This window comes from Tamaricihabitans halophyticus, assembly GCF_004340875.1.
Taxonomy (GTDB): Bacteria; Actinomycetota; Actinomycetes; order Mycobacteriales; family Pseudonocardiaceae; genus Tamaricihabitans; species Tamaricihabitans halophyticus.
Genome location: NZ_SLXQ01000001.1, coordinates 515,578 through 572,526 on the forward strand (window position 1 = coordinate 515,578; position 56,949 = coordinate 572,526).

The 56,949-nt window shown below is 67.3% G+C and carries 58 protein-coding genes (1 of these 58 only partly in view); 23 read left to right on the forward strand and 35 right to left on the reverse strand.

The genetic code is table 11. From position 1 onward, the window contains the following. The first annotated feature begins 64 nt into the window (after window positions 1–64). A complete protein-coding gene (gene serC / locus EV191_RS02400) occupies window positions 65–1,201 on the forward strand; it encodes a phosphoserine transaminase (protein ID WP_132875132.1) in 1,137 nt (378 codons plus the stop codon). Between the two features lie 141 nt (window positions 1,202–1,342). After that, on the forward strand, window positions 1,343–2,284 hold the full coding sequence (sepH, locus tag EV191_RS02405) for a septation protein SepH (RefSeq protein WP_132875133.1): 942 nt from the start codon (window positions 1,343–1,345) through the stop codon (window positions 2,282–2,284). A 182-nt stretch (window positions 2,285–2,466) separates the two neighbouring features. Here the strand turns inward: sepH and EV191_RS02410 are convergent, their stop codons facing one another. Genes EV191_RS02410 through EV191_RS02420 form a run of 3 tightly spaced genes read right to left on the reverse strand, consistent with a single transcriptional unit; the run spans window position 2,467 to window position 4,317 of the window. Next, window positions 2,467–2,703: a hypothetical protein gene (locus EV191_RS02410; protein ID WP_243658706.1), complete on the reverse strand. Its 237-nt coding sequence runs from the start codon at window positions 2,701–2,703 to the stop codon at window positions 2,467–2,469. Window positions 2,704–2,758: 55 nt separating this feature from the next. Next, window positions 2,759–3,490, reverse strand: a complete 732-nt coding sequence (locus EV191_RS02415) for a DUF2537 domain-containing protein (protein ID WP_243658707.1) — start codon at window positions 3,488–3,490, stop codon at window positions 2,759–2,761. Window positions 3,491–3,516: 26 nt separating this feature from the next. After that, entirely contained in the window at window positions 3,517–4,317 is an 801-nt protein-coding gene (locus EV191_RS02420) for a TrmH family RNA methyltransferase (protein WP_132875134.1), read from the reverse strand. Between the two features lie 140 nt (window positions 4,318–4,457). Here EV191_RS02420 and EV191_RS02425 point away from each other — a divergent pair, with 140 nt between their 5' ends. Both EV191_RS02425 and EV191_RS02430 read left to right on the forward strand, forming a co-directional pair. Next, complete coding sequence (locus EV191_RS02425; RefSeq protein ID WP_132875135.1) at window positions 4,458–5,963, forward strand: glutamate-cysteine ligase family protein; 1,506 nt, start codon at window positions 4,458–4,460, stop codon at window positions 5,961–5,963. Between the two features lie 111 nt (window positions 5,964–6,074). Further along, entirely contained in the window at window positions 6,075–6,710 is a 636-nt protein-coding gene (locus EV191_RS02430) for a superoxide dismutase (RefSeq protein ID WP_132875136.1), read from the forward strand. A gap of 343 nt (window positions 6,711–7,053) precedes the next feature. Here EV191_RS02430 and EV191_RS02435 read toward each other — a convergent pair whose 3' ends face one another. Continuing rightward, on the reverse strand, window positions 7,054–8,373 hold the full coding sequence (locus tag EV191_RS02435; protein ID WP_424565422.1) for an MFS transporter: 1,320 nt from the start codon (window positions 8,371–8,373) through the stop codon (window positions 7,054–7,056). Window positions 8,374–8,378: 5 nt separating this feature from the next. After that, window positions 8,379–8,816, reverse strand: a complete 438-nt coding sequence (locus tag EV191_RS02440) for a MarR family winged helix-turn-helix transcriptional regulator (RefSeq protein WP_132875137.1) — start codon at window positions 8,814–8,816, stop codon at window positions 8,379–8,381. A 91-nt stretch (window positions 8,817–8,907) separates the two neighbouring features. Here EV191_RS02440 and EV191_RS02445 point away from each other — a divergent pair, with 91 nt between their 5' ends. Beyond that, complete coding sequence (locus tag EV191_RS02445) at window positions 8,908–9,207, forward strand: DUF2530 domain-containing protein (RefSeq protein ID WP_341539590.1); 300 nt, start codon at window positions 8,908–8,910, stop codon at window positions 9,205–9,207. 77 nt (window positions 9,208–9,284) lie between these two features. Here EV191_RS02445 and EV191_RS02450 read toward each other — a convergent pair whose 3' ends face one another. Next, on the reverse strand, window positions 9,285–12,227 hold the full coding sequence (locus EV191_RS02450; RefSeq protein ID WP_132875138.1) for a sacsin N-terminal ATP-binding-like domain-containing protein: 2,943 nt from the start codon (window positions 12,225–12,227) through the stop codon (window positions 9,285–9,287). Next, window positions 12,224–13,012, reverse strand: a complete 789-nt coding sequence (locus tag EV191_RS02455; protein ID WP_132876097.1) for a DUF3027 domain-containing protein — start codon at window positions 13,010–13,012, stop codon at window positions 12,224–12,226. Before EV191_RS02455 ends, EV191_RS02450 begins: the two co-directional genes overlap by 4 nt. Window positions 13,013–13,111: 99 nt before the next feature. Here EV191_RS02455 and EV191_RS02460 point away from each other — a divergent pair, with 99 nt between their 5' ends. From EV191_RS02460 to EV191_RS02470, 3 genes are all read left to right on the forward strand, one after another. Next, window positions 13,112–13,909: a glutaminyl-peptide cyclotransferase gene (locus tag EV191_RS02460; RefSeq protein ID WP_243658709.1), complete on the forward strand. Its 798-nt coding sequence runs from the start codon at window positions 13,112–13,114 to the stop codon at window positions 13,907–13,909. Window positions 13,910–13,991: 82 nt separating this feature from the next. Beyond that, on the forward strand, window positions 13,992–15,893 hold the full coding sequence (locus EV191_RS02465) for an MFS transporter (RefSeq protein ID WP_132876098.1): 1,902 nt from the start codon (window positions 13,992–13,994) through the stop codon (window positions 15,891–15,893). Window positions 15,894–15,903: 10 nt separating this feature from the next. Continuing rightward, window positions 15,904–16,380 carry a DUF2771 family protein gene (locus tag EV191_RS02470; RefSeq protein ID WP_165912789.1) on the forward strand — a complete coding sequence of 159 codons (477 nt, stop codon included), beginning with the start codon at window positions 15,904–15,906 and terminating at the stop codon, window positions 16,378–16,380. 48 nt (window positions 16,381–16,428) lie between these two features. On the opposite strand, the gene EV191_RS02475 is transcribed toward EV191_RS02470, so the two are convergent. Beyond that, window positions 16,429–16,815, reverse strand: a complete 387-nt coding sequence (locus EV191_RS02475) for a cold-shock protein (protein WP_132875141.1) — start codon at window positions 16,813–16,815, stop codon at window positions 16,429–16,431. A gap of 189 nt (window positions 16,816–17,004) precedes the next feature. On the opposite strand from EV191_RS02475, the gene EV191_RS02480 reads away from it, so the two are divergent. Together EV191_RS02480 and EV191_RS02485 are read left to right on the forward strand one after the other, a co-directional pair. Further along, window positions 17,005–17,214, forward strand: coding sequence for a hypothetical protein (locus tag EV191_RS02480; RefSeq protein WP_243658710.1), 210 nt, complete (start codon window positions 17,005–17,007; stop codon window positions 17,212–17,214). Window positions 17,215–17,249: 35 nt separating this feature from the next. Continuing rightward, window positions 17,250–17,912: a class I SAM-dependent methyltransferase gene (locus EV191_RS02485; protein WP_132875143.1), complete on the forward strand. Its 663-nt coding sequence runs from the start codon at window positions 17,250–17,252 to the stop codon at window positions 17,910–17,912. Window positions 17,913–17,944: 32 nt separating this feature from the next. Here the strand turns inward: EV191_RS02485 and EV191_RS02490 are convergent, their stop codons facing one another. After that, window positions 17,945–18,559, reverse strand: coding sequence for an HAD family hydrolase (locus EV191_RS02490; RefSeq protein ID WP_132875144.1), 615 nt, complete (start codon window positions 18,557–18,559; stop codon window positions 17,945–17,947). Between the two features lie 95 nt (window positions 18,560–18,654). Between EV191_RS02490 and EV191_RS02495 the strand changes: the two genes are divergently transcribed. The 3 genes from EV191_RS02495 to EV191_RS02505 all read left to right on the forward strand — a co-directional run bounded on the left by EV191_RS02495 (window position 18,655) and on the right by EV191_RS02505 (window position 21,332). After that, on the forward strand, window positions 18,655–19,251 hold the full coding sequence (locus EV191_RS02495; RefSeq protein WP_132875145.1) for a TetR/AcrR family transcriptional regulator: 597 nt from the start codon (window positions 18,655–18,657) through the stop codon (window positions 19,249–19,251). Between the two features lie 30 nt (window positions 19,252–19,281). Beyond that, window positions 19,282–20,250 (forward strand): R2-like ligand-binding oxidase, encoded by a 969-nt coding sequence (locus EV191_RS02500; protein WP_132875146.1) that lies wholly within the window; start codon window positions 19,282–19,284, stop codon window positions 20,248–20,250. 92 nt (window positions 20,251–20,342) lie between these two features. Continuing rightward, window positions 20,343–21,332, forward strand: coding sequence for a magnesium transporter CorA family protein (locus EV191_RS02505; RefSeq protein WP_341539591.1), 990 nt, complete (start codon window positions 20,343–20,345; stop codon window positions 21,330–21,332). Between the two features lie 7 nt (window positions 21,333–21,339). On the opposite strand, the gene EV191_RS02510 is transcribed toward EV191_RS02505, so the two are convergent. The 6 genes from EV191_RS02510 to EV191_RS02535 form a co-directional block, all read right to left on the reverse strand. Continuing rightward, complete coding sequence (locus EV191_RS02510; RefSeq protein ID WP_132875147.1) at window positions 21,340–22,140, reverse strand: HAD-IIA family hydrolase; 801 nt, start codon at window positions 22,138–22,140, stop codon at window positions 21,340–21,342. Window positions 22,141–22,372: 232 nt separating this feature from the next. Next, complete coding sequence (locus EV191_RS02515; protein ID WP_243658711.1) at window positions 22,373–23,197, reverse strand: metallophosphoesterase family protein; 825 nt, start codon at window positions 23,195–23,197, stop codon at window positions 22,373–22,375. A 57-nt stretch (window positions 23,198–23,254) separates the two neighbouring features. Continuing rightward, window positions 23,255–24,376 (reverse strand): sulfate/molybdate ABC transporter ATP-binding protein, encoded by a 1,122-nt coding sequence (locus EV191_RS02520; RefSeq protein ID WP_132875148.1) that lies wholly within the window; start codon window positions 24,374–24,376, stop codon window positions 23,255–23,257. Next, complete coding sequence (locus EV191_RS02525) at window positions 24,373–25,146, reverse strand: ABC transporter permease (RefSeq protein WP_132876101.1); 774 nt, start codon at window positions 25,144–25,146, stop codon at window positions 24,373–24,375. The genes EV191_RS02520 and EV191_RS02525 overlap by 4 nt, the downstream gene beginning before the upstream one ends. A 32-nt stretch (window positions 25,147–25,178) precedes the next feature. Next, window positions 25,179–25,937: a molybdate ABC transporter substrate-binding protein gene (modA, locus tag EV191_RS02530; protein ID WP_243658712.1), complete on the reverse strand. Its 759-nt coding sequence runs from the start codon at window positions 25,935–25,937 to the stop codon at window positions 25,179–25,181. Further along, complete coding sequence (locus tag EV191_RS02535; protein WP_132875149.1) at window positions 25,934–26,350, reverse strand: TOBE domain-containing protein; 417 nt, start codon at window positions 26,348–26,350, stop codon at window positions 25,934–25,936. The genes modA and EV191_RS02535 overlap by 4 nt, the downstream gene beginning before the upstream one ends. A 110-nt stretch (window positions 26,351–26,460) precedes the next feature. On the opposite strand from EV191_RS02535, the gene moaA reads away from it, so the two are divergent. The 3 genes from moaA to EV191_RS02550 all read left to right on the forward strand — a co-directional run bounded on the left by moaA (window position 26,461) and on the right by EV191_RS02550 (window position 28,952). After that, on the forward strand, window positions 26,461–27,501 hold the full coding sequence (gene moaA, locus EV191_RS02540) for a GTP 3',8-cyclase MoaA (protein WP_132875150.1): 1,041 nt from the start codon (window positions 26,461–26,463) through the stop codon (window positions 27,499–27,501). 7 nt (window positions 27,502–27,508) lie between these two features. Beyond that, entirely contained in the window at window positions 27,509–27,760 is a 252-nt protein-coding gene (locus EV191_RS02545; protein ID WP_132875151.1) for a MoaD/ThiS family protein, read from the forward strand. A gap of 562 nt (window positions 27,761–28,322) precedes the next feature. Beyond that, complete coding sequence (locus EV191_RS02550; protein ID WP_132875152.1) at window positions 28,323–28,952, forward strand: LysM peptidoglycan-binding domain-containing protein; 630 nt, start codon at window positions 28,323–28,325, stop codon at window positions 28,950–28,952. Window positions 28,953–29,107: 155 nt separating this feature from the next. Here the strand turns inward: EV191_RS02550 and EV191_RS02555 are convergent, their stop codons facing one another. The 3 genes from EV191_RS02555 to EV191_RS02565 are packed head-to-tail and all read right to left on the reverse strand — an operon-like array spanning window position 29,108 to window position 31,719. Continuing rightward, on the reverse strand, window positions 29,108–30,049 hold the full coding sequence (locus tag EV191_RS02555) for a molybdenum cofactor biosynthesis protein MoaE (RefSeq protein ID WP_243658713.1): 942 nt from the start codon (window positions 30,047–30,049) through the stop codon (window positions 29,108–29,110). A gap of 43 nt (window positions 30,050–30,092) precedes the next feature. Then, window positions 30,093–31,481 carry an NAD-dependent malic enzyme gene (locus tag EV191_RS02560; protein WP_132875154.1) on the reverse strand — a complete coding sequence of 463 codons (1,389 nt, stop codon included), beginning with the start codon at window positions 31,479–31,481 and terminating at the stop codon, window positions 30,093–30,095. A 58-nt stretch (window positions 31,482–31,539) separates the two neighbouring features. After that, window positions 31,540–31,719: a hypothetical protein gene (locus tag EV191_RS02565; protein WP_132875155.1), complete on the reverse strand. Its 180-nt coding sequence runs from the start codon at window positions 31,717–31,719 to the stop codon at window positions 31,540–31,542. Between the two features lie 141 nt (window positions 31,720–31,860). Between EV191_RS02565 and EV191_RS02570 the strand changes: the two genes are divergently transcribed. Next, a complete protein-coding gene (locus EV191_RS02570; protein ID WP_132875156.1) occupies window positions 31,861–34,113 on the forward strand; it encodes a helicase-associated domain-containing protein in 2,253 nt (750 codons plus the stop codon). Between the two features lie 78 nt (window positions 34,114–34,191). Here EV191_RS02570 and EV191_RS02575 read toward each other — a convergent pair whose 3' ends face one another. The 7 genes from EV191_RS02575 to EV191_RS02605 all read right to left on the reverse strand — a co-directional run bounded on the left by EV191_RS02575 (window position 34,192) and on the right by EV191_RS02605 (window position 41,720). Further along, window positions 34,192–35,061, reverse strand: a complete 870-nt coding sequence (locus EV191_RS02575) for an SMP-30/gluconolactonase/LRE family protein (RefSeq protein ID WP_132875157.1) — start codon at window positions 35,059–35,061, stop codon at window positions 34,192–34,194. Window positions 35,062–35,080: 19 nt separating this feature from the next. Next, entirely contained in the window at window positions 35,081–36,247 is a 1,167-nt protein-coding gene (gene dgoD, locus EV191_RS02580) for a galactonate dehydratase (RefSeq protein WP_132875158.1), read from the reverse strand. Next, complete coding sequence (locus tag EV191_RS02585) at window positions 36,244–37,029, reverse strand: SDR family NAD(P)-dependent oxidoreductase (RefSeq protein ID WP_165912790.1); 786 nt, start codon at window positions 37,027–37,029, stop codon at window positions 36,244–36,246. The genes dgoD and EV191_RS02585 overlap by 4 nt, the downstream gene beginning before the upstream one ends. A 32-nt stretch (window positions 37,030–37,061) precedes the next feature. Next, window positions 37,062–37,694, reverse strand: a complete 633-nt coding sequence (locus EV191_RS02590) for a LysE family translocator (RefSeq protein WP_132875160.1) — start codon at window positions 37,692–37,694, stop codon at window positions 37,062–37,064. 135 nt (window positions 37,695–37,829) lie between these two features. Further along, complete coding sequence (locus tag EV191_RS02595) at window positions 37,830–38,396, reverse strand: DUF742 domain-containing protein (RefSeq protein ID WP_132875161.1); 567 nt, start codon at window positions 38,394–38,396, stop codon at window positions 37,830–37,832. Window positions 38,397–38,411: 15 nt separating this feature from the next. After that, window positions 38,412–38,834, reverse strand: a complete 423-nt coding sequence (locus EV191_RS02600; protein ID WP_132875162.1) for a roadblock/LC7 domain-containing protein — start codon at window positions 38,832–38,834, stop codon at window positions 38,412–38,414. A 39-nt stretch (window positions 38,835–38,873) separates the two neighbouring features. After that, window positions 38,874–41,720, reverse strand: coding sequence for a sensor histidine kinase (locus EV191_RS02605; protein WP_243658714.1), 2,847 nt, complete (start codon window positions 41,718–41,720; stop codon window positions 38,874–38,876). A gap of 309 nt (window positions 41,721–42,029) precedes the next feature. Between EV191_RS02605 and EV191_RS02610 the strand changes: the two genes are divergently transcribed. Both EV191_RS02610 and EV191_RS02615 read left to right on the forward strand, forming a co-directional pair. After that, the gene (locus EV191_RS02610) at window positions 42,030–43,004 is read left to right on the forward strand and encodes an ABC transporter substrate-binding protein (RefSeq protein ID WP_165912791.1); all 975 of its coding nucleotides are present in this window, start codon (window positions 42,030–42,032) and stop codon (window positions 43,002–43,004) included. A gap of 87 nt (window positions 43,005–43,091) precedes the next feature. After that, on the forward strand, window positions 43,092–44,744 hold the full coding sequence (locus tag EV191_RS02615; RefSeq protein WP_132875164.1) for a DNA repair helicase XPB: 1,653 nt from the start codon (window positions 43,092–43,094) through the stop codon (window positions 44,742–44,744). 36 nt (window positions 44,745–44,780) lie between these two features. Here the strand turns inward: EV191_RS02615 and EV191_RS02620 are convergent, their stop codons facing one another. After that, window positions 44,781–45,593 carry a serine hydrolase domain-containing protein gene (locus EV191_RS02620; RefSeq protein ID WP_132875165.1) on the reverse strand — a complete coding sequence of 271 codons (813 nt, stop codon included), beginning with the start codon at window positions 45,591–45,593 and terminating at the stop codon, window positions 44,781–44,783. A gap of 48 nt (window positions 45,594–45,641) precedes the next feature. Then, a complete protein-coding gene (locus EV191_RS02625) occupies window positions 45,642–46,085 on the reverse strand; it encodes a PaaI family thioesterase (protein ID WP_243658715.1) in 444 nt (147 codons plus the stop codon). 107 nt (window positions 46,086–46,192) lie between these two features. On the opposite strand from EV191_RS02625, the gene EV191_RS02630 reads away from it, so the two are divergent. After that, window positions 46,193–46,408 carry a PspC domain-containing protein gene (locus EV191_RS02630; RefSeq protein WP_132875166.1) on the forward strand — a complete coding sequence of 72 codons (216 nt, stop codon included), beginning with the start codon at window positions 46,193–46,195 and terminating at the stop codon, window positions 46,406–46,408. Window positions 46,409–46,413: 5 nt separating this feature from the next. Here EV191_RS02630 and EV191_RS02635 read toward each other — a convergent pair whose 3' ends face one another. After that, the gene (locus EV191_RS02635) at window positions 46,414–47,658 is read right to left on the reverse strand and encodes a CynX/NimT family MFS transporter (RefSeq protein WP_243658716.1); all 1,245 of its coding nucleotides are present in this window, start codon (window positions 47,656–47,658) and stop codon (window positions 46,414–46,416) included. A gap of 48 nt (window positions 47,659–47,706) precedes the next feature. Between EV191_RS02635 and EV191_RS02640 the strand changes: the two genes are divergently transcribed. Continuing rightward, a complete protein-coding gene (locus EV191_RS02640; protein ID WP_132875167.1) occupies window positions 47,707–48,426 on the forward strand; it encodes a FadR/GntR family transcriptional regulator in 720 nt (239 codons plus the stop codon). Here the strand turns inward: EV191_RS02640 and EV191_RS02645 are convergent. From EV191_RS02645 to EV191_RS02670, 6 genes are all read right to left on the reverse strand, one after another. Next, window positions 48,393–49,220, reverse strand: coding sequence for a transporter substrate-binding domain-containing protein (locus tag EV191_RS02645; protein ID WP_132875168.1), 828 nt, complete (start codon window positions 49,218–49,220; stop codon window positions 48,393–48,395). The two genes, EV191_RS02640 and EV191_RS02645, sit on opposite strands and share 34 nt — an antisense overlap. Window positions 49,221–49,313: 93 nt before the next feature. Beyond that, window positions 49,314–49,958 (reverse strand): alpha/beta fold hydrolase, encoded by a 645-nt coding sequence (locus EV191_RS02650; protein ID WP_132875169.1) that lies wholly within the window; start codon window positions 49,956–49,958, stop codon window positions 49,314–49,316. A 173-nt stretch (window positions 49,959–50,131) separates the two neighbouring features. After that, complete coding sequence (gene groL, locus EV191_RS02655; protein WP_132875170.1) at window positions 50,132–51,766, reverse strand: chaperonin GroEL; 1,635 nt, start codon at window positions 51,764–51,766, stop codon at window positions 50,132–50,134. A 258-nt stretch (window positions 51,767–52,024) separates the two neighbouring features. Then, entirely contained in the window at window positions 52,025–53,251 is a 1,227-nt protein-coding gene (locus tag EV191_RS02660) for a serine/threonine-protein kinase (RefSeq protein WP_132875171.1), read from the reverse strand. Window positions 53,252–53,398: 147 nt separating this feature from the next. Further along, the gene (locus EV191_RS02665; RefSeq protein WP_132875172.1) at window positions 53,399–53,602 is read right to left on the reverse strand and encodes a cold-shock protein; all 204 of its coding nucleotides are present in this window, start codon (window positions 53,600–53,602) and stop codon (window positions 53,399–53,401) included. Window positions 53,603–53,756: 154 nt separating this feature from the next. Next, window positions 53,757–54,347: an AIM24 family protein gene (locus tag EV191_RS02670; protein ID WP_132875173.1), complete on the reverse strand. Its 591-nt coding sequence runs from the start codon at window positions 54,345–54,347 to the stop codon at window positions 53,757–53,759. A gap of 151 nt (window positions 54,348–54,498) precedes the next feature. On the opposite strand from EV191_RS02670, the gene moeA reads away from it, so the two are divergent. Together moeA and EV191_RS02680 are read left to right on the forward strand one after the other, a co-directional pair. Further along, window positions 54,499–55,704: a molybdopterin molybdotransferase MoeA gene (gene moeA / locus EV191_RS02675; RefSeq protein ID WP_132876106.1), complete on the forward strand. Its 1,206-nt coding sequence runs from the start codon at window positions 54,499–54,501 to the stop codon at window positions 55,702–55,704. Between the two features lie 34 nt (window positions 55,705–55,738). Then, complete coding sequence (locus EV191_RS02680) at window positions 55,739–56,026, forward strand: GlsB/YeaQ/YmgE family stress response membrane protein (protein WP_132875174.1); 288 nt, start codon at window positions 55,739–55,741, stop codon at window positions 56,024–56,026. Window positions 56,027–56,173: 147 nt separating this feature from the next. Here EV191_RS02680 and EV191_RS02685 read toward each other — a convergent pair whose 3' ends face one another. Beyond that, window positions 56,174–56,949, reverse strand: the 3' portion of a protein-coding gene (locus tag EV191_RS02685) for a hypothetical protein (RefSeq protein ID WP_132875175.1). 520 nt of this gene lie beyond the right edge of the window; 776 of the gene's 1,296 nt are visible here — the last part of the coding sequence; its start codon lies off the right edge, out of view — the gene reads right to left on this strand; it ends in the stop codon at window positions 56,174–56,176.

The following is a 56,949-nucleotide window of genomic DNA, read 5'->3' on the forward strand; positions in this document are numbered from 1 at the left end:
GCCTAGCGACCGGCAACGGCGCCGGGCACCAGGCAGGTGATACTACGAGTCGAGAGGCGCCGAAATGACGCAGACCGCCGATCCGACCACGCTCCAACTGCCCGCCGAGCTGCAGCCCTCCGACGGGCGGTTCGGCTGCGGGCCGTCGAAGGTGCGGCCGGAGCAGCTGAGCAACCTGGCCACCAAGGGCGCGGCCATTATGGGTACCTCCCACCGGCAGAAGCCAGTGAAGTCGCTGGTCGGCCGCATTCGCAGCGGGCTGACCGAGCTGTTTTCCCTCCCGGACGGCTACGAGGTGGTTCTCGGCAACGGCGGCACGACGGCCTTCTGGGACGCGGCCGCCTTCGGGTTGATCCGCGAGCGCGCCCAGCTGTTCACCTACGGCGAGTTCTCCGCGAAGTTCGCCAAGGTCACCAAGGGCGCTCCGTTCCTTGCCGACCCGATCGTCACCGAGGCCGAGCCGGGCAGTGCGCCGGAGATCAGCTTCCAAGGGGGCTCGGACCTCATCGGTTGGGCGCATAACGAGACCTCCACGGGTGTCGCGGTGCCGGTACGGCGCCCCGCCGGGTCCGATGGCGCGCTCGTCGCGATCGACGCGACCAGTGGCGCGGGCGGGCTACCGGTGAACGCGGCCGATTTCGACGTCTACTACTTCGCGCCGCAGAAGTCCTTCGCCGCCGACGGCGGCCTCTGGGTGGCGCTGTGCAGCCCGGCCGCGGTCGAGCGGATCGGCGAGGTCGCCGGCACGGACCGCTGGATCCCCGAGTTTCTTTCGCTGGCCACCGCGCTGGACAACTCGCGCAAGGACCAGACGTACAACACGCCCGCGCTGGCCACGCTGTACCTGCTCGCCGACCAGATCGACTGGATGAACGGCAACGGCGGGTTGGCCTGGAGCTCAGCGCGGACGAAGGATTCCGCGGACCGGCTCTACTCCTGGGCCGAGGCCAGCCCGTACGCCCAGCCGTTCGTGACCGAGCCGGCGCACCGCTCGCAAGTCGTTGGCACGGTTGACTTCACCGACGACATCGATGCGGCCGCGGTAGCGAAGGCGTTGCGTGCCAACGGAATCGTCGATGTGGAGCCGTACCGCAAGCTCGGCCGCAACCAGCTGCGGGTCGGCATGTTCCCCGCGATCGAGCCGGCCGACATCAGCACGCTCACCAAGGCGATCGATTGGGTGATCGACGCACTGCGCTGATCGGCGAACTGTGCTTCGCTTCAGGTGAAGTACACCTCGATGCCACGGAGTTCGGCGCGCCTCGCACGTCAAGGCGACGCGCCGAACTACCGTGGCACCCAGTCGAGGTGTTATGTCGGAACAAGGTCGCGGGAGGCCGTGATGCGCGCGTTGCGAGTCGTGGGACTCAGCGGCGACGGGAAATCCGTCATCTGCGAGGACCCGCGCGGCGAGCGGTTCACGTTGCCCGCGGACGAGCGGCTGCGCGCGGCCGCACGCGGTGACATCACCCGACTCGGCCAGATCGAGATCGAGCTGGAGAGCCAGATGCGTCCTCGCGAGATCCAGTCCCGCATCCGTGCGGGAGATTCCGTTGAACAGGTTGCCAATGCCGCCGGGCTGCCCGCGCAGCGCGTGGAGCGATTCGCCTACCCGGTGCTGCTCGAACGCTCGCGCACCGCGGAACTAGCGCAGCAGGCGCACCCGGTTCGCGAGGACGGCCCGGACGTGCAGACCCTCGGCGAGGTCGTCGCGCATGCCTTCGGGCTACGCGGACAGGACTACGGCAGCGCCCGCTGGGACTCCTGGCGCGGCGAGGACGGCAAATGGATCGTCGCGCTGCACTGGAAGGCCGGCCGCTCGGACAACCGGGCACGGTGGGTGTTCTCCCCAGGCGCGCATGGCGGCACGGTCACCGCGCTCGATGACGCCGCGCTCGAATTGCTCGACCCGAATTTCAACGCGGGGCTGCGCACCGTGCACGGCTCGGGCGAGCCAGCGGCGCGGCGCAGGGAAGAGCCGGAGATCCTCGCCAAGGAGGATCCAGTCAAAGACGCCCCAGTCAAGGACGCCGACGACAATACGGCCGAGCTGCCTGGGTTGCTCGACCGGACGGAGCCGGTTGGCCAGGTCATCGAGGCTTCGATCCCGGACGCGTCGGCCGAAGCCGAAACGGCTGAGCCCGCGCCAACCGAAGACGAGGCGGCCGGGGCGGAACAGGCCAAGCCTGCCGCGCAGCCAGCCGCGCGCAAGGGCAAGAACAAGAAGGCGATGGTGCCTTCCTGGGAAGACGTGCTGCTCGGCGTCAAATCCCAACGCGGCTGAGCCCCAGCCTCGCTAACCTTAAAGAACGCGACCACAGAACGTCACTGGCCGCTGCGCACCGTCACCGCAAGATCCTTAAAGATTGCGATCTCGGGGCGCCGGCGACCACGACAGACTCGCTAACCCTAAAGAACGCGGTCACCGAGCGCGAACGCGATTACGGGGCGTGCTCGCGTGGGCTGCTAGTCGCCTGGCACGTTGTCCAGGAACCGCGCGTCGCAGCCGGCCGTATCGCACCATTGTTCGGCCTCTGCCCTGCTCAACCACACCGAGCCAGGTGGCCGCTCCCTGCCGAGCGCGGTCCAGCCATCTGGCGCGAGGACATGCAGCCGCGCATCGCGCAGGGCAAGCAGTCGCCCTTCCGGAAACGCCATTGTCGCCACGGTACGCAGGAAGCGCACCGGCTCCGGTCTGCTCATCCGCATATGATGCCGCGCTGGTTCACCCGAGCTCGCGCGGCCCCGCCGATCCGGCTCAGCCGAGCACGAACGGTAAGCCGAGCCACCCGGCGGCGAGCCCGGCACAGGCGCCGAACGCGACCCAGCGCCAGATCAGCACCCGCCGCAGCAGCCAGATCGACGGGCTCATCCCCGCCGTGAGCACGATCGCCGCGCCGATCGCGAGCAGCAGACTCGCATCGGCCAGTGTCACCGTCAACGCCAGCAGCATCAGCGCGACGAGCAGCGCGGCCGCCCCGGCGACGGTCAGCCCGGTCGCCCACGGCGTCCCCGCGGGGCGCGGAACGTTCGGCACGGTTTCCTCATCCACCAACGCGGGCGGGCGCCCGTAGAAGGTGATCCCCGCGCCGGCTTCGCTTTCCGCCCGCACCGCGCGAACACGCGGTTGTGCCACCGGCTCCGGGCCCTGCTCGGCACGTTCCGCCGACGGCTCTACCGGCGCGATATCCCCGGTGAACGGGTCGACGTAGTCGACCACCCGGTCCATCGACCTGGCCAGCCGAGCCGCGAGCTGGTGTCCTCGACGGGAGACCAGCGGCCCAACCTGCGCCAGACTCGCCGTGTCCGCGTTTCGGGAGACAGCGGCAACCACCCGCGCCCATTCATGCAGCGCCTCCGGCAGACCACTGTCCAGCGGAAGCTCGGCGGGATCAACCTCCCGCGCGGGCTCGGCATCGTGCCGAACCACCACGGCGCGCGCATCCCGAGTGCGCAGCTCCACGTTCACCTCAACCCGCTCCTGGAACACTCGTGCAGACCCTAGCCGGCGCAGGGTCACCCGCGCAGCGCATGGAAGGCAATGGCGGCCGAAGTCGCCACATTGAGCGAGTCCACGCCATCCGCCATCGGTATCCGCAGCCACGAGTCGGCGGCCGCCAGTGCGGGTTCGCTGAGTCCCGGCCCCTCCGAACCGAGTACCAGCGCGACCCGTTGCCCGGCGAGACCAAGCTCGGCCGGTGGCACGCCGTCGGCTCGCGGCGTCATCGCGACCACCCGGAAACCGAGTTCGCGCAGCATGGCAAGGCCATCCGGCCACGGCTGCAGCGGCGCATGCGGAACCCGCAGCACATGCCCCATCGATACGCGCACGCTGCGGCGGTAAAGCGGATCCGCGCTACCACCGCCAAGTAGCACCCCGTCGACACCGAGCGCGGCGGCGTTTCGGAACAGCGCACCAAGATTCTCGTGATCACCGACGCCTTCGGTCACGGCCAGCAGTCGCGCGCCGCGAGCGAGCTCCGTCACACTCGGCGCCGGAGCGCGGTCCGCGACCGCGAGCACACCTCGATTCAGGTGGAAGCCGACCACCTCGGCCATCACCTCGGCACTGGCGATGTACGCGGGCACGGGCAAATCGTCTAATTCAGACGCAAGTTCCTCGATCCTGCGCGGCACCCCGAGTAGCGCGCGGATCGGATACGGCGAGCCGAGTAGCCTGCGCACCACGACGGTTCCCTCGGCAATCACCAATCCCTTGCCACCTGGTCGGTCCGGCCGACGATCCGCGGTGGACAGTGCGCGGAAGTCATCCAGCCGAACGTCCGCTGGGTCAGTCGTTGTGATCATTTCGGCCACACCGCGCAGTCTGCCAGTCAGTATGATTGCTCACGGTGAACCCCCTCTGACCGACAGCACTAGTTTGGCCGCTACCGCGCCGAATTTCGCTGTGCGACGGTGGTGCACTGACCTGAATCGCCATCCCAGCTGGAGGGCAGATGGCCCCGTGTACCGGCTCAGCCCCGGAGCCGTTCGTACCGCATCAAAGACAGCGCTATCGCCGGAAGGTACATCGTTGCCTGGACGCGCTGGCCGATATGCTCACCAGCTCTCGGTTCTGTACCGAGGAGCGGCGAATCGGGCTCGAAATAGAGCTCAATATCGTGGACGAAACGCTACGACCGTCCATGGCGAACTCGGTTGTTCTGGAAAAGCTGAACGACCCCTCGTTCACGATTGAACTGAGCCAGCACAACCTGGAACTCAACGTGCCGCCGCGCGAGCTGTCCGATGCGGCGCCGATGCAGCTGGAACGGGAGCTGCACACCTCGCTGGCCAATGCCAACAAAAAGGCCCAGGACGCCGGCTGCGATCTGGCGCTAATCGGAATCCTGCCAACCCTGGAATCCGAGCACTTTCAGAAGAAATGGATCTCAAACAATCCACGCTACGTGAGCTTGAACGATCAAATCGTCGCGGTACGTGGCGAACAACTCGCGCTTGACATCGACGGCGCCTCGCTGCCCGGCAGGCAGCCGGAGGCACTGCGCACCTACGCCGAGTCCATCCTGCCGGAGGCGGCGTGCACCTCACTGCAACTACACCGGCAGGTCCGACCGGACGAGTTCGCCGCTTACTGGAATTCGGCGCAATGCCTCGCCGGCGTTCAACTCGCGATCGGCGCGAACTCCCCATTCCTGCTCGGGAACGCGCTGTGGTCGGAAACGCGGATTCCGCTGTTCCTGCAGGCCACTGATACACGCACGGAGGAGCTGCGAAATCAGGGCGTCCGCCCGCGCGTCTGGTTCGGCGAGCGGTGGATAACGTCCGTACTCGACCTGTTTGACGAAAATGTTCGCTACTTCCCAGGGCTCATCGCCGAATTCGACGACGAGGACCCGCTGACGACGCTGGATGAAGGGAACACTCCCGGGCTGGCCGAACTGCGCACACATAACGGAACCATCTGGCGCTGGAATCGTCCGGTTTATGACGTGGTACACGGAGTTCCACATCTGAGAGTAGAAAACCGGGTGCTACCCGCTGGGCCAACCGTGTCGGACATGGTGGCGAACGCCATGTTCTTCTACGGAGCGCAGCACTCCCTTGCCCATCAAGAACGTCCACTATGGACGAACATGTCGTTCGCGAGCGCGGAGGAGAACTTCTTCGCCGCGGCGAAATCGGGGATGGACGCCAAGCTCTACTGGCCAGGACTCGACTGGACCGCGCCGGACGAACTGGTACTGCAGGAGCTGCTGCCGCTCGCCAGGGAAGGCCTGCGCGCCTACGGCGTGACCGACCGCGCGAGCGAGCACTACCTCGGCATCATCGAGCGACGCTGCCTGACCCGACAGAACGGGGCGAGCTGGCAACGCGATGCGGTCCGCGCGCTCGAAGATCGCGGGTACGACCGCAACGCCGCGCTGCGCCAGATGTTCGAGCGGTACCTGGAGCTGATGAACAGCGGGGAACCCGTGCACAACTGGCCGATCCCCCGCTAGGCCCACCCAGAAACGACCGGTAGCCGGTACCCAGGTTGGCCCGTCCACCTAGTTGCAAGTATGTTGCAACTGAGAAGAACTTGCGTCAGTGTTCGCGTCAAAGGACGGTTGATGGCTACCTACACACTCCCCGATCTGGACTACGACTACGGCGACCTCGAGCCGGCGATCATCGGCGAGATCAACGAGTTGCACCACAGCAAGCACCACGCGGCGTACGTGAAGGGCGCCAACGACACGCTGGAGCGCATCGCCGAAGCACGCGATGCGGGCGACTACAGCTCGATCGTCGGCCTGGAGACCACCTACGCGTTCAACCTCGCAGGGCACTCGCTGCACCAGATCTGGTGGAAGAACCTCAACCCGAATGGTGGCGACAAGCCGACCGGCGAGCTCGCCGCCGCGGTCGACGAGCACTTTGGCTCCTTCGACAAGCTCAAAGCACAGCTCACCGCCGCGGCCACCACGATCCAGGGCTCCGGCTGGGGCATCCTCGCCTGGGATCCGGTCGGCGAGCGGCTGATCACCCAGCAGCTCAAGGATCACCACTCGAACCTGTCCATCGCGACGACTCCGCTGCTGGTGTTCGACACCTGGGAGCACGCCTACTACCTGCAGTACCGGAACGTGAAGGCCGACTACATCAACGCGCTGTGGAATGTCGTCGACTGGACCGATGTGGCCAGCCGGTTCGCCGACGCGCGCGCTGGGCGTAACGGGCTACGCCTGCCGAACGCCGCCGGCTAGTCCGGGGCCGACCAGCCGGTTTCTCGAACCCGGCAGTGGATGCTCCGACAAGTTGACGCTGCCGTAGCCCCCAGTCGGGGGCCGCCCGAGGCCGGGGATCCCATCCAACCCAGGGGTTCCCGGCCTCCTCTTATACGCTCCGTAGCCGCAATCTTTAGGGATCTTGCGGTTCAGGGCGTGCGGCCGAGGGAGCGGCTGGGCACAATCGACATACGAGAACGGGGCCCCGCCGCCGGTTACCCGGTTGCGAGGCCCCGTCCGTTCCCGAACTGACTGCCGCTCCCACCACGAAGCGGTAGTTATGAGGTTAGCCTAACCTCATTAGAAGGCGCAACCCCCCGATCTATACCCGCGCGCGCTTTCGGCCACGAAGATAGGTGTGGGTAGCAACCACGATGGCCGCCAGCGCGGCGATCGCGCCGCCGACCAGGAACGGGCTCCGACCGCCGAAGGTGTCCGCGAGCCAGCCGGTCAGCAACCCGCCTATCGGGTTCCCGCCGAGGAACACCAGCATGTACAGCCCCATCACCCTGCCGCGCATCTCTGGACTCACGGCAAGCTGCACGGTGCTGTTCGCGGCGGTGGTGAAGGTCATCAGGGCCGCTCCCACCGGGATCAGTGCCAGCCCGAAAGCGAGATAGCTGGGCATCACCCCGACCACGATCTCCAGCAGGCCGAACAGCAGCGCGGCGGCGAACATCAAGCGCAGCCGTGGCTTACCCTTCGCACTACGCCGCGCGGCGACGATCGCGCCGGTGAGCGTGCCAACCGCGAGCAGCGTGGAAAGCAATCCGTAGCTGTCCGCGTCCCTGCCGAACACGTTCGCCGCCGCGATCGCCAGCGAGGTGAAGAACGTCATCCCGAAGGTGCTGACGAAAAAGACCAGGGCGAGCACGGCCCGGATATCCGGGCGGCCACGCACGTAGCGCAAACCCTCGCGCAGCTGGCCAGGTTCGCGGTCGACCTGCGGGCTGCGATACAGCTTGGCTGGGTCCATCAGCAGCAAGCCGATGATCACCGCGACGGTCAGCACCGCGGTCACCAGGAACACCCAGCCGGTGCCGATCCAGGTGATGGTGAACCCGGCCACCGCCGGTCCAACGATCCGCGCGAGATTGAAGATCGCCGAATTCAGCGCCACCGCGTTGGGCACCTGGTCGCGGCCAACCATCTCGATCACGAAGGACTGCCGCACCGGAGTTTCCACCGCGCTGAACGTGCCGAGCACCACGCACAGCAGGTACACCTGCCACAGCTGCACCAGCCCGGTGATATCGAGCAAGCCGAGCACCAGCGCACAGCCGAGGATGCCGAACCGCAGCCCGATCAGCAGCTTGCGCTTGTCCAGCCGATCGGCAAGCACCCCGGCCCAGAGCGAGAACAGCAAGGTGGGAACAAACTGCAGTGCGGCAGCGATCCCGAGCGCCATCGGGTCATTGCCGGTGAGCGTGAATACCAGCCAGTCCTGGGCGATGCGCTGCATCCAGATGCCGATATTGCTAACCACCTGGCCGGTGAAGAACAGCCGGTAGTTCCGCTCGGCAAGGGAACCGAAAGTCGCGCGCAGCCCGCGGGTTGCCGGCTTGTCGGTTCGGGTACTTCGAGTTGGCTTCGATCGGCGCTTGTCGCGCTTATCTCGAGCCGCACCCGAACCAGTCAGCACCGCTGTTACTGCCCCGCCATCCTGTCGATGATCTCCGCCGCGCGGGAAAGCGTCTCCCGCTCCGACTCGTCCAATTTGTCCAGCTGGCTGGCCAGCCAGGCCTCCCGCGCCGAAATATCCGCGTTGATGTACTCGCGGCCAGCGTCGGTCAGCGCCACGATGGCCTGCCTGCCATCCGTGGGGTGCGCGGTACGGCTGACGTACCCCGCCTCTTCCAGCGCGGCGAGCACCCTGGTCATAGAGGGTGGCTGCACGCTTTCCCGTGCCGCAAGATCCCGTGGGCTCAGCGCACCACACTTGTGCAATGTGGACATCGCGGAGATCTGCGTCAGCGAGATCGCGGCCGTGGTTCGCTGCGCCCGCAGTCGACGATTCAGCCGGACGACCGCCAGCCGCAGCCGGCTGACGAGGGCACTTTGCCCAGCCTCCGGCTCGGTTGACATATCGTTAGCATACCTCACTAGTTATCCTTCCGCCGTACGACGCCCGAAAGCGGGCAGCTGAATCATCCGTTCGAACCGGTAACCTGCAGGTGTGGTTCCGCGCAACGACGACGCACCAGACGAGGCCGCAAGCGCCACCCCGCTGCGGCCGCCGCCCCCGCTGCCCGCCAAGCTGACCGAGACCAGCCGGTTTGTCATCGGCGGTACGGCTGCTTGGTTCGCGCTGTGCTGCGTGCTCCTGGTGTTGATATTCGGGTTCGACACCGGCTCCACCTTGCTGCTCTGGACCGCCACCGCGGGCTGGGTCCTCGGCCTGATCGGGCTGTCCATCATGTTCTGGCAACGCAGCGCGGCGCGCAGGGGGAGCCGCTCGGCGCAGACCGGCCAGTGACAAGCCATACGGGTTAGCTCGAACTAGCCCAGCAGCGTAGCTTGCTCGAACTAGCCCAGCGGCGCAGCTCGCTTAAACTAGCCAAGCAGCGTAGCTGGCTCCGGATCGGTGAGCAGGGCGATAAGCAGATGCCGGCGCGACCATTCGCCCGTCTGCCAAGCAAGCGCACGCCCCAGCCCCTCCGGCGTGTCCTCGGCATGCACCTCACCATCCGGCGATACCCACCAGGGCACCCGAACCCCGTCCACGCTCAGCTCGTCGTGCAGCCAGACACCACGCTCCGGCCGCGCGATCCCAAGCAGCCCGCAGGCCAGCCGTACCGCGGACAGCTCGCCCCAGTCCAACGCTTCCCCGCCGTCCGGGGTGAACTCCAGTTCCTCGGTCCCGAACGGTACGTCCAGTAGCTCGGCCAGTGCCTCGTACTGCCCGTCCGGCGCGATCACCGACCGCTCCTCGGGCAGCGCGCCGAACAGCCACGGCCCGTCCACCAGCACCGCGTTCGCGGCATCCAGCACGCCGCCGCCAAGCACTCGCACCCGCTCCGGCGGGTCCACTTCGGACACCTCGATGAGCTCGGCGCGCAACGCCCTGGTCAACTCGGTATGCGCGGCGAACACGACCGGCGTATCGATCACCCGTTCCGGATCGGCCAGCCTGGAAAGCAAGGTCGCGGCCGCAGCGGCATCGGTCACCCGCAGCCGCTCGCGTACGCCGACCGCCGTGGCCAACCAATCGGGCAATCCCGTGTCTGGCAACGGATCGAACAGCCCGGCAAGCTCGGTGGCCGCCGGCAGCCGCCAGTAACTCGGTGGCTGGCCGGCAAGCTGGGCATACCTGGCCAGCCACCAACCCGTGTAGCCATCCGGTTCGCGTAGCGCGCGTAACGTTTCCGGCTCTGCGGCCAGCAGCCGGATCGCCTCCGGCCAGCATGTCTCGTCGACCAGATCCAGATCGCGCACCGCGGTCAACCGATCCGGCGGCGCGGCCAGCTCGTCCCACCAAGCCTGCTCGTCGGCAAGGCCGTGATCCGGTGCGGTCGGCGCATCCTCGGCCAGCACCGTGAAACCGCGCAAAACCCCGACCCCGGTCAGGACTTCGGCTGGCCAGCGCGCCGTGTAGTCCTCGGCGAGCACGCCGAGCGGGCTGTCCGCGGCGAGCACCGCGAGGATTGGCGCGCCAGGCAGCGCGAGCTCATCGGCCCTGCGCAGGTCACCGGCACTGTCGGGCAGCGCAAGGGCGCCCAGCCACGGGTGCTCGCCCTGCTCGACCCCGGCCAACCGCACCAACGAAAGCACGATGTCGGCAAGGGAGGACTCCTCCGGCAACACCGGCTCCGCGTCGATATCCGCCTCGACCGCCGCGCGTAGCTCGGGCGCGGCAAGCAGCTCCGCGGGTCCGGCGCGTACCGCACCCAGCCGTTCGAGCAGTGGATGCACCGCATCGGCGTGTACCAGCGCGAGCCCGGGGAGTCGGGCGTCGGCGAGCAGTTCGGCCGCCGCGGCGAAATCCGGCAGCAAAGCGCCGCGCGGGCCGAACCGTAGTGTGTCGCCGACCAGCGGCACCGGCAGGCCAGCGAGTTCTTCCCGCGCGTTCGGATCGGTCTCGGCAAGCGGGGCGAGCGCCGTGTACAGCTGGCGCCACCAGCTCGGCGAGCGCCGTACCCCGGTCAGTGCCTCCACCAGTTCGGCAAGCCGAACCCGTGCGACGCCGAGGCTGGTCAGCCGGCTGGCCAGGTCCGCAGCGGCGTATTCGGCCGGCAGTAGCCCGGCAAGCACATCCGCGACGAGCTCGGTCAGCTCCGGTTCGGCGCCGGGCACATCAAGCACCCTGGCACGGGCCGGTGCCAGCGATTCGCCGGCCGCGCCGGGCAGCCACGGGCTCTCCCGTAGCCGGGCGAGCACCAGCTCGCGTAGCTTCTCGTCCACTTCGGAGCGTGGGAAATCCGGAGTGGGCACCAGCAATGGTCGGTGCTCGGCGCGCAGCAGGCCGAGCAAGTCCGGGTAACGGTCCGCGACGGCAGTGAGTACCGCATCGCCAGCGGCGCTTGGCAACACCCGCCGTCGCGACGGCTCAACCGGAACCGTCGCGAGCACCCTGACCGGTAGCGACAACCGCTCGTCGGTGGGCGTCGGGGTGTGCAGCACGTCCTCGGTCAACGGCTCCGGCTTCCCGTCCGCATCGACCGGCACCGCGAGGCAGACACTCCACTCCGGACTGTCCTGCGCTTCGACGCCCTGACCGGCAAGTTCGGTCGCACTGAACGAGCCGGACGCCCGATGGCACAACCAGCGGCGAGCACCGTCCGGACCGCGCAATTCGACCAAGCCACCAGCCTGCTGCTCGCTGTGCCAGGAGTCGTCGACGATGCGCACGTTTTCCAGCCACGGCAGGGAAAGCAGCAGATCCGGCACCTGTCCGGCGAAATCCGCGAGCAGCGCGTCGACATCCACTCCGTCGCGCGGCCGCAACCGGACCTCGGTGCTGAACCCTTCTGGCACCGGCGGTTCCGCATCGCCGCAGGGCCACACCATGCGCAGTACCGGGACATTGCCGGAGCGTTCACGCATCCGCTCGGCAAGTTCGGGATAGTCCGCGAGCATGTCCCTGCTTGCCTGCGCGGAGAACGCGACACCACCGGATCGGGAAACCAGCCTCGGTTCGCCGGTGATCGAAAGGACCGCGGCGAAGCCCACACCGAACTTGCCCACGGTTTTCCCGCGTTTGGCCGAAGCACGTAGCGAGGCAAGCGCGGCCACCCCGGCGGCATCCAGCTCCGCACCGGTGTTCGCGACCCGCAGTTCGCCATCTACAACGGACACCCGAAGGCTGCCTCGGGTACCGGCTAGGGCGGCGGCGTCCGCGGCATTCTGCGCCAGCTCAACGAAAAGCCGGTCGCGGTAACCGCCGAGCCGGAGGTCTTCCTCGGCGTTGGCATCTTCGGTGAACCTGGTCGGCGAGTCCAACCAGGACCGCAATACGGCTGCCCGCAGCCGTTCGGTACCGAACGGGTCGGTGCTCACCTGGCCGCGGAACCATCCTCGTCGTCATCAGCCTCGGTGAACTCCAAGGTGGCGTCGTCGTAGACAAGCCCGGCGATCGGGACGGAAGATCCCTGCTCCACCTCGGCCTCGGAATGCGCGCCGCAGCCGTATTCGACATGCACCACCCTTCCCTCGGCCGGCGCGACGTCATTCGCGCACGCCCCGAAGGCCGCCCGCAACGATCCGGCGAGCGGCAGAAAGAAGCCGCAGCTGCCACAGTTCGCCGGGGCGGCGCGGGCCATATCCGACCGTGGTCCGGCATCGCCCCGGTACCAGCGGTCGGCGGCGGCGAGCCGGCCCTCCCTGGAAAGCACCCGGATCCTGCCGAGACCGAGCTCGGTGGCCACTTCCTCGACCGCCGGGTCATCCGATGCCAGATATCCCGGCACCAAGCGCGGGTCATCCGGTGCGGTCGGCAACAGATCACCAACGCCAAGATCACCGGAGCGCACCCGCTCCTGCCAGGGCACCCAGTCCGGCGCCACCAGGGCATCCGCACCGGGCAGCAACACCACTTCGCTGACCGTGACCGGCTCATCCGGCGCCGCGATTGCCACGGTTACCGCCCATTGCCAGCCCCGGTAACCGGGTTTGTCCGCCACGAACAGATGCGTGGCCGAGTACTGGTCCTCCGGCAACACATCCACATGGGCACCGACAGGCTCCGTGCCAGCCTCCTGCTGCGCTGCTTCGCGGGCCAGCTGGACCGCATCGGCAAGGCTGGGCGGCACGGCCACCGTTGGCGGCTCAAGCACAGTCGGCATCATATGCGGAATTGTGCTATATGGCTGTGCGGCCGCTGGCGGTGCGGGGGGCTGACCGGCAGGCTCGCGAGCCAGCTCGGTGCGTGCGAGGCTTGCCGGGTGCGCAGAACCGGAGTCGCCCTGCTCGTGCTGCTCTCCGTCACGCTTACCTGCTGTGCGGCCAACGAGAGCGCGGAACCAGGCCGGCAGCTGCACGCTGAGGTTCTCGAAGAGCTGCCGCACGATCCAACCGCCTTTACCCAAGGGCTCGAGCTCGTCGGCGACACACTCTACGAAGGAACCGGCCGGCTGGGCCAGTCGGCCATCCGGGCCATTGATCCGCGTACCGGTGCGGAACGGGCCCGCGAGGACCTGCCTGCCGAGTTCTTCGGCGAGGGCATCACCGTGGTCGGTACCACGATATGGCAACTGACCTGGCAGAACGAAGTGGCCTTGCGCAGGGATCTGGACACCCTCGCCGAACTCGACCGAGTTGGGTATCAAGGCGAAGGCTGGGGATTGTGTTATCAGCGCGGTGACCAGGGCGCACAGGACCGGCTGGTGATGAGCGACGGCAGCGATACGCTCACCTTCCGTGATCCACGGACCTTCCAGCGCATCGGGGAGATCACCGTGCGGGGCGGCACGGTCGGCCAGCTGAACGAGCTGGAATGCGTGGGCGAGGCGGTGTACGCGAACGTCTTTCAGACCGATCGAATCCTGCGCATCGATCCGGCGAGCGGGCAGGTCACGGCCACGATCGACCTTTCGGGGTTGCGGGAGGCGTTCAGTTCGGCGGAACTGGCCGAGATGGATGTGCTCAACGGGATCGCGGCCATCCCGGATACTGACCAGTTCCTGGTGACCGGGAAGCTATGGCCGAAGATGTTTCGAGTGCGGTTCGTGCCGGCCCAGTAAGACAGCCCAGTGAGGTAGCACACGGTCGGGTAGGTGTATCCGGTACGGACCAGCCGCGGGATACGGCAGGATTGGGGGTGTGATGCGGTCGGGGTCGGCGGATCAGCCGGGTGACAAGCCCGGCAAGTCGCGCGCGGGCAAACGCAAGCGCAAATGGATCCCGGAGGCGGGCCAGGAGGGCACCACCAGCTCAGGGTCGGCCGCGCCACGTCGCGCCCGGCAACCCGATCCCACCCTGGTCGACCGCCCACCAGCGGCCCCCAACCAGGGACCACCGCGCCAGCCACCGGCACGGCCACCACGAAGGCAGCCGCCACCGGACTACTACGACCCACCGACCGACCCGGTACCGATCGGCGAGGCGCCGACAGGCGCGATCCCCTCGCCACCTCGCCGTCCGCTCGGCCAGGGCGTGCCGCCAGGTCGGCGGGATTCCAGTGAGGACGAGCACTATGGCCCGCACGGGTACGCGGGTGAGCCGGGCGAACCGCAACCGGATGAGCCAGGCGAGGGCGGTCAGGGCCCGACGGTGCCGCGGATGCCCAAGAAACTCACCGTCACCAGGGTGGCCGCGCTGCGCAGCCGCGAGCTCGCCGGGCGCGCGGTGGACGCGTTTCATCGAGCACATAAGGCCGATGGTGCCGACCGCTCCGGGCTGACCTCGCTGAGCTGGTCGGTCATGCTCAACTACGCCAGCGATGCCGCGATGGCCGTGGCACTGGCGAACGTGCTGTTCTTCTCGCCGACCGACACGGAAAGCAGTAAGGGCAAGATCGCCCTCTACCTGTTCATCACCATCGCGCCGTTCGCGCTGGTCGCACCGGTGATCGGGCCAGCGTTGGACCGGATCCAGCGCGGCAGGCGGCTGGCCATGGCGGTGGCCTCCGCTGGTCAGGCGATTGCCTGCCTGGTGATGGCGCTGAACTTCGACGCCTGGCTGCTCTATCCGGCGGCGCTGGCGAAGATGGTGCTCTCCAAATCGTTCACCGTGCTGAAATCCGCGGTCACCCCACGCGTCGTGCCCCCGGACATCACGCTGTCCAAGACCAATGCGCGATTAACGGTGTTCGGGCTGGCCGCCGGCGGCGTGTTCGGTGCGGTCGCGGCGGGTATCGGGCAGCTGTTCGGGGATGCCGGCGCGATGTGGTTCACCGCGGCGATCTGCGCGGTTGGCGCCGTGCAGGCGATGCGTATCCCTTCCTGGGTGGAGGTCACCGAGGGCGAGGTGCCCACTTCGATGGGGACGGACACCGCGCCGGGCAAGACCAAGGGCAGCAAGCCGAAACGACAACCCCTCGGTCGGCAGATCACCATCTCGTTGTGGGCAAACGGCACGATTCGGCTGCTCACCGGCTTCCTGATGATGTTCGCCGCGTTCGTCGTCAAGGACGAGACGGTCGGCCAGCCGATGACCCAGCTGCTGCTGCTCGGGCTGATCGCGGGCGCGGCAGGGCTTGGCGGTTTCGTGGGCAACGGGATCGGTGCCCGCCTCCAGTTCGGTAAGCCGGACCAGGTGGTGATCGGCTGCGTGATAGCCACGCTGTGCGCCACCACCATCGCGGCGATCCTGCAGGGCGCGGCCACCGCGGCGGTGGTCGGCCTAATCGGGTCGACCTCGAGCGCGCTCGCCAAGATCAGCCTGGACGCGGTGGTGCAGAACGAGCTACCCGAGCAGTCGAGGGCTTCGGCGTTCGGCCGCTCGGAGACGGTGTTGCAGCTCGCCTGGGTGATCGGCGGGGCGGTCGGGCTACTACTGCCCACGGAATACTGGGTGGGCTTCCTCACCATCTCGGCGATGCTGGCGATCGGGCTCACCCAGACCTTGCTGGTGCGCTCCGGTCGATCGTTGTTGCCGAGCACCGGCAAGCTGGCGCGACCGGACACTACGCAGGGCATGCGGGCCGCCGCGCATGCCGATCCGGGGCAGCCGCCGCGCGGTCGCCCACCCGGCCCTCGCGCGCCGCGCGGACGTGGCGGTCGCTAGCCTCGGAGGCGTGCGCCTGCGACTTCCCGTCTTCCTTGCCGCCGCTGGTCTGCTACTTGCCGGATGCGGTACGCCAACCCAACCCGAGGTCTCTTTCTATGCCGGGGGCGAAAGCGTAGCGATCGAGCCCACCTTGTACTGCTCGGTGGACTTCAGCGAATGCGGGGAGAACCCCGAAGCCGGTGCCGAACTGGAGATACCGCCAGGCGAACCGCTGCAGATCTCGCTGCCGAAGGAGGTTTCCGACGCGCCGTGGTTGGCGGTGTTCCGGTATGAGACCGCGGACGGCGAGCAGGGACCGGAAAGCCGCACCAAGGTGTTCGAGCCGGGCACCCAGCACGCCTACACGCTGCAACCACCAGGCGGCGACGATCGCCTCACCGAGGTGCAGATCAACCGGATCGTCGGGTTGCAGCCGCCAGCAGCGGCCGATGGCGAGTTGGAGTTCGTCTCCAACGCCACCTGGACACTGCGCGCGGCTGACTAACCAGCCCACCACACCGCGAAACACGGCGGGTGGGCGGCGGGCGCCGGCTTACGGGTCGAGCTCCCGAGCAACCGCGCGCACAACTTCGGCAACGCGTTTGGTGTTCTTCCGATCCGGGTAGCGGCCACGGCGTAGATCCGGCTGAACGCGTGCTTCCAGCAGTTTGATCATGTCGTCGATCAGCCCGTGCAATTCCTCGGGCTGCCTGCGGCGCGCTTCGGCCACCGAAGGCGGGGCGTCCACGAGACGGATGGAAAGCGCTTGCGGACCACGTCGCCCGTCCGCGACACCGAACTCCAGTCGCTGGCCGGTCTTGAGGGCCTCTACCCCGGGGGGCAACGCGGATTTTCGGATGTAGACATCCTCGCCACCCTCCTGGGTCACGAAGCCGAAACCCTTCTCCGCGTCGTACCACTTGACTTTGCCGGTCGGCACAGCCCTCACCGTTCCTTAGCTGAAATCACGTCTGTCATCGCGCCGGCCGAGTCCACGTTCCGCACGACGAACGCGCCCCAGGCGTACCTAGGACGCGTGGCCACCCAGCCTAAGCCACCGGCGCACTAGACGAGAAGCCGTTACCGGTCACCGCGGTATCGGCCGGACGATACGTCTATGCTCCCGAATATGACCGCTGCTTCGCCACACTCCCGGCTGATGCCGGTCGCCGTCGGCCTGTTCGCGCTCGGCATGCTCGCCGTGCTCGCCGTATTTGTGCTGTTCGCCGTGGGGCACGGCGAACTGCCGGTCTGGTTGAGTAGTTCCGCGGGCCTGCTCACCCCTCTCGGCCTTGGCCTCGGCCTGTACGTGTTGATTCGCGAGGCACGCGCCCGCTGAAGGGCGATGTGTATCACATTTTTAGATTCTCCGATATGCGCCCCGAACAAGGTTGGACCGAGCAGGCCAACGCGTGGATAACCTGGGCACGCACGCCCGGCCACGATTCTTACTGGCACTACCGCACCGGCTTCCTCGACTTCCTGCCGAAACCCGGGAAATCCACATTGGATATCGGCTGCGGGGAGGGCAGAGTCAGCCGCGACCTGTCCGCGAACGGGCACCGGGTCAGCGGGGTTGACGTGACGACCGAACTGGTCGAAGCCGCCCGCGCGGCCGATCCGACCGGGGATTACCGGCAGGCCGACGCCGCCGCGCTACCGTTCGATGACAACGTTTTCGATCTGGTGGTCGCCTACAACATGCTGATGGACGTATCGGATGTGCCTGGCACGGTGCGCGAGGCGGCACGCGTGCTGCGACCTGGCGGGGTGCTCGCGGTATCCGTGGTGCACCCGATGACGGACGCGGCAGGTGCACTCGGCGAGGACTACCTTGGCCAGCACGAATTCCACGGCGCGGAGGAACGCGACGGCCTACGGATGGAGTTCCACGGCTGGCGCCGGCCGCTCAGCGCGTACACCGACGCCTGTACCCAGGCCGGCCTGGTGATCGAGGCGCTGCACGAACCGCCGCGCCCGGACAAGCCGCTGATGCCACTGTTCCTGTGGCTGCGCACCCGGCTACCGGCAAGCTAGCCAGGGCCGACAAGCTAGACAGGGCCGGGAAGCTAGACAGGGTCGGGAAGCTCGGCAAGCCAGCCGGGGAAGGCGCAGAGATCGTCGAGGAGCACATCGGCACCCGCGCCGCCCAGTTCGGCAGGGGTGCACGGTCCGGTGGCCACGCCAACCGCGATCGCCCCGGCCGCCCGTGCCCCGCGCATGTCACCGACGTGGTCACCGACATAGACCCGCGCCCCGTATTCGAGCAGCGCGTCAGCTTTGCCAGTGGCCCACAGTCCGCCAACCACCTCGTCGACGGGCAGCTCGAGCGCGTTGACGTGCAGCCAGGCGTTCGGGCCGTACTTCCCGGTCACCACGATCGCCCTGCCACCGAGCCGGGAAACCGCGCGCAGGGCGGCATGCGCGCCGGGTAGCGCAACCGTCGCCGGCACCACGTACTCGGGATACAGCGCGCGGAACCGGTCCACCAAACCCTGGATGCGTTCTTCCGGCACGGCCATATCCCGGAACACCTCGTCGAGCGGCGGGCCGAGATTCGCGGCGAAGCGCTCGCCGTCCAACGGGATACCGCTTTCCGCGGACAGCTCGGTGAGCACTCGCGCCATGCCCGGGCGCGGGTCGATCAGGGTCATATCGAGGTCGAAACCAACGGTGAAGGCCACGCCTACTCACTCTAATGGAGCATAACGGACACTTTACATTGGAGAATATTTGTCAAGCTGGTTGACAGCTACGCACTTCATGTAAAACTGGGGTTGTGACCGCGACCACATCCTTCGCCGCGCGGGCCAGGGCCAGCCTCCGTGACGCGCTGCTGGATGCCGCAACAGAACTGCTGATCGAACACGGCTTCGCCGGGCTGCGGATGGCCGATGTTGGCTCGCTCGCCGGCGTCAGCAGGCAGACGGTGTACAACGAGTTCGGCGATAAACGAACCTTGGTGACCGCGGTCGCGATGCGCACCGCGGAGGAGTTCAGCGCGACGAACAGGGAGCGCTACCGGCAGGCTGGCGACGCGATCAGCGGGATACGTGCCGCGGTTGCCCACACCATGCGGTATGCGCGGGAGAACCGGTTGGTGGCCGCGGTTATCGGCTCGCCGGAGGCACGGGATCTGTTGCCGTGGTTGACCACGGACGCCACCCCGGTGTTGCGGATCTGCACCGGAGACCTGTCGGTAGAGCTACGTGCCCGGATGCCGGAACTCTCCGCGGAGCATGCCGAACTGCTCGCCGAAACCTCTGTCCGGCTGTCGATCAGCTACCTACTGCTGCCGGGCGGCGATGCCGAGCACGCGGCGAACGCGGTATGCGCGGTACTCGAACCGGCACTGCGCCAGTTTCAGTCCACTTAGCTCTATCCACAACGGAGTTGGAGGCAAATCATGACGGTCGCCCCACAGAAGAGCTACCGGCAAGGGTTCAGCTCGCTGCGCAGCGGCGGGTTGAACTGGGACTCGTTCCCACTGCGCCTGTTCGTCAAAGGCAACGCGAAATTCTGGAACCCGGCGGATATCGACTTCAGTCAGGACGCGCTGGACTGGCAAACGCTGAACGACGCGCAGCGCGAGTCGGCGACACATCTGTGCGCGCAGTTCATTGCCGGCGAGGAAGCGGTGACCGAGGACATCCAGCCGTTCATGAAGGCAATGGCCGCGGAGGGGCGGCTCGGCGACGAGATGTACCTGACGCAGTTCTGCTTCGAGGAAGCCAAGCACACCGAGGTTTTCCGCCGCTGGATGGATGCCGTAGGCCTGCGCGAGGATCTGCATCACCATGTGGCGGACAATCCGCATTACCGGCGACTGTTCTATGAGGAACTGCCTGGTTCGTTGAGTGTCCTCGAATCCGATCCGAGCCCGGCGAACCAGATCCGCGCCAGCGTGACCTACAACCACGTGATCGAGGGCTGTCTGGCGCTGACCGGGTACTACGCCTGGCAGAAGATCTGTGTCGGGCACGGCATCCTGCCGGGCATGCAGGAGCTGGTGAAGCGGATCGGCGACGATGAGCGCCGGCATATGGCGTGGGGAACGTTCACCTGCCGCCGACATGTGGCCGCGGAGGACGCGAACTGGGACGTGGTGCAGCAACGGATGGCCGAGCTCGTGCCGGTCGCGCTGGACATGATCTCCTGGTCCAACGAGCAGTTCGCGGACGAGCATCCGTTCGGCATGGACCCCACCGAGCTACACACCTACGCGGCCGACCGCGCACAGCGCCGGCTTGGCGCGATCGAGTCCGCGCGGGGAACTCCGGTGCAGCAGATCGACCTCGACTACTCGCCAGAGACGCTCGAGGAGAAGTTCGGCGCGGAGGACGCCGAGCAGTTCGAATCGGTGCAGTCCAGCTAAGCCATCCGCGCCAGCCACGAGCGCGCTCTTCGGGGTCAGCGAGCTGGTCTGCGGTGCACGAATACCGCCGCCAGCCGCTACTCTTGGCGATCGTGCTGAGCAGCCGGATGTATCGGGACGGGACGCTGCGCGACAGCGATTTCCCGCTGGACACCGCGCTGCGGTACCTGCGCGATGAGCGCGCCGTGGTGTGGCTGGACCTGCCGCCATCCGCCGCGGCGGAGCTGCGGAAGGTGAGCGCCGAGCTGGACCTGCACCGGCTCGCGGTGGAGGATGCGCTCGGCGCGCATCAGCGGCCCAAGCTCGAGCGCTACGACACGCACGCCTTCCTGGTCACCTACGGCATGACGGCCGATCCGGCTACGAGCCAACTGACCGCGACCGAGCTGTCCGTGTTCATCACCGAACGCGCCCTGATCACTGTCAGACAGAATGACAACCTCGACGCCGGCGAGTTCGGCGAGCGCTGGGACACCACACCCGAACTCGCCGGCTCCGGGGTGGCTTTCCTCCTGCACGGCGTGCTCGACTACGTCGTTGACCAGCAGCTCGCCGCCGTACAGGAACTGGACACCCGGATCGAGGAACTCGAGGACCTGGTGTTCACCGAGCACGCGGACAACACCGCGGTACAGCGACGCTGGCTACGGCTGCGGAAGAGCGTGTCCCGCGCCCGCCGGATCCTGCTGCCCATGCGGGAGGCCTTGACCTCACTGCTGCGCAGGGAGCACACCGTGTTCGATGGCTCCGGTCAGACAGACAGTCAACTACTGCCGTTCTTCCAGGACGTCTACGACCATGTGGTGCACGCAGCCGAGCTGAGCGAATCGCTCCGGGAGCACGTCACCACGATCCGCGAAGCGCAGCTGAACGTGCAGAGCAACCGGCTGAACACGATCATGAAGAAGGTGACCAGCTGGGCCGCGATCATCGCGGTACCCACCGGGATCACCGGCTTCTACGGAATGAACGTGCCCTACCCGGGATTTCAAGCCACCTTCGGCTTCTGGACCGCGCTGGTCGCGATCGTGCTGCTGCCGATCCTGCTCTACACCCTGTTCAAAGGCCGCGACTGGCTCTGATCGCCGTTCACGCGGCGGGGTCCGCGAACGGATCACCGGTCCGACCGATCAGATCCGCCACCGAATCGATCACCAGGCTCGGCCGGAACGGGAACCGCTCCACGCTTTCCGTGGAGGCGATCCCGGACAGCACCAGAATCGTTTCCAACCCAGCCTCGAGCCCCGAGCGCACATCGGTATCCATCCGGTCCCCGATCATCAGCGTGGCCTCCGAGTGCGCACCGAGCGAACGCAACGCCGAACGCATCATCAGCGGGTTCGGTTTGCCGATGAAATACGGCTCGAAGCCGGTGGCCCGCTGGATCAGCGCGGCCACCGAGCCGGTCGCCGGCAGCAGCCCGTCCCTGCTCGGCCCGGTCGCGTCCGGATTCGTGGCGAGGAACTTCGCGCCCTGCTCCACCAGCCGGATCGCGGTGGTGATCGCGGTGAAGCTGTAGGTACGCGTCTCGCCGAGCACCACATAGTCCGGATTGCGGTCGGTCAGTACATACCCGATCTCGTGCAGCGCCGTGGTCAGCCCTGCCTCGCCAATCACGAAGGCGGAACCGTTCGGCCGCTGCGCGTCGAGGAACCGCGCGGCGGCGAGCGCGGAGGTCCAGATGGAGGCCTCCGGCACGTCCAGCCCAGTCTGCAGCAGCCGAGCGCGCAGGTCACGTGGCGTGAAGATCGAATTGTTGGTAAGCACCCGAAACCGGATGCCCTGCGCGGTCAGCTCAGCCAGAAACTCCGCGGCGCCGGGGATGATGTGCTCCTCGTGCACGAGCACACCGTCCATATCCATGAGGTAGTCCCACCGTGCATCGACCATGCCCACATCATGCCGGCACTACCCCGGATGGGGCAGGCCATCCGCGCGATCATGCGGAAAACACCCGATTAAGAGCCCATATCACAACGACGCGTACCTATTGCGCGTGGCCAGATTGGCGATCTGCGGCGTTGTCGTCGTCGCCCATAGCGCTGCTATGAGCTCCTCCTCCGCCTTGCATCTCATCCAATCTGATCCCCGCTCACGACGGAGAGTCATTATGATACGAGCTCTAAGCCGCCGGCTCCCACGGCAAGGCGACGACCAGGCATGGGCCGCCGACGAACAACCCGCCGTCCACACCGAGTGCCTTGCCGTCCGCGTACCGCAACGGCTCGGTGATCTCCGTCGGCGCGACCCCCAGCTGATCAGCGATAACGCTATGCCCATGGACGATCTGGGTGCCGCCGAGAAGGTCGAGCAACCGCTCGGCGACCTCCGCGCCCTGCGGTCCCCGGAAGGCGAACCGGGTGGTCAGCCGGCGCCAGCATTCCCACCATTCGCTGAGCTCGTCGCCGCTGAGCAGGTCCCGGACCGCGGTGTTGATCTCCTCGATCGAGCTACCCCAGTTCAGGTACTCGGTGGTATCCGAATGCATCAGCAGGTGGTCACCGAGCAGCGTGACAGCGGGCCGCTGGGACAACCACTCGATATGTTTATCGGTCAGTGCCTCCTGGTCACTGGCCCTGCCGCCATTCATCGCCCAGCTACGCGCGAAATTGCGTGGCCCGAAATCCGACGGCACCTCCGTATCGCCGAACCGGTGCATCCCGAGCAGCAGGATCTCGTGGTTGCCGAGCAGCGTGTCCACCACGCCCCCTGCCTCCGCGGCCTGCTCAGCTAGCCGCATGACGAAGTCGATCACCCCGACGCCGTCCGGACCCCGATCCACGAAATCGCCGACGAACCACAGCCGCGCCGAGCCGCCAGTCCAGTTCTCCTCGGCATCAAGCAGCCCGGTTTTCCGCAACTCCTCGACGAGCTCCGCCCGATGACCGTGGATATCACCGACCACGTATCTATCGGACAAATCCCCCTGTTCCGATCTACCACGCACGTTTCCACGATAAGCCCTGCACAAAAATCAGGCAGCAACAAGTACACAGTGGACCGCTTAGCGCGGGTGCACGGCCACCTGGGTGGCCTTGATGACCAGCTGAACGGGCCGACCTGGCCGTAACTCGAGTTCGGCCACCGCCTGCGGGGTCAGATCCGCGATGATGCCTTCGACGCAGGCCGGACCGTCCGCGCCAGCCTTCGCGCGTAGCCGGATCACCGGGCCGTACGGCTCCAGCGAGTCCACCACGGCCGGCAGGGTGTTCCGCGGGCTAGCCGTAGCATCCATGGTGTCGGCTATATCCGTATCGCCGGTATTCATCAGCCGAACGGCCACCGCCGCGGGCGGGAACACCGCGGCCGCCGGCGCCCCACCGGCCAGCTCGGTGGAGGCGATGCCGGCAAGTACAGTGCCGTCCGACGTGCGTACCCCCTCCGCACGGGCCGTGCCACGCACCAGGTTCAGCCCGGCGATCCGCGCGGTGAAGCCGGTCCGGGGTTTGGCAAGTACCTCGCGAGTCGGTCCGTCCTCGACCACCGCGCCGTCCTGCATCACCACGACCCGATCGGCGAGCACCAGCGCGTCGAGCGGGTCGTGGGTCACCAGCACCGTAGTGCGCGCGGCATCGCGTAACACCGTGCCGACCAAGGTACGCAGCGCGGGCGCGGCGTCCACATCGAGCGCGGCGAATGGCTCGTCGAGGAGCAACAGTTCGGGTTCGCTGGCCAGTGTCCTTGCCAGTGCCACGCGCTGCGCCTGGCCACCGGAGAGCTGACTTGGCCGCCGGTCCGCGAACTGCTCGGCGTCTACTTCAGACAACCAGCCGGCCGCGAGCCGGTTCGCCTCGCTCCGCGATCTACCCTGGCAGCGCGGCCCGAACGCGACGTTGTGCAGTACCGAAAGGTGCGGGAACAGCAGCGGCTGCTGGGCAAGTAAGCCGACCCCGCGCGCATGCGGCGGTACCAGCTTCCGGTCACCGGTAAGCAGCCGGCCGCCAAGGGTGATCCGGGCGTCTGCTGGGCGAAGCAGCCCGGCGAGGCAGCCAAGTACGGTCGATTTGCCCGACCCGTTCGGCCCGAGCAGCGCAAGTACCTCACCACGCCGCGCCGTCAGGTCCACCCGGAGCCGGAACCCGTCCCTGGCCAGGTTGATCCGCGCACTGAGCGCCGGTTCCGTCATCGGGCGCCCTCCCACGCCTTCGGCCTGGCCAGCGCGATCACCAGCACCGCGACCACGATCAGCAGCAGGGAAAGCGCGACGGCGGCGTCCACGTCGGTATTCGCCAGCGTGTACACCTCGAGCGGCAGGGTTCTGGTCACGCCTTCCAGGCTGCCGGCGAAGGTGATCGTCGCGCCGAACTCGCCCAGCGCGCGGGCAAAGCACAGCACGAGCCCGGATCCGAGCGCGGGAAGCAACAACGGCAGGGTCACCCGGCGAAACACCGTCCATGGCCGCGCGCCGAGCGTCGCGGCCACCCGCTCATACCGCTCGCCAGCGGTTCGCAGCGCGCCCTCCAGGCTGACCACGAGGAACGGCAAGGCGACGAAGGTCTGCGCGAGCACCACGGCGGTAGTACTGAACGGCACCCGCACGCCGGCGACCACGTCCAACAGGTAACCGAGAAAGCCGTTACGCCCCAACAAGTACAGCAGTGCCAACCCGCCGACCACGGGCGGCAGCACGAGTGGCAGCAACACCACCGAACGCAGCAACCGGATCCCGGGTATCCGCGAACGCGCGAGCACCACGGCGAGCGGGCAGGCGAGTACCAGGCACAGCACGGTCGCCACCGCCGCGGTCAGCAGCGACAGCCGCAGCGCGTTCAGCGCGGAGGGGCTGGTGATCAGCGAGGGGAAGGCGGCGAGGTCGGTTCGCACCACAAGGCCGACGATCGGCAACACGACCAGTGCCAGCGCGCAACCCGCTGGTATCCAGAGCAGTGCGGGCAGGCCGATCCGGGTACTGCTGACCTGCTCGCGGCTCACGGTCGCCCGAAGCCCGCATCGGTCAGCACCCGGCCACCCTCCTGGCCGCGAACCAGCTCGACGAACTCCGCGGCAAGTTCGGGATTCGGCGCATCGGCGAGGCGCGCGATCGGGTACTCGTTGATCACTTGGTCCGCCTCGGGGAACGACACCCCGGTCACCGCGTCGCCGGCCGCGCGCACGTCGGTGACATACACCAGCCCGGCATCCGCCTCACCAGCCTGAACCTTGTTCAGCACCGCTTTGACGCTCTGTTCCTCGCTGGCCAGCCGGAGGGTGACGGAGGCGGCGCGCTGTACCTCCGCGGTTGCTCGACCACAGGGCACTTCCTCGGCACAGCCGACGACGGTGAGCCCGGCCGCGGTCAGCCCGCGCAGATCCTGGATGCCTTTCGAGTTGCCCTTGGCTACCGCGATGGTCAGTTTGTTCGTGGCGAACGGTGCCGGCTGCCCGTCGACCGCACCCGCATCGACCACTTTGGTCATGTTCTCCGGATCGGCGGAGGCGAATACATCGGCGGAGGCACCATTGATCGCCTGCTGCGCGAGGGTGGACGAACCGTCGTAGCTGATCCGCACATCCACGTCGGGGTGCTCCTGCTCGAACCGCTTCTCCAGTTCGCCAAAGGTTTCGGTGAGCGAGGCGGCGGCGAGCACGGTCAGCGTGTTCGCCGATTCAGCGGAGCCCGTGCAACCGGCAAGGACGAGCATGCCTGCGAGGATGCCCGCCATAGCGCGGGCTGGACGAGGGTTCACCGGGAGCCTCCTGGGGTTTCCACGATCACCTGGGTGGCCTTCACGACGGCCACCGCGAGCACGCCGGGTTCCAGACCCAGTTCGGCCACCGCCTCGGTGCTCATCAGGGAAACCACCCGATGCGGCCCGCACTGGAGTTCGACCTGCGCCATCACCCGGTCCGCGGTGACCTCGGTGACCAGCCCGACGAACCGGTTGCGGGCAGAGCGACCGAGCCCGGAGGAATCCGCCGCGGCCGCATCGTTGCGCGCGGCCTGTCGCCGGGAGAACTCGGCGAGTTGCGCGCCATCCACTACCTTGCGCCCGGCGGCGTCCCTGGCGGCCGCGAGCTGACCGCCATCCACCCAGCGGCGGATGGTGTCATCGCTGACCCCGAGCAGTTTGGCTGCCTCTGAGAACCGAAATTGCGGCATGGCAAGGACAATAACCCCGCACCTGCGGATGTGTCACCAAAAAGGTCGGCACGACTAATAGGCTGGAAAACGTGACGTCGGTCAACCTAGGAATGCCCAGAATCCCCCGCATGTCCGGAGCCGGGCCCGACTCCGCGGCGGTCGCCACGCGCCCGGACACCCCTTACCTGGTCGACCAGTTCGGCCGGACGGCAACGGATCTACGCGTCTCGCTCACCGACCGCTGCAACCTCCGCTGCACCTATTGCATGCCGGCGGAAGGGCTCGACTGGATGCCCGAAGACACCACCCTCGGCGATGCCGAACTACTTCGCCTGCTGCGCATCGCGGTAGAGCGCCTCGGGATCACCGATATCCGGCTCACCGGCGGTGAACCGTTGCTGCGCAAGGGTTTAGCCGAACTCATCGAGGAGATGGCGAGTTTCCAGCCGCGCCCGCGGATCTCGTTGACCACCAACGCCATCGGCCTGGCGAACCGGGCCGATCGGCTGGCCGATGCCGGACTGAACAGGGTCAACGTCTCGCTGGACACGCTGCGCCCCGAACGGTTCATCGAGATCGCCCGCCGCGACCGGCTGCGCCACGTGCTCGATGGCCTGCGCGCGGCCAGGTCCGCGGGGCTGAACCCGGTGAAGATCAACGCCGTGCTGCTGCGCGGGATCAATGACGATGAGGCCGTCCCGATGTTGCGCTTCGCCGTGGAGCACGGCTACCACCTGCGGTTCATCGAGCAGATGCCGTTGGATGCGCAGCACGGCTGGGACCGGACGAACATGATCACCGCCGAGGAGATCCTGGCCAGCCTACGTACCGGCTTCGAGCTGACCCCGAGCGAAACCAGCAGGGGCGCCGCGCCGGCCGAGCGCTGGCTTGTCGATGGCGGACCGGCGGAGGTTGGCGTGATCGCTTCGGTCACCCGGCCGTTCTGTGCCGCCTGTGACCGCAGCAGGCTGACCGCGGACGGCCAACTGCGCAACTGCCTGTTCAGCCAGGCAGAGACCGATCTACGGACGCCGCTGCGCGCCGGTGCCAGCGATGCGGAGATCGCCGAGCACTGGCAGGCCACGATGTGGGTGAAGGCCGCTGGACACGGGATCAACTCGACCGAGTTCGAGCAGCCCGTCCGGCCGATGAGCGCGATCGGGGGATAGCGCGAAGGTGCGAATCACCGTGCGGTATTTCGCGGGCGCACGCGCGGCCGCGGGCGAAGAAGAACGAGTACTGGAGTTGCCGCTCGGAGCCACGGTGCGGGACGCGCTGTCCGCGATCAGGGCGGACGCGCCGACCGGCCTGCCCCGGGTGCTCGAATCGGCGAGCTACCTCGTGAATGGTGTCGCGGTCCGCGATCAGGGCGTCGCGTTGAACGAGGGCGCGGAGCTTGACGTGTTACCACCGTTCGCCGGTGGCTGAACCGAACGAATCGGATATCCCATACGTGATCACCCGAAAAGGGACTGGCGCGAGCGCGCCCGCTTTGGTGTGCCGCGCCCCCACTCGACCCGCCGGAAGGGTCGATACGGGCTACGCGGGCGCTTGCACGGATGGCCCAACGACCTCGAAACCACGTGACCCAAGCCTCACGTTGGGTGAATTATCTCGAGACGGAAACGGCCTGATAACGAGACTGTGCGCTGCGAAAATGACCCAATCGCAACCATATTCTGATCGTTACTGTGATGACGGTCACACGCCGATTAATTTCCGATCACGCTTCTCGTTACGTACCGTCGCTCATCGGTTGGCCCCGACCGACCAGCACGACCCGGACGTCTGTTGCGCCAAGGCCCTGTCTGGCAGACGACCGGCCCCGACCCCGAGCGAAAGACAGCTTCCAGACAGGGGCTAGGGAGACCACCGGTGCGCCGGCGGTCTCGCCGGAACGGCCCGCCCCCGAGCGGACCGGTCCAGCCCGGCGGACTCCGTCGGCCGCGAAGCGCGAACGCGTAGGCGCAGGAGCGGAGATAGACCTGAAATGGGTAAACACCGTAAGCAGTCCGCAGCTACCCGCAACATCGCTCGCGTCGTGGTCGCCGGAGTTGCCATGGGCGCCCCGCTGGCGCTGATGACCTCGACGGCCCAGGCCGAAAGCGTGAACTGGGACGCGATCGCGGAATGTGAGAGCGGCGGTAACTGGAGCACGAACACCGGTAACGGCTACTCCGGTGGCCTGCAGTTCTCGCCGAGCACCTGGAGCGCCTACGGCGGTCAGGGCTCCGCGCACAATGCTTCCAAGAGCGAGCAGATCGCGGTTGCCGAGCGGGTGCTCGAGGGTCAGGGCATTGGCGCCTGGCCGACCTGTGGCGCGCAGGCTGGCTCCAGCGCGTCGTACTCCAGCAGCAACACCGAGGGCGCCCCTGCGGAAGCCCCGGTTGAGGCGCCCGCTGAGGCCCCGGTTGAGGCCGCTCCGGCTCCGGCACCTGCCCCTGTCGTGATCAAGGACAACCCGGACGGCGACTACGAGATCAAGGCTGGCGAGACGCTAACCAAGATCGCCGAGAAGAAGAACATCGAGGGTGGCTGGGCGAAGCTGCACGAGCTCAACGCCGACTACATCAGCAACCCCGACGTTGTTGGCGCCGGTCAGAAGATCGCCACCAAGTAAATAAGGCTAGGTCGCATAGCGTGGAATGCGACCGTGCTACGACGGAGGCCCGTGCACCACATCCGGTGCACGGGCCTCCGTTTCGCTAACCTAAAAAACGCGGTCACACCCAGCCACCGCAAGATCCCTAAAGATTGCGGTTCATCGAGGGTGCACTAGGGGCAGTTGACCCACTCGTCGGTGCCGTCCGGGAACACCTGACGCTTCCAGATGGGCAGCTGCCGCTTCACTTCGTCCACCAGATCCGCGCAGACCACGAAGGCCTCCTTGCGATGCGCGGCGGCCACCGCCACGGCGAGCGCGGCATCGCCGATGGCGAGCTTGCCCACCCGATGGCTCACCGCCAGCGCCTGCACCCCGCTCGCGCCGGCGGCCACCTCGGCGGCCACCCGCTCGATCACCGCGCCCGCGCTCGGATGCCCCTCGTACTCCAGGGACGTCACGGTGCGCCCATGGTCGTGATCGCGCACCACACCCGCGAAGGTCACCACCGCGCCCGCGGACCGCTCCCCAACCAGATCCGCGTGCTCAGCCACGGACAGCGGCTCGGTGCTGACCACCGCCCGCAGCACGCGCGCGGGCGCTGAGGTGGCATCCGGGGCGACACCGCCAGCCGAACCGGCGTGGTCCCCGCCGGCCAACTGCGCGACCGCGTGGTCCAGCACGCCGCCCAGCACCTCGAGGCCGTCCTTGACGCCGCCCGTCGACCCCGGCAGGTTCACCACCAGCGTGTTCCCGGCTACCCCCGCCAGCCCCCTTGACAGCACCGCCGTCGGTACCTGGGGCAGCCCCGCGGCGCGAACCGCGTCCGCGAGCCCGGGAATCTCATAGTCCAGCACCGCGCGGGTGGCCTCGGGCGTGCGATCGGTCGGCGTGATCCCGGTGCCGCCGGAAGTGATCACCACGCGCGCGCCGGCCGTGATCGCCGCGCGCAACGCATCAGAAACAGGCTCCCCATCGGGCACGACGGTCGCATCCGATACCTGGTAGTCACGCTGGCGCAGCCAGTCCACGATCACCGGTCCGGTGCGGTCGGGGTAGATCCCGGCCGCCGCCCGGTTCGAAGCCACGATTACTCGTGCCCGTGTCTCGCTCACGGCAGCCTCCTCGGCGAACCGGCCAGCCGGGCCGGCCAGGCGGTTATTCAGCTTCCCCCGCTGCTTTGCGTACCGCATCGGCCACCGCCGGCGCCACCGCCGCGTCGAAGACGCTCGGCACGATGAACGAGGCGTTCAGCCGATCCCCGTCCACCACATCGGCGACGGCGTCCGCGGCGGCGAGCATCATCCCGTCGGTGATCTTGTGCGCCTGCGCGTCCAGCAGGCCACGGAACACCCCGGGGAAAGCAAGCACGTTGTTGATCTGGTTTGGATAGTCGCTGCGCCCGGTAGCAACCACCGTCGCATGCCGCTGCGCTTCGAGTGGATCGACTTCCGGGTCCGGGTTGGCCAGCGCGAACACCACGGGATCGGCGGCCATCGTGGCGACCTGCTCGGCCCCGAACAGGTTCGGCGCCGAAACGCCGATGAACACATCCGCGCCAACCAGCGCGTCATGCAGGCCGCCGCGGGCGCCTTCGCGGTTGGTGTGCGCGGCAATCCAGGCAAGGTTCGGGTCCTCGTCCCCGCGTTCGGGGTGCACGATCCCGTCCACATCCACCGCGAGCACGTCGGCTGGCTTCTTCAACAGCAGCAGCCGGACGATCGCGGAACCAGCCGCCCCCACCCCGCAGACCACGATCTTGCAGTCCTCGATCGGTTTGTTCACCACCCGCAGCGCGTTGCGGAGCGCGCCGACCACCACGATCGCGGTGCCGTGCTGGTCGTCGTGGAACACCGGGATGTCCAGCTTCTCGCGCAACCGCGCCTCGATCTCGAAGCAGCGGGGCGCGGCGATGTCCTCGAGATTGATCCCGCCGTAGGCCGGCGCGATCCATTCGACCGCCTTGATCAACTCCTCGGTGTCCTGAGTGTCCAGGCACACCGGCCAGGCATCCACCGAAGCGAACTTCTTGAACAGCGCGGCCTTGCCCTCCATCACCGGCAACGCGGCGGCGGGGCCAAGGTTGCCGAGCCCGAGTACGGCGGACCCGTCGGTCACCACCGCGACGGTATTGCGCTTGATGGTCAGCCGGCGCGCATCGGCGGGGTTCTCCGCGATCGCCGTGCACACTCTGGCCACACCGGGCGTGTAGGCCCTGGAGAGGTCATCGCGGTTACGCAGCGGCACCTTCGGCCCGACCTCGATCTTGCCGCCGAGGTGGATCAGGAAGGTGCGGTCGGAAACCTTGCGCACGTGTACGCCGGGCAGTGCCTCCAGCGCATCGGTGATGTCCTGCGCGTGGTTGGCTGAGACCGAGTTACAGGTGATGTCCACGACCACCCGGTCGGGATGCGATTCGACCACGTCGAACGCGGTGATCACGCCGCCAACCCGCCCTACGGCGCTGGTGAGGTCCCCAGCTGAACTCGCGGACGGTGGCGCCTCGACGCGGACGGTGATCGCGTACCCCGGACCGGGTACCGGCATGGCGGGCCTCCAAAGGCGACCCTCCGATGGCGATGGAGCGCCGCCGCGCGCTAGCGTGTTATTTGTTGATCTTGGTTTCCGGGTGCACGTAGGGCACGCTGGACTGCGGGAAACGCACGTCGCCGAACGGGGAATGCGCCCCCTGTAGATCGCTGACGAGTTCGCTCACCGCATGCTCGCCATCGTTCGCCTGCGGCCATTCCGGATCGACGCGGTCACTTCGGTCGCGCTTGGCCACCGGTAGTCCTCCTGTCTCGCCCCGGTTTCGTCCGAAAAGCTGGTTTCCGGGCGGGGCGTGCTCGCCAACCAATTGGTGGCAAGATTACCGGATCTCAACCGCGCAAGAAGGGTTGGGCATCCACTCGCTACGGTGGTAGGGATGTCCGGCTCATCCCTCGCCGAATGGCTGCGCGACCAAGACGATGCGACGCTCACCGAGCTGTTGCGCGCGCGGCAGGACCTCGCGACGCCGCCGCCGGCGAACAGCACGATCCTCGCCACGCGCGCGGGCACAGCTGGCTCACTTGCCCGCGCCTGCGCGGAGTTGCACACCAGGGAACTGGCCGTACTGGAAGCACTGCTGCTTGCCGAGGCCGACCGGGAGCCGGTCAGCGAGCAGCGAGTTTCCGGCTACCTCGGCCGCGAGGTTGGCACCGAACTCGCCCGGCTACGGCGGCTCGCACTCGTCTGGGGCCCGGATACCGCCCTCGCCGTACCACCCGCGCTGGCCGAGGTCCTCGGACCGTATCCGGCAGGGCTCGGCCGTAGCGCGCCAGCGCTTGACCCGGATACGGTCGCCGGCCTGTTGACCGAGCTGGCCGAACCAGAACGGCGGCTGCTCGCCGCGCTATCCGCCGGCCCGCCCATCGGCCAGACCAAGGACGCGTCCGAGCCTGGCTCCGCGGACGAAGCCCGCACCCCGGTACAGCGGTTGCTCGCCCGCGGCCTGCTGCTGCACCGCGATGCGAGCACCGTGGAACTGCCCCGTGAGGTGGGCATCGCGCTGCGCGGCGGCCGACCGTTCGGCAACGTGGAGCTGGACGAGCCGCGGCTGCACACCAACCCGCACAGCACCACCGGGGTGGATGAGACCGCCGCGGGCGAGGCCGCCGAACTACTGCGCCATGTCGAGCGGCTGATCGAGCAGTGGTCCGCCACCCCGCCGCCGGTCCGCAAGGCAGGCGGGGTTGGCGTGCGCGAGTTGCGCAAACTGGCCAAGGAGCTGGACGTATCGGAGTCCCGCGCGGGGCTGTTCGTCGAGCTGGCCGCGGGCGCCGGGCTACTCGCCGACTCCGGCGAGGCCACCCCGCTCTGGTGCCCGACCACGCTGGCGGATTCCTGGTTGGCCTCCACCCCGGCCCAACGGTGGGCGGTACTCGCGGAAGCCTGGCTCGAGCTGCCTCGACTCCCCGGCCTCGCCGACCGGCAGGACCAGGAAAAGCCCCTGGTGCCCCTTGCCGAGGAGCTGCACCGACCGCTCGCCCCGATGGGACGCCGGCGCACCCTGGTCACCCTCGCCGAGCTGCCGGCCGGCACGGGGGTCGCGAACACCGAGCAGCTGGTGACGCTGCTTTCCTGGTGGGCGCCACGGAAAGGCGGCAGGCTGCGCGACCAGATCGTCCGCTGGACGGTGGCCGAAGGCACCGCGCTCGGCGTGCTGGCACTCGGCGCGCTGACCTCCGCGGGACGCGCGCTGCTGGACGGCGATCGCGCGGGGGCCGCGCAGCGGATGGCCGAGGCGATGCCCGACCCGGTGGATCACGTGCTGGTACAGGCGGATCTGACCGTAATCGCGCCCGGCCCGCTGGAACCCGAACTCGCCGCGATGATCAACACCGTTGCCGAGGTGGAATCGGCGGGCAGCGCGACCGTGTACCGGGTTGGCGAGGCCAGCGTGCGGCGCGCGTTGGATGCCGGCTACACCGCCGCCGAACTGCATGAGCTGTTCCGCAGCCGGTCGCGCACGCCGGTACCACAGTCGTTGAGTTATCTGATCGACGACGTTGCGCGCCGGCACGGCAAGCTGCGCGGCGGGGCGGCGGCGTCTTTCCTGCGTAGCGATGACACCGTGCTGATCGCCGAGGTGCTAGCGCATCCAACTGCCGCTGACCTCGGGCTGCGCCGGATCGCGGACACCGTGGTGGTCAGCCCGCTGCCACTGGCTGAGGTACTTGATGGGTTGCGCGCCGCGGGGTTCACGCCCGCCGCGGAGGGCCCGGATGGCCGGGTGGTCGATCTACGACCGCGCGGGCACCGGGTGCCGGCGAAGCCACGGACCACCCGGCGTGCCGCCGCTCCGGTGACGGTCACCGAGGAACAGGCGACCGAGCTCGTCGGGCAGCTGCGCGGCGGGGATCATGCGCAGAGCTCGCGAAGGGGGCGAACGGCCCGGCTGCCGGGCGGCGGTGGTGGCGCGGAAACCGCGGATACCGTGGCGCTGCTGCAGGAAGCCGCCAGGGAGCAGCGGTCGGTGTGGATCGGTTTCGTGGACTCGCACGGGGTGGCCAGCCAGCGCATCGTGTTGCCGCTGCGGGTTGGCGGCGGGGTGCTGGAAGGCGACGATGCCAAAGGCAGCCCGGGAACCCGCTTCCCGCTGCACCGGATCACCTCGGTCTCCCTTGTGGAGGACTGAACCCGCACGCTCCGCGACCGCGTTCCGCAGAGAAGACAGCGAGCGGGCAGACCGCCGGGCTACCCTTGATCGCAACCTTTAGGCATCTTGCGGTGACCAGTTGGGAGCGGGCCGACCGGGAACACCGGGGTGCAGCCGCAGCACGCGGCCGGCGAGCGGCTGTTGGCCGCGCTGGTCCTCCGGCACCAGCTCCAGCGAGGTCGTCACGAACAGGTCGGTCAGGCCCGGCCCACCGAAGGCGCAACTGGTTGGCGCGGATACCGGTACGGCGTGTACCGCATCGAGCGTGCCATCCGGCGCGTACCGGTGCACCGCACCCGCGCGCACCAGGACGACCCACACGTAGCCGTCGGCGTCGACGGTCAGCCCATCCGGCCGACCAACCTGCTTGGTGAGATCCACGAACACCCGGCCGGGAGTACGCAGGTGACCGGTTTCCAGCTCGTAGTCATAGGCGCGCACGCACCCGCTGGGCGTATCCGCGTGATACATGGTGCCGCCGTCCGGGCTCCAGCCGAGCCCGTTGGATACCGTCAGCCCGGTGAGCACTGGGGTCAGCTCGGTACCGTCCAACCGGTAGAGGGCAGCGGTACCAGGAGCCCGCTCGGTGTGCATGGTCCCCACGAACAGCCGCCCTCGCGGATCACATTTCCCATCGTTGAACCGGATCAACGGGTCGGCCGGGATGGCGGCCACGACCTCCTCAACTCCCGATCCGTCTACAAGCGACAGTTTGTGTTGCCTGGCGACCAGCAGCCGCCCATGCTCCGAGGGCACCACCATACTGACCGGCCCGCCAAGCCGTAACGTCTTGGTACGCCCGGAATCCGGGTCGCTCCGGTGCACCTCGCCTGCCGAGATATCCACCCACAGCAGGGTTCCGGTCGCGGCGTCCCAGTGCGGTCCCTCGCCAAGCGAGGCGGTCGTCTCGGCCAGTGCCTCGACCATGCGGAATCTCCCTGTTCGTTCACCATTCGGCGTATCGGCCGTCCGGATGCCGCCAGTTCGGATCCGGCAGCCACCATTCGCCGGCACGCTCCTGCACTACGCGTTCATCGAGGTCGATTCCCAGCCCAGCACCGCCCGGCACCGGCAAGCTACCAGCGTGCGGGGTCAGCGGCGCCGGATCAACCAGATAGTCGTGCATCTCCGCGCTTGGCAACCCGGCGTAACCTCGGTTGTAGTGCAACCCGAGGCTCTGCTCCTGGATCAACACATTGCCCGCGCAGCTGGCCACCTGTAGCGAAGCGGCCAGCGAGACCGGACCGTTCGGACAGTGCGGCGCCACCGCGACATCATAGGCCTCGGCCATCCGGCAGATCTTCTCCAACTCGAACAGACCGGTAAGCGAAACGTCCGGCTGCACGATGTCCACGACTCTGGATTCCAGCAGCCGCTTGAACTCCCAGCGATTGTGCAGCCGCTCACCCGTCGCGATCGGCGTGCCCCCCGCCGCCGTGGCAAGCACGTGCAGCGCGTCCTCGTGCCCGGGCGCCAGCGGCTCCTCCACCCACATCAGACCAAACTGCGTAAGCTCGGCGAGCAACGCCTTGGCCATCGCCCGGTGCACCCTGCCATGAAAATCCAGTGCGATGCGCAACTCGGCACCGAACTCCGCGCGCACCGAAGCTACCCGCGCCACCACATCGTCGATCTTTGCATGATCGTCCACATAGTCCAGTTCGGCGGTCGCATTCATCTTCACCACGCGGAAACCCTGCTCGACGCGAGCGCGGGCACCGTCGAGCACATCGGCCGGCCGGTCGCCGCCGATCCAGGCATACAGCGGCACGGTGTCGCGCACCGGACCGCCGAGGAACTCGTGAACCGGCAGGCCGTGCGCTTTGCCCTTGAGATCCCACAGCGCCTGCTCGATCGCCGCAGCGGCAGTGGCGAGCACCGGACCACCGCGAAAGAACCCGTCCCGCCACATCCGCTGCCAGGCGTCTTCGATCCGGTTCGCAGGTGCGCCAACTAGATTGCGTGCCAGGTCGTCCACGGCACCGAGTACCGCACCCGGCCGTTTCGCCACGATCGCCTCGCCCCAGCCAACCGCACCGGTGGTGCTGGCCACCCGGACGAAGATCCACCGGGGCGGTACCCGGAACCCGGTTATCTCCGCGATCTCGGTCATTCCGCTTCCACCACATGGCTGACCCCGAGCGGGTCCGGTCGCCGGCTCAACCGCCGACCACCGTCCACTGGCAACACCGCACCGGTCATGAACGAGGCCGCGTCCGAGGCAAGGAAAGCCACCACTTCGGCCACTTCCTCGGGCAAGCCAGCCCTGCCGAGCAATGTGGGCGGCTGCCCCGCCTCGCCCCACATCGCACCGTCCAATGTGTTCCGTACGGACGGCGTGTTCACCACCCCGGGCGCCACCGAGTTGACGCGGATACCCAGTGGCCCAAGCTCGACAGCCAGCGCGCAGGTCGCCGCATGCACCGCTCCCTTGCTCGTCACGTATGGCCCGTAACCAGGCACCGGCAGGCTTTCCTGCAGGCTGTCCACGTTCACGATGGTTCCCTGCCGGCCAGCCGCGCGCAGCCCCACGGCCGCGGCCCTGGACAGCATGCCCAGCGCGACCACGTTGACCCGCAACACCCGTTCCCAGTCGTCGAAACCAGCGCCGAAGAAACCGCCCTTCGGCGGATAGCTGGCCGCACAGTTCACCAGCACATCGGTGACCGGCCCGGTTTCCAACCGGCCGCACAGCAGTTCCAGCGCTGCCCGGTCCGCGAGATCCGCGACTACCGGTTCCACCGAGGCGGCATCCTGCGCCAGCTCGGTAACCCGCTGGTCGCGATCCACCGCGATCACCCGCGCGCCGCGCGCGACGAAGAGCCCACAGATGGCCGCGCCGATGCCGGAAGCCGCGCCGGTCACCAGTACCGTCCGGTCGCTGAAGGTCGTCAATCCGGCTCCCTTCCGCACGCGGCTACCGGACGCTAGGGGGTAACCGCCACGCTGATACCCAACCCGATCAGCGTGCCACCCAGCACCCGATCGAGCCACCTACGCACCACCGGCTTGCGCAGAAAACCGGTGACGGCATGGGAAATCAACGCGATCAGCAGCAACCAGGCGATCGCGACCAGGTTCTCGATCAGGCACAGCAACAGGGCGAACGGGACGAACGGCTGATCGGCAGGGACGAACTGGGGCAGCACCGCGAGGTAGAACAACCCCACTTGCGGATTCAACACATCGCAGGTGAAACCGATCAGAAAGGCCTGCCGGCGGCTGAGCCGGTCCCCCTGCCCATCGGCGGATTCGGGCACCGCGGCTGCCGCCTTGCCCCTGATCTGCGCGATAAGCGTGCGCGCGCCGAGCAACACGAGATAAGCCGCACCGGCGTACTTGATTGCCTGGAACAGTACGGCCGACTGCGCGAGCACCGTCGCGATACCCAGCACGGCAGCGATTCCCCAGAACAGCCCGCCGCATACCGCGCCGCAGGCGGTGGCCACGCCGGCGGCTCGCCCGCCGCGCGCGGTGCTGCGCACCACCAGCACCGAGTCCGGCCCGGGAGTGATGCTGAGCAGGATCGCGAGGACGAGGAAAGCCAGGAGTTCCGCCATCCTGGCAGCATACTTATGCGCTTGATTGGATGTCTATGCATTAATCGGCGCGGGACATCAACAAGCCCGCGTGCTATCGGGCATAACGGGATAAATCAACCAATCAAGAAGGTCGCGCCGCCGCGCAGACCTGGATCACAGGGCGCGCAGGCCGCTCAGCACGCGTTCCATGAACTCGAGGGAAGGGCCGTCCCCGACAAGCACGCCGGATTCATGCACCTGGACCAGGCCGATATTGGCCATATCCGCAAGCAGTACCTTGGCCACGCCAAGGGGCAGGGCCAGATGCGCGGCGACTTCGGCCACCGACCTGGGGCGGTCACAGAGCTCACAGATGGACCGATGTTCGGTGACCGCCGCCCCGCGATAGCTGCGCCCCTGGTCGGTAGTGGAGATCAGTGTCTCGATGGCCAGGTCGTAGTCCGCCCTGGTCCGCCCGCCAGTACGGGCATAGGGCCGGACCAGCGAGCGACGCTTGTTCGCCGCCGGCTGCGCCGTATGCGCCGAGCCAGCTGTGGCCTGTTGTGGCGCGGGAGGCTCCTCGGCGCGGGGCGTCGGCGCGTTGTCCGTACTCTCGAACAGCCACTCGCGCGTCGAGCTGATGTCGAAGCGGTGCGGCTGATCGAGGCCATCTCGCTCGACCGCCCGGTGCCACGCGTCCCAGCGTTCCTGCTGGTCGTCACCGTTGTGCATGCCCGTCATCGCTGCCTCACGCGGTTACCCGCGAACACCACCTTGAAGCTGAGCACGGAGCTCGGGCGTGATCTGCTGCCCGACGCGCTCAACAAGCAAGGTCATCTCGTATGCCACCAGACCGATATCGCAATTCGGTGCGGCAAGCACGGCGAGGCAGGAGCCATCGCTCACGGACATCAGGAACAGGTAGCCACGTTCCATCTCGACCACGGTCTGGTTGACCGAACCGGCTTCAAAGCAGCGGGCGGCACCCTGGGTAAGGCTGACCAGCCCGGAGGCCACCGCGGAAAGTTGCTCCGCGCGGTCCTGCGGCAATCCTTCGGAACCGGCGAGCAACAACCCATCGGCCGAGACCACGACCGAGTGGGCGACACCGGGCACCCGTCGGACAAAGTCGGTGATCAACCAACCAAACCCGCCGGAAGGTCCCACGGACGCTGTCACTGTCCCTCCTCGTTCCATCCGTCCGGGCGCATGACCCGGTCACTCACCATTGTGCTGCGGCTCGGCAACGTCACTCTGGAGCGCATGTCGTCCGCGCCGGACGCCTTGTTGCAGGCTACTCATCCGGCCCCTGGTGGCCTCGGCACTTCGTGGCATGGCCGGCTTCGGCTCCTGCGTCGTAGCCGAACCTGGCACCAACCGCTCCTTCGGTATCCGCTTCGGCAGCCCCGCGGCGGTGTGCGTGGGAGCGGATCGCTCTCCCGAGAGCACCTCGGCGGCCTGCCAACCGGCATCGGCCGGAGTATGCCATTGGCTGGTCGCCGCGTCGCCGTTCCGGGTAAGACTTTGTTCCTCCGGGGCGGAATCCGCGCCGTTTGTCGTAGCGCTGCTGAACCACTGCGACAGAACGGCCTCATAGATCGGCATCCGTACGGTCGGCGCTTCCTCATCCAATGGGCTGAGTGGCGCATCGTCGTTTTGCTGAGCCGCACCGAACAGATCGCTCGACGACGGGGCGACCGGTTGGCGGGCCGGCGGCGTACCAGGGTTCGGCGCGACCGGCCCGGTAGGCGCAGGCGGCGCCGGATCCTGGGGTTGACCAGCGGGCGGAGGCGCCGTGGCCGGCCCAGTAGGCGCACCGGGAGTACGCGGTTTCCTTACCGGTAGCGGCGGCCCGCTGACCGGCTCGGCGGGCGCCGCGCCCGGTTCGACCGCGCCGAGTTCCGCCGCTCCATTCAGCGGCGCGGATCCGGTGACCGTCGGCTGCGGTGGCGCTGGTTGCGGCTCCGGTTTCGGCTGCTCTGCCTTTGGCCGGGCAGTCTCGATCACCATGTCGCTGATCAGCTCCGGCGGCACCAGCACGCCCGCGGTGACCCCACCGTTGTCGTTCTTGCGCAGCCGAACCCGGATCTGGTGCCGCTGGGCCAGCCGGCCAACCACGTACAACCCCATCCGGCGGGCGACCGAAACGTCCACCTCCGGCGGGTGGGCAAGCCGGTCGTTGGTGGCCGCGATATCCGCGTCGGTCATCCCGACGCCCCGGTCCGAGATCTCCAGCCGCAGACCACCGGTGCGGGTGCTCATGGTGTCCACGCTGACCTTCGTCTGCGGATCGGAGAACGCGGTCGCGTTGTCCAACAACTCGGAGATCACGTGCACCACGTCGTTGACCGCGTTGCCCGCGATCAGTCGTTGTGGCGTCGGGGCCACCTCGATCCGCGCGTACTGCTCGATCTCCGATACGGCCGCGCCAATCACCTCGGAGACCGCGATCGGCTCGGTGACCTGCCTGCCCAGATCACTGCCGGCGAGAACGAGCAGGTTCTCGCTGTTCCGGCGCATTCTGGTGGCCATATGGTCCAGTTCGAACAGGCTGGCCAGCTGGTCTGGATCCTGCTCGTCGGACTCCATCCGGTCGAGCACGCCGAGCTGACGCTCCACGAGCGCCTGACTACGCCGCGAGAGGTTCACGAACATCGCGTTCACGTTGTCCCGCAGTAGCGCCTGTTGCGCGGCCTGCCGGACGGCCTCCGCGTGCACCGCGTCGAACGCGCGCGCCACCTGGCCGACCTCTTCGCCGGAGTGTACCGGCACCGGCTCGGGGGCGGTGGCCGCCCTGCGCGCCGGCTCGGGGGCAGCCAGGATCTCCTCCACCTCCTCGGGCATCCGATACTCCGCGATCTCCAGCGCGGTGTTGCGCAGCACCCGCAGCGGGCGCAGCAACGAGCGCGCCACCAGCAGCGCCAGCAGGAAAGCGGCCAGCACTACCCCGCCGGTAATCGCGGTGTCCCGGATCACCGACTCCCGCGCCTGGCTGACCAGTGACTCGGCGTACTCCTGCGTCATCCGCTGCATACCCTCGTGCACCTCGTTGATGCGGTTGAGGGTGTAAGTGGCGGAGTTGTCCCAGATACCGGTGTCCAACTGGCCGCCACGCAGTGGGCGGTCCGTTTCCGCGAACGCGATTGCCGATGCCTCGATACCGCCACTGATATCGATCAGCGAGCCCATCACCGTATCGTCATACATTCGCTGCTGCTGGCCGGTGGCGAACTTGCGGAAGTCGCTGACCGCGGCGTCGAACTCGGCGTCCGCGGCATAAAGACTGCGGAGTTCCGATGCCAACATCGACTCGCGTTCCAGCGCGGTAAGCAGCAGTGCCCGCTTTCGGGACTGCTGTTCGGCGGCTAGTGCCAAGGCATTGCTGGCGAGCAAGTAACGGGACACTTCGGGCTGTTCCGCTTCGGCGACGAGTTGATCATTTGTATCGTGCACGCCTTGGACGAGTTGGTTATACGACCGCATAATCGCCTCTGCGGGGTAACTCGTACTGTCCACCGTGGAACGAAGCGCGGTCAATCGGTCAAACCGTGCACTAACTTCGCGGAACTGGTTAGCCGCCGTTTCGGATAGTTCGGAGTCAGCGGCCTCCCGCTGGCCGTGAAATCCGGTAACCGCGGTGTCCACTTTCGTACGCTGCTGCTGCAGTTCGGACTCGCCGCCGGAACGCGGCATGGATACGAACCACACCGTCAGATCACGTTCCCGCTGCAACTCGTGCACCGCGTTTGCCGCGCTCGTCTCGAGCTGCACCTGAGCATCCAACTCGGACAACCGGCCGGCCTCGGCAAGATCACCCTGCACCCGTAGTCCGACGAACGCCAGCACGGCAACCAGTGGGATCAGCAGTACTACGAACAGTTTGGTGCGCAGCCGCCAATTGCGCAGCCGCCAGCGCCCACCAACCTGTGGGGCATCGTCGGACGATCGGCCCGCCGCAAGGGTTTCGTTACTGTCCGCACTGGACAGATAGCCACTTTCAGGCGAAACCGTTTCTCGCGAGCCCTGACCGGTCGACTGGTCTGCCGCGCCTTTTCGACGGATCACCCTTGGATTTCCTCAGTTCGATGATTGCGTCAACGGTGTTATCAGTCATCCGGCCAACTGACCGAGAACCCGTCATCCTTTCGGCAGTATATCTGCAGGTCAACAAACCGATAGGCCGAAGATCGACACCACCGAATTCGCTTTCGGCGACAAACCGAGCAAACTCACACGGCTTGTCCCCCGGTAGAGTAAGGCAGTCATCGGCGTACGAAAAGACCAGCTAACTTACCTGGAGTATGGCTCAGCCCACAGCGAGCACTCCAGATGGGTGATTACGATGTGCCGGTCCAACCCGCAAAGGAACGCGACGTGCGCAGAATACGAAACACGGCGGCACTGACCCTGGCCGCACTGGTAACTACGGTGAGCATCAGTGCGTGCGATCTCTTCTCTGGCGATCCCTCGAATGAGGTACTCGGCCCGAGGGAATCCCTGCGAATCGCGGTGACAAGTGCGATCGACACGGCGGGACTACGGATCGGCGTCAAGGACGGTGTTTTCGATCGCGCCGGGTTGGACATCGAGCTGGTCGAGCAACCAACCGAACAGGCGGCCATGGGCGCGCTCGATTCCGGTGATGCCGACCTCGCCTTCGGCAGCAACACGACGCTGTTGCGCGCCGCGCAGGACGGCGCGGAGCTGGAGCTGGAGGCCGAGGCCTACCAGGCACGGCCGTATACCGCGGCAATCGTCTCGATGCCAGGTAGTGGCTACGACGAACCGCAGGACAAGCCGCAACCCCGGATCGCGGTGGACACCTCGACCGATAACGCCCGGCTGAGCGTCAACTCGCTGCTTTCCGTCAACGGGGTCGATCCAGCCGGGGTCGATTTCGTACCGAGAGATCGTGGCGATATCGCCGAGGCGCTTACCTCGGGCGCGGTGGACGGCGCATGGCTCGCCGAGCCATACCTGACCAGCATCCAGCAGGAGCTCGGGGCGACCGTGGTGCTCGACGGGTCAAGCGGCGCCATGCAGGATTACCCCTTCTCCAGTTATGCGACAAATCAGTCATTCGCAAATAAAAAGGGCGCGGTGCTCCAGCGATTCCGGCAGGCGCTCGGCGAAGCGCACAGCGCCACCACACCGACCAGGGTGCAGCAGGAGCTGCCTACCTTCGCCGAGGTCGACCCGGCCACGGCCGCGCTGGTGACCGTCGGCGAGTACCCGGCACAGTTCAACCAGGTCCGAGTACAGCGGGTGGCTGATCTGATGATGCAGTACGACCAGCTGCCTGATCGGCTGGACGTCTACGAGCTCACCCCAGCGCCGCTACGGTCCTGATCGCCGAGCACCCGGCAGCGGCGTATAAATGGACGGGCGGACACCTCGAGGTGTACCGCGTTTCCATGGCTTTACCGAGGAGGACGCGTGGCCGACGCACCACTGATCGTGCAGTCCGACAAGACCGTGCTGCTCGAGGTCGACCATGCGAAAGCCGATGAGGCACGGACCGCGATCGCGCCGTTCGCCGAGCTGGAACGCGCCCCCGAGCATGTGCATAGCTACCGGGTGACACCGCTCGCGCTGTGGAACGCGCGGGCCGCGGGGCATGACGCGGAGCAAGTGGTCGATGTGCTCACCACTTACTCGAAGTTCCCCGTTCCGCAGCCACTACTGATCGACGTGGTGGACACCATGGGCCGGTTCGGCCGGCTGCAGCTGGCGAACAACCCCGCGCATGGCCTTGTAATGTCCACAACGGATCGCGCGGTACTCGAGGAAGTACTGCGCAACAAAAAGATCGCGCCGATGCTTGGCGATCGGATCGACGACGACACCGTCGTGGTGCATCCGTCCGAACGCGGCAGGCTGAAGCAGCAGCTACTCAAGGTCGGCTGGCCCGCCGAGGACCTTGCGGGCTATGTGGACGGTGAGGCACATCCGATCGAGCTCGACGAGGACGGCTGGCAGCTGCGGGAGTATCAACGGCAGTCCGTACAGGCGTTCTGGGCTGGCGGCTCGGGTGTCGTGGTGCTGCCCTGCGGCGCGGGTAAGACCCTGGTTGGCGCCGCGGCGATGGCCGAAGCGAAGGCGACCACACTGATCCTGGTGACAAACACGGTCGCTGGCCGGCAGTGGAAGCGCGAGCTCATCGCGCGCACCTCGCTGACCGAGGAGGAGATCGGCGAGTACTCCGGGGAACGCAAGGAGATCCGTCCGGTCACGATCGCCACTTACCAGGTGGTCACCCGGCGAACCAAGGACGGGTACAAGCACCTCGAGCTCTTCGACTCGAGGGACTGGGGGTTGATGATCTACGACGAGGTGCATCTGCTGCCAGCCCCGGTGTTCCGGATGACGGCCGATCTACAGTCGCGCCGCCGGCTCGGGCTTACCGCGACCCTGGTGCGTGAGGACGGCCGCGAGGGCGACGTGTTCTCGCTGATCGGACCGAAACGCTTCGACGTGCCGTGGCGGGATATTGAACAGCAGGGTTGGATCGCGCCAGCGGAATGCATCGAGGTGCGCGGCATGCTCACCGAAAACGAGCGGCTGACCTATGCGACGGCAGAGCCGGACGAGAAGTACCGGATCGCCTCGACCTCACGGACCAAGCTGCGCATCGTACGCTCTATTGTGGACAAACACCCGGACGAGCCAGCGCTGGTGATCGGCGCGTATCTCGACCAACTCGAAGAGCTCGGCGCCGAACTGGACGCGCCAATCGTGCAGGGGTCAACCAAGAACAAGGAACGCGAGAAGCTGTTCGACGCGTTCCGTAACGGCGAGATCCGCACCCTCGTTGTGTCCAAAGTAGCCAACTTCTCGATTGACCTGCCGGAAGCTTCGGTGGCCATTCAGGTGTCCGGCACCTTCGGTTCCCGCCAGGAAGAGGCACAGCGGCTTGGCCGGCTGCTTCGCCCCAAGGGCGATGGCCGGCAGGCGCATTTCTATTCGGTGGTGGCACGAGAGACGGTGGACGCGGACTACGCCGCGCACCGGCAACGCTTTCTCGCCGAACAGGGCTACGCCTATACGATCGTGGACGCCGATGACCTGCTCGGCCCCGCACTCCCCTGATCTCGCTGACCTTGAAGAACGCGGTTACCTCGGGCGCTAGGCCAGCTCGCGGAGGATACCGTCGGTAAACGGCGGCCAGTACTCCTTCGCCCAGTCGCCGAAAACACGGTCGGTTAGCGCGATGCACGCCGCACCAGCCGCCGGGTCCACCCACAGGAAGGTACCTGCCTGTCCAAAGTGCCCGAAGGTCTCCGGCGAGCTGAGCTCGCCAGTCCAATGCGGACTCTTCTGCCCGCGAAGCTCGAAACCAAGCCCCCAGTCACACGGGCGCTGCATGCCAAACCCGGGCACCACACCGTTCAACCCGGGGAACTGCACGGTACGGGCGGCAACCAGCGTCTCCCCCGCGATCAGTTGCGGCGCCTGTAGTTCAGCGGCAAACGGGACGAGGTCAGCACAACTGGCCACCGCGCCGTGCCCAGCCGAGCCCCGCAACTCCGCGGAGCGCATCCCGAGCGGGGTGAACACCGCCTCGGACAGGTACTTGTCGAACGGGATCCCGGTCGCGGCGTGCACCTCGTCGGCAAGGACCTCGTAGCCGGAACTCGAGTAGATCCGCCGGTTGCCGGGTTCGGCTTGCTGGTTGTGCTCGTTGAAGGCGAGCCCCGAAGCGTGCGCGAGCAGATGCCGGATGGTCGACCCTGCTGGACCGGCCGGCTGATCCAACTCGAGCGCGCCCTCCTCGACGGCGATCAGCACACCGTAGGCACTGAGCAACTTGGTCACCGAGGCCAGCTCGAACACCCGATCGGCCGGACCGTGTTCCGCGAGTCGCGCACCGTCCGCGCCGATCACCGCGACGGCAACATTGTCCACCGGCCACTGGTCCACCACATGCACACCGTTCATGGCACCGACCGTACGAGACACCGCATCCGCCATAGCCAGGTGCACCCCTCAACCACCTTCGCGCACCGCCCGCACGGTTCCCTGGGCCAGCGCACACAGGGTTGCCGGCGCATCGGCATCGTCGGACAGCGCGTAGATCTCGCATCGCGCTGCCGCCTGACCACGCGTTGCGGTCACCACCTGCCCAGCCGCCCGCAGCAACGTGCCGGTGGCCGGCCGCAGGTAGTCGACGGAGAACCCCCGCGTGAGCACCGCTGGGCCCAGCGCGGCACCACCGGCGAAGGTCAACGCGTTGTCCGCCAGATAGCTGAGCACACCACCGTGGACAAACCCGTTCTGCTGGTGCAACTCGGCGCGAATATCGATCTCCAGTACGACCTCACTTGCCGAGAACGCGGTCAACCGCGTCCCGAGCAGCACGCTGAATGGTTGGGCGGCGAGTACCTGCCGCGCGTCGGCCAGGCTCAGCTCGACTGACGTCACTTCTGCCACGGACTTCCTCGCTTCACTCGGTTCCCCGACTCGCCCTCGGCGGAATCCGGGTTGGTTCAGGGATCATCCCCGATGCCGCCTGGCCGCGAAACGCAGACTATAGACACATGACGAACAACATTCTGCAAAAGGACAACTTCAAGAAGCTGCGCCGGAGCCGTTCGGACAAGATGCTCGCGGGTGTTTGTGGCGGCTGGGCCAAGATGCTCGGCGTCGACGCCGCCCTGCTGCGCATCATCTTCACCGTCGGCACCATCTTCAGTTTCGGCACCGGGGTGCTGGTCTACCTCGCCTGCTGGATCCTGATGCCGGAGGAAGACTGAGCAGGCTAAACGTACCTCGGCCGCCCAGCAAACCAGCCGACCACGAGCTGCACCGTCAGCACCACCAGCACCAGTACGAAGGACGCCGTCCAATCCCCTGTCGCCTCGTGCAGCATGCCGAACAGGAACGGCCCAGCCGAGGCGGACAGGTAACCGATGCCCTGCGCCATCGCGGACAACCGGGCGGTATCCGCCGAGTTCCTGGTACGCAACGGCAGTACCGCGAGCAGCATGGCGAACACGCTGCTGCCGATCCCGAGCAGGATCGCCCACAGCACGGGCAGACTGGCCGGCGCGAGCATCATGCCGGTCATCCCGGCCAGGAACACCAGGGTGAGCCCGGCGATCCAGCCGGACTGGCTCGGTCGCCGAGCGGCTAGCGCCGGTGCCACCAGGCTCACCGGCACGGCGATGATCGAGACCAGCCCGAGCAGCAGACCGGCGGTACCCCGGTCGACGCCGGAGGTGACCCACACCTGCGGCATCCAACCCAGCAGCACGTAAGCGGCCAGTGATTGCAGCGCGAAGAACGCCGTCACGATCCAAGCGAGCGGGCTGCGCAGTAGCGACCGGCTAACCGGAGCTGGCTCGCTCGCCTCGGTGACCACCGCGGCACCGTGCCGCGCGCCGAGTGCCCAGACCCCGAGCGCCAGCAACGCGAGCAGCACCCAGCTGGCCAGCGCGAACCGCCAGCTACCAACGAAAGCGTCCAGTTGCGGGGTCAACGAGGAACCCAACGAACCGCTCGCCTGCAATGCGGCGGTGTACACCCCGGTCATCAGGCCGACCCTGGCGGCAAACGACTCCTTGACCACGACGGGGATGAGCACATTGCCGATCGCGATGCCACCGCAGGCGACCAAGGTGCCGGCGAGCACGACGACCGGCCCGTCGAGCACCCGAAGCAACTGTCCGGCCGCGATCAGGGCAAGGCCGAAACCTATCGCTCGCGCCATGCCGAACCGGCGGCCGAACCAGGGGACGAGGAAGCCTGCCGCCGCGAAGCACAGTGTTGGCACCGAGCTGAGCAAGCTCACCCAGGTCGCGGAGGCGCCGAGCGAGTCGCGGATATCGCCGAGCATGGACGAGACCGAAGTGACCGCGGCCCGTAGGTTCAGCGCGGTGAGCACGACGCCGATCGCGAGCAGCGTGCCGCCGAGCAGCGGACGATGCCGGACCGGCGCGGGGTTCGATGGATCGGTTGCGCCCTCGGGCTCGCCGCTCGAGGTAACCGGCACTGTTCTGGTCACGTCTTACTATGCTAAACATGGGATGTTCGGATGAAAGGGTGATCAGGCGTGCCGTTGGCCACTACTCGCCGAACGGGGCTTGTCGATCAGGTAATCGAGCAGATGCGCGCGGCGATCACTGCTGGTGAATGGCCAGTGGGGCAGCGGATTCCTACCGAACCGGAGCTGATGGATCAGCTCAGCGTCGGCCGCAACACCGTCCGGGAGGCGGTGCGCGCGTTAGCCCATGCGGGGTTGCTCGAGGTGCGCCAGGGCGACGGGACCTTCGTCACGGCGCGCAGTGAACTGGCCGGGGCGGTACGCCGGCTGTGTGGCAGCGAACTACGGGAAGTGCTCGAGGTACGCCGCGCGCTGGAGGTGGAGGGGGCCCGGCTGGCCGCGGAGAAGCGCACCGACGCGCAGCTGCGTGCGCTGCGATCCGCGCTACACGAGCGGGAAAAGGCCTACGACGCGGGTGATTGGGGCGCGTTCGTCCCGCTGGATGCCGAGTTTCACCGGCTGGTCCTCGACTGTTCGGCGAACCCGCTGCTCATCCAGCTCTATCACGAACTGACCGACGCGGTCACCGCGAGTGTGGCAAGTACGGTGCACGATCCATGGCAGCGGACCGATATCTCCCATGTCGGGCTGGTTGAGGCGATCGCCGCGCGGGACCCCGATGGCGCGGCGCGCGAGGCAGGCGATTTCCTCGACGAGTTGCTCGCCTACCTCGACACCCCGCGCTCGTCGCCCGGTCAGCCGAGCCAGGGTTCGGCGAACCGGTCGTAAGTGCCGTCGTTTCGCGCGATGTTCAACCACTGATCCACCCACTGCTGGAAGATCACATCGCCACGCGGCAACAGGTATGCCTTCTCGGAGAAGGTGAACGGCTCCTCCGGGTGTACCGAGCACAGCTCGGGGTGCTCATTGGCTTGCCACTTGGTTTCCGCGGCGTCGGTGATCATCAGATCCGCATTGCCGGCAACGATCTCCTCGAAGATCGTGTTGTTGTCCGGATGCCGCACGATGGTCGCCTGCTTCAGGTTCGTGTCGGCGAACTCCTCGTTGGTACCGCCAGGATTGACGATCGCCCGAACACCAGGCTGGTCGATCTGCTCCAGCGTCTGGAACTTGTCCACGTTCTCGCAGCGGGTGATCGGGGTTTTGCCGTCCTGCAGGATGGCCTCGGTGAAGAAGGCCTGCTCGGCGCGCTCCAGCGTGATGGAAACCCCGCCGACGGCCAGATCGCAGCGCTTGCCAAGGTCGTCCATCAGGTTCGACCAGGTGGTCTCCACGATCTCCAGGTCAACCCCGAGCCGCTTGGCCATGTCCCCGGCCATATCCAGATCGATACCGCTCCACTCGCCGGTTTCCGGGTCGAGGTAGGTGAACGGCCGGTAGTCGCCGGTGCTGCATACCTGCACACTGCCGCGATCCTTGATGGCATCCAGTCGGCTTTCCGCCGGCCCGCCCGCGAGTTCCACTCGCGATCCGGTGTCGGCCGGCGCGGCAACCGCGCTCGCCGCGCCGAATCCGAGTACGGCGAGTATCGCCACCCCGAACGCGATAGTCCTGTTGCGCATGCACAACTCCCTTGCTCAGCTCGGCGGCACGGCCACCGCGCCATACCGCTCGCTCGAGCAGCTTCCTGGGCGAGCACCGCACACCGCAAGTGATCACTGCGCTTCGGCTGCTGGCAGGAACGCGGCCAGCTCCGCGGCGAACTCTTCGGGCTTCTGCGTGTTCAGCGGATGCCCTCCGCCGGTGATGACCCGCAGCCTGGCACCAGGAATACCGGAGGCAAGGGCACGAGCCGCAGGGAGATTGACGAAATCGCGGGAACCGCAGAGCACCAGCGTCGGTGCGCCGATATCACCGAGCCGACCACGGAAGTCGGCGGCGGCGATCTGCCGCGTCACGGCGAGCATACGCTGCTTGCTCATTCCATCCGGCGCGGCGAAACGTGCCGGCAGCAGTCGCGTGATCGCGGACTGGGCGGCCATCAGTACCGGCGACGGACGCACCTGCCCACCGGAAAGCACCAGCGTAGCGACTCGGTCCGGATAATCGATGGCGAACCGCACCGAGACCATGGCGCCAAGGGAGAGGCCGCACAGATGGGCCCTTTCGATACCGCGCCGATCGAGTTCGGCGCGGACGCCGGTCGCGGCACGGGCGAAGGTGAAATCAGCTGGCTCGGTATCGGCCAGCCCGGTGATCGACGGGGCGAATCCGCGGTAACCGCCAGGAAGGCTGGCCAGCTGAGCGTCCCATGATGCCGGCGTCGCACCGAGACCGTGCAGGAATACGACCTCGCCCATGAACGCAGCCTAGCCACGTGTCAACGCCCACACACGGCAAGATCCCTAAAGATTGCGATCTCGGAACGCCGGCGACCACGACAGACTCGCTAACCCTGAAGAACGCGGTCACACGAAACGGGCCCGGCTCTCGTATGGAGAACCGGGCCCGTAGCAGCCTGAAAAGGCAGTACTTACATCATGCCTTCCATACCGCCCATGCCACCGGTCGGGTCGCCACCGCCGGCAGCGGCCTTCTCCGGCTTGTCCGCGATCACGGCTTCCGTGGTCAGGAACAGCGCGGCGATCGACGCGGCGTTCTGCAGCGCCGAACGGGTGACCTTGGTCGGGTCCGGCACGCCGGCCGCGAGCAGGTCCTCGTACTCGCCGGTGGCGGCGTTCAGACCGTGCCCGACGGGCAGGCCCTTGACCTTCTCCACCACGACGCCACCCTCGAGACCGCTGTTCACCGCGATCTGCTTGAGCGGGCCCTCGACGGCGACCTTCACGATGCCGGCGCCGGTGGCCTCGTCGCCCTCGAGCTTGAGACCGGCGAAGGCAGCCTCGGCGGCCTGCAGCAGGGAAACGCCACCGCCGGCGACGATGCCCTCCTCAACGGCAGCCTTGGCGTTGCGCACCGCGTCCTCGATGCGGTGCTTGCGCTCCTTGAGCTCGACCTCGGTAGCGGCACCGGCCTTGATGACGGCAACGCCGCCAGCCAGCTTCGCCAGCCGCTCCTGCAGCTTCTCCCGGTCGTAGTCCGAGTCGGAGTTCTCGATCTCCTTGCGGATCTGGTTGACCCGACCCTGGATCTGCTCGGCGTCTCCGGAGCCCTCGACGATGGTGGTCTCGTCCCTGGTCACGACGACCTTGCGGGCGGTGCCCAGCAGCGAGATGTCGGCGTTGTCCAGCTTGAGGCCCACGTCCTCGCTGATGACCTGGCCACCGGTCAGGATGGCCATGTCCTGCAGCATCGCCTTGCGGCGGTCACCGAAGCCGGGCGCCTTGACGGCGACGGACTTGAAGGTGCCGCGGATCTTGTTGACGACCAGGGTGGCCAGCGCCTCGCCCTCGACGTCCTCGGCGATGATCAGCAGCGGCTTGCCGGACTGCATGACCTTCTCCAGCAGCGCCAGCATGTCCTTGACGTTCGAGATCTTCGAACCGAACAGCAGGACGTACGGGTCCTCGAGGACCGCTTCCTGCCGGTCGGCGTCGGTCACGAAGTAACCGGAGATGTAGCCCTTGTCGAAGCGCATACCCTCGGTGAGCTCCAGCTCCAGCCCGAAGGTGTTCGACTCCTCGACGGTGACAACGCCTTCCTTGCCGACCTTGTCCAGCGCCTCGGCGATCAGCTCGCCGATGCCGGTGTCAGCGGCGGAAATCGAGGCGGTAGCAGCGATCTGCTCCTTGGTCTCGACCTCCTTGGCCATCTTGTGCAGCTGCTCGGTGACAGCCTCGACGGCCTGCTCGATGCCCCGCTTCAGCGAAAGCGGGTCGGCACCGGCCGCGACGTTCCGCAGACCCTCCTTGACCAGGGCCTGAGCCAGCACGGTGGCGGTGGTGGTGCCGTCACCCGCGACGTCGTCGGTCTTCTTGGCAACTTCCTTGACGAGCTCTGCCCCGATCTTCTCCCACGGGTCCTCGAGCTCGATCTCCTTGGCGATCGAAACGCCGTCGTTGGTGATGGTCGGCGCGCCCCACTTCTTTTCGAGCACGACATTCCGGCCACGCGGGCCGAGCGTCACCTTGACGGCGTCTGCGAGGGTGTTCAGTCCGCGCTCGAGACCGCGGCGCGCGTCCTCGTCAAACGCAATCAGTTTGGCCATTGCGGTGTGGTCCTCCGATGGTGATGACGGGCTTACCGTCCATCAATCGATGTGACACGGCTCGGCCAGGCTCGGTGCCCGCGACGGACGACCGACGCACGGGGCGACGGCCTCACCTTCCCGACCTTCCAGACGGGTCGAATTCTTCGGCCCATCTAGCACTCGCATACGCCGAGTGCTAGTCCCGTGTTTAGCACTCGTGGGCGGCGAGTGCAAGCTGGCCTGGTCAGCGCCACCCGCTAGCCGGCCTGCCAAGATTCAGCCGGCGACCAGGGTAGCGATCAACACGATCGCGACGAGCGCGACCGCTCCAGCGAGGATGGCGACAACCCACTTGCGGGCATTCGATTCGGCCTGCGGCGCGCCGTGCGCCTGCCGGATCGGCGGCTGGGAGGGCATCGGTGGTCGCGGCGGCATACCGCCCGGCTGGTTCGGGTGCTGCTGGGCGAGCGGCTGGTGCGCCGGAAACGAGCCACTTGGTGGATGGGCGCCGGATGCGCCTGGCTGACCAGCTGGCCCCTGGGCCGACGGTTGCGCGGTTGGCTGCGGTCCGGAAGACGGTCCGTAGTTGACCCCCGCTGGCGGGGAAACGGGCGCCATGATGTCGGTATGCGAAGCACGGCCCGCCTGCTCGGGCGCTTCCGGTGAATCCGCGGCCTCGCCAAGCGCGGCACGGGCGGCGGCGATCAGTTCCGCGCAGCCGCCGTAACGCGCGTCCGGCTCCTTGCTCATCCCGCGCCGCACCACGTCGTCGATCGCTGACGGTAGCGCGACCACCCGCGAAACGGCAGGTGGATCCAGCGTTAGATGCCCTTTGATCACATCCTGCACATCGCCCTGATACGGCGGCCGACCGGTACAGCAGGCGAACAACATGCAGGCGAGGGAGTATGCGTCGGCCCTGCCGTCCACCGGTTCGCCGCGCAGATGTTCGGGCGCGGCGTAGGTGGGTGAGCCGAGGAAATCTCCGGTGCGCGTCCGGTGGCCGGTGACCCCACGTCTGGTCAACCCGAAGTCGCCGAGATAGATGTGTTCCTTACTCGACTCCATGCTGGTGACAAACACGTTCGCCGGCTTGAGATCGAGGTGCACCAACCCCCGGCCGTGCAGCGTGTCCAGCGCCTCGGCGATCTGGCCGAGCAGCGCGAGCGTGCGCCGCGGCGCCAGCGGACCACCGTTGATCAGGCCGGCCAGATCGGGGCCGTCGACCAGACGCATCGCGATGTAGAGCTTGCCGTCCACATCCCCGAAGTCATAGAGCGGGACGACGTTGGGGTGGTCGATGGCGGAGGTATTACGGGCCTCGTCGACGAATCGCTCGCGAAATTCCGCGTCCCCACCAAGGTGCTCACCGATCACCTTTAACGCGACCTTGCGGCCCAGCCGGACGTCAGTGGCTCGATACATCACACTCATGCCACCGCGGCCGAGCACCCCGTCGATGCGGTAATGCCCTAGGCGGGTTCCGGTGAGGTCCTCCGACACGCAGCGCAGCCTAGCGCGCACCGAGCCACACCGATGTGAAGTGGGCCGGATAACGAAGGCCCGGCCCGGCGTGATCCCGTCACGTCGAGCCGAGCCATCCGTCAAATACGCAAACGGTCAAGGGCGCAATGCCCTAACAATGCGCACTCAGACCTTGCGGACGTCAGCCGCCTGGCTCCGGCCATCACGACCGGCCTGAACCTCGAATTCCACCCGGTCTCCCTCGGTCAGGGTGCGGAACCCGTCCATCTGGATCGCGGAGTAATGGACGAAAACGTCCGGACCTTCGGGGGATTCAATGAATCCATAACCCTTTTCCGAGTTAAACCATTTGACCGTGCCGACAGCCACGGCGTCCTCCTTGAGATATCGAACACGGCGCCGCGCGGGCACCGCTTGAAGCACCGGCAACGCTACCCGAACTGGGAGCCACAGACAGCCCTCTCGGCTGCGGCTTTTTGAGTGATCAACGCCCGGCTGGAGCACGGAACAAAACCGGTGTGGGTTAGCGCGCCCTGGTTTGCAGCAGTACCTGTCCCGGGCCGGCGAAGTCGACCGCGAGGCCTTCACCGGTGCGCATGGACTGTGGCGCGGACTGATCAAGTGCGCGCAGCCTGCTCTGCACGCCTTCCGGATAACCCAGCAAATAGGCGGGCGAAACGGTGATCAATTCGCCCTGTTCGAGGGTGAGCATGTCGACCGCGCCATGGCTGGTCAGCACCAACCCACCCGCGCCACTCCAGTACTCGAGAAAGCCAGCGTCACTGCCGAACAGGGGACGAAAACCCGACCAATGCGGATCGGAGCGCAGGCCCTTGGTCATCGCAAGCACGCTGTTGCGGGCAAGACACCAACCGGTGCGGCCATCCATTTCTAGCGGGTAGACATCCCCCGCGGCCGCCGGCGCGATGTCCACCCAGCCGCCGGCTTCGGGCGCGGTGTACACCGTCGAGACCGGGCGCTTGCCGGAGGTTTCCAGGGTGACGCCGTAACTGCTTGCCACCATCGCGCCCGTGTCCGAGCGGACCGCTTCACCCGAGGAGAGCAGCAACCGCACCACCCCGAAAGCGGGTCCATGCCGGGTGTGCACCTGCACGCTGCCCTCCGTATTGCCTCGTGTCCCTCCGCAACCGCCCGCGCAGTGTGACACGAGGACCCCGCGGTGACATGCATCACTCCCGTTTGGGTCATAGGTTGGCGTCCTGGATTGACCGCGCGGGCAGGATACAAACGTGGCTAGCGAACCGATGAGCGTCTCCGATTACCGCACGACCGTCCGCACCCTGCTCGGCGCCCAGCCGAGCAGCACTCGCGAGCTCGCGCACTGCCGTGGCCTGGTGCTTGCCGAGGAGGTGATCGCGCCCGTATCGCTACCGCCGTTCGACAACTCGGCGATGGACGGCTATGCGGTCCGCGCGGTGGATGTGGCCGACGCGAACCAGGACAACCCGGTCGAGTTGCCCGTGACCACGGATATTCCGGCTGGACGCACCGAGGTGCCGCCACTGCTGCCAGGTACCGCGCACCGGATCATGACCGGGGCGCCACTGCCGCCGGGCGCGGATACCGTCGTGCAGGTCGAGCTCACCGATGGGGGCATCGAGCGAGTGCGAATCGACGGTTCGGCGCCGGTCGGCAAGCACCTGCGGCGCACCGGCGAGGACGTGATCGCGGGCAGCAAGATCCTCGAGCCCGGCACGGTGCTCGGGCCGGCACAGCTTGGCCTTGCCGCGGCGGTCGGGCTGCGTGACCTGCCGGTGCACCGACCGCCGAGGGTGCTGGTGCTGTCCACCGGCTCGGAGCTGGTCGCGCCGGGCGAGCCACTGTTGCCGGGGCAGATCTATGAGTCCAACTCGGTGATGCTGGCAAGTGCGCTACGCGAGGTTGGGTGCGAGGTGCGCGAACTGCGATTCGTGCCGGATGACGTGAGCGCGTTTCACGCGACATTGGCTCCCGAGCTTGATTCGGTGGACCTGCTCGTCACTTCGGGTGGGGTGAGCGCGGGCGCCTTCGAGGTGGTCAAGGATGCGCTGAGCGGGCAGGGCGTGGAGTTCACGAAGGTCGCCGTGCAGCCGGGCGGGCCGCAGGGCTGCGGGCGGTATCAGGGTGTGCCGGTGGTGACGCTGCCCGGCAATCCGGTCAGCGCGCTGGTTTCCGTCGAGCTGTTCCTGCGGCCAGCGGTGCTCGGCTCGCTTGGTCACCGAAGCGTGCACCGTCGGCAGGTGCGGGCCCGCCTGACCAGCGCGTTGACCTCGCCGGGCGGTAAGGAGCAGTACCGCAGGGGGTTGTATCGGCCGCGGCTCGGCGAGGTGTCCGGCGAGGTTGGGCCGAGTGGCGGTCCCGGCTCGCATCTGCTCGCCTCGTTCGCGGCGGCGAACTGTCTGATCGCGATCGACAAGGAGACGACCGAGCTGGCCGAGGGCGCCGAGGTCGACGTGCTGTTGCTTGACTGAGCGGTATCGGCGGCCGAGGGCATATCCTGGCGGCGTGGGACCGATTAGTTGGATCATTTTCGGCGCGCTCGCTGGCTGGGCGGCCAATCTCGTCGTAGGCGGCCGCGATCGCCGGCCACAGGGCTGCATCCTGAGCGTGCTCGTGGGTGTGCTCGGCGCGGCGCTTGGCGGGTTCATTTACACCGCTGCGACGGGGCGAGACCTGTCCTTCAGCTTCGACTTCACGAGTTTCGGCGTCGCCGTACTTGGCGCGATCGGGCTGCTCGTAGTGGTCAGGCTGGTGCGCGGAATCGGCAGTGGACGCGGAAGTAACCGCTCGTAATTCACCCATCACCGAACGGCATTGCTTGCCGGCGCGAGCCGGCCTAGACTGGTTGGCAGAGATCACATTTGTCGTGGTTCGTCTGGCGTGTGCGCCGTCGGGGGGCGCACACGCCAGACGGATTTCACGTTTCCCGCGAACTGGTGGTTAGCGCGGCGGGTTGGGGTTCTCGCCGATGACGGGTGGCGCGGTCATCTCGTCGGTGCCGAAGGTGCCTTCCTTGTCGGGCTCCACCAGCCAGGTTTTGCGCTCGTGGTCCTCGTCTTGGGAGCCTTTGCCGCGTTGCCCGCCGGCCATCGGGCCGCCGGCCATGCCGCCGCGGCCGGTGCTCGAGCCGGCCGCACCGGTCTTGGCGGCGGACTCGGCTGCCGCGGCGCCACCGGGGCCAGCACCGGTTTTCGCGCCAGCCCCCGGGGTGCCACCGCTCGCGCCGGGTCCACCGGTCAATCGGCCGGCCGCGCTACCGCCAGGGCCGCCGGCGACACCGCCACGGGCACCGAACCCACGGCCGCTTCGGGTGGTGTCACCGCCCGCGCCGGCGGCGCCGCCGCCCATCAACGGGGCCATACCCATGCCGGGAACTCGTCCACCACCGGCGGACGTAGCGGGGCTGTTGTACCCGGCCGCGGCGGGACTCGCACCCTGGGTCGGTCCCACACCGGTCACCGAGCCAGGTGCACCCGGGCCGGCCGGACCAGGGCCACCGCTCACGCCCGGTGTGCCACCGACCGGCGACACACCCGGATTACCCGTCGCTGGCGGTACCCCACCCGGGGTGCCCGCGGTTGGGGTACTGGAGAACCCGGCCGTAGTAGTCGTGCCAGGGCTGTTGGTTTCGGGGAGCGCGGTGGACGTGTCGCCGACGGGTTCGGATGACGCCGATGGTGCCATGGAAATGTCGCCGCCGAAGCCCGCGTAGCGCG

Coding starts and splice junctions, on each gene's coding strand:
- moaA (WP_132875150.1), top strand. CDS start 26,461: ATGTCCGGAGCCGGGCCCGACTCCGCGGCGGTCGCCACGCGCCCGGAC.
- EV191_RS02550 (WP_132875152.1), top strand. CDS start 28,323: ATGGGTAAACACCGTAAGCAGTCCGCAGCTACCCGCAACATCGCTCGC.
- EV191_RS02455 (WP_132876097.1), bottom strand. CDS start 13,012: ATGCCGACTGTGCTTGAGCCGCCAACGGTGGCCGTGCCGCCCAGCCTT.
- EV191_RS02645 (WP_132875168.1), bottom strand. CDS start 49,220: ATGCGCAACAGGACTATCGCGTTCGGGGTGGCGATACTCGCCGTACTC.
- EV191_RS02410 (WP_243658706.1), bottom strand. CDS start 2,703: ATGAGCAGACCGGAGCCGGTGCGCTTCCTGCGTACCGTGGCGACAATG.
- EV191_RS02480 (WP_243658710.1), top strand. CDS start 17,005: ATGACCGCTGCTTCGCCACACTCCCGGCTGATGCCGGTCGCCGTCGGC.
- EV191_RS02465 (WP_132876098.1), top strand. CDS start 13,992: ATGCGGTCGGGGTCGGCGGATCAGCCGGGTGACAAGCCCGGCAAGTCG.
- moeA (WP_132876106.1), top strand. CDS start 54,499: ATGAGCGTCTCCGATTACCGCACGACCGTCCGCACCCTGCTCGGCGCC.
- EV191_RS02560 (WP_132875154.1), bottom strand. CDS start 31,481: ATGCCGGTACCCGGTCCGGGGTACGCGATCACCGTCCGCGTCGAGGCG.
- EV191_RS02590 (WP_132875160.1), bottom strand. CDS start 37,694: ATGGCGGAACTCCTGGCTTTCCTCGTCCTCGCGATCCTGCTCAGCATC.
- EV191_RS02595 (WP_132875161.1), bottom strand. CDS start 38,396: ATGACGGGCATGCACAACGGTGACGACCAGCAGGAACGCTGGGACGCG.
- EV191_RS02425 (WP_132875135.1), top strand. CDS start 4,458: ATGGCCCCGTGTACCGGCTCAGCCCCGGAGCCGTTCGTACCGCATCAA.
- sepH (WP_132875133.1), top strand. CDS start 1,343: ATGCGCGCGTTGCGAGTCGTGGGACTCAGCGGCGACGGGAAATCCGTC.
- EV191_RS02485 (WP_132875143.1), top strand. CDS start 17,250: ATGCGCCCCGAACAAGGTTGGACCGAGCAGGCCAACGCGTGGATAACC.
- EV191_RS02500 (WP_132875146.1), top strand. CDS start 19,282: ATGACGGTCGCCCCACAGAAGAGCTACCGGCAAGGGTTCAGCTCGCTG.
- EV191_RS02440 (WP_132875137.1), bottom strand. CDS start 8,816: ATGTCAACCGAGCCGGAGGCTGGGCAAAGTGCCCTCGTCAGCCGGCTG.
- dgoD (WP_132875158.1), bottom strand. CDS start 36,247: ATGACCGAGATCGCGGAGATAACCGGGTTCCGGGTACCGCCCCGGTGG.
- EV191_RS02650 (WP_132875169.1), bottom strand. CDS start 49,958: ATGGGCGAGGTCGTATTCCTGCACGGTCTCGGTGCGACGCCGGCATCA.
- EV191_RS02620 (WP_132875165.1), bottom strand. CDS start 45,593: ATGAACGGTGTGCATGTGGTGGACCAGTGGCCGGTGGACAATGTTGCC.
- EV191_RS02570 (WP_132875156.1), top strand. CDS start 31,861: ATGTCCGGCTCATCCCTCGCCGAATGGCTGCGCGACCAAGACGATGCG.
- EV191_RS02575 (WP_132875157.1), bottom strand. CDS start 35,061: ATGGTCGAGGCACTGGCCGAGACGACCGCCTCGCTTGGCGAGGGACCG.
- groL (WP_132875170.1), bottom strand. CDS start 51,766: ATGGCCAAACTGATTGCGTTTGACGAGGACGCGCGCCGCGGTCTCGAG.
- EV191_RS02510 (WP_132875147.1), bottom strand. CDS start 22,140: ATGGTCGATGCACGGTGGGACTACCTCATGGATATGGACGGTGTGCTC.
- EV191_RS02520 (WP_132875148.1), bottom strand. CDS start 24,376: ATGACGGAACCGGCGCTCAGTGCGCGGATCAACCTGGCCAGGGACGGG.
- EV191_RS02630 (WP_132875166.1), top strand. CDS start 46,193: ATGACGAACAACATTCTGCAAAAGGACAACTTCAAGAAGCTGCGCCGG.
- EV191_RS02535 (WP_132875149.1), bottom strand. CDS start 26,350: ATGCCGCAATTTCGGTTCTCAGAGGCAGCCAAACTGCTCGGGGTCAGC.
- EV191_RS02430 (WP_132875136.1), top strand. CDS start 6,075: ATGGCTACCTACACACTCCCCGATCTGGACTACGACTACGGCGACCTC.
- serC (WP_132875132.1), top strand. CDS start 65: ATGACGCAGACCGCCGATCCGACCACGCTCCAACTGCCCGCCGAGCTG.